Below are 45,512 nucleotides of genomic sequence, written 5' to 3'. Positions count from 1 at the left end.
GCATGTCGCTCTTTATAGCTTTTGAAATCAATTTCATCAATGATATTAATCACTTGACGCAAAAGCACACCATCTTTCATGTAATTATTGTTATCTTCAAACACAAATTTGACTATACTTTGACGAGTAGGTGTATTTTCGTTGATATCAAGTGATTTCAAAGTAGGAAATAATTCATTGTTTACAAAGTCGAGTAAATCATCTCCCGTTAAAGCATCGCCATCTTTATTATCTACAGCCCAATTTCGCCAACGTAAGTGTTCAGGAATGATAGATTGATAATTTTCATCATAAAGTTCCCACTGTGCTTCTTTGGCGTCATAAACTTTGAGGAAAAGTAGCCACACCATTTGCTCGATACGTTGGGCATCACCATTCACACCAGCGTCGTTACGCATTTTATCTTGCAGTGATTTTACAAAGTTATTTAGGCTCATACATTATCTTATATATTGGTTAGAATAAATATTTTGTCGTAATTCATAAAGTGCGGTTGTAAAGCCACTCATACCACCAAAGGCAGAGATAATTTCGCTATCTCCCATTTTATTAAATGGTGAAATTTGTAACACTTTTGGATTTTCAATTACTTCAACACCTCTGTCCGCATAAAAATCAATCAATTTGGACAACACATCTCTCGCTAAACCTTCATAATGGTTTAGATAATCTGTTTTCTTAATATTCTCTGCCCTTTCCTTGCGGGTTAATGGTTTTTTGTCAAATGCGATATGGCACAACAAATCAAAGTCATCAAGATTTGGATTTTTTACATGTTCCTTGAGTATATCAAGCCCAACGCCTGATTCATTTAGAATGTCAATGATTGCCTGCCTCTTCGCTGCATTTGTCCAATTTTGCAAAAAATCATCCAGCGAAGCGTAATTACTTAGTAATGTTTTTTTTGTATAATCTTTAATACTTTCTGTAATTAATCGTCCTGTAGGATCCAAAATTTGAACCCGTTCATGAATAATATCTACTTGAACCTTGCCCACCCCAACTACGGGTGCACCTTTATTATTATCATAATCCTCTTCATCTGTCGTCGGATTATAATCTGGAACTGGTTCAAACACTGAAGAATCATCAAATGATGTATTTGGCTCTCCTGATGGCTTCTCATCAATCACATCAAGTGGATCACCATCAAATCGAGGATCAGCAAACAAACGACAATTTCCCCTGAAATCCATAATAGTGAAAAACCATTTTCCATGCTCTGTTTTTAATCGTGTTCCACGCCCAATAATCTGTTTAAACTCTGTTATTGATCCAATGTTTTATCTAAAACAATGAGTTTAACTGTCTTGCAATCAACACCTGTACTTAACAATTGAGATGTGGTTGCAACAACAGGATATGGCTCATGCTCATTAATAAAATACTCTAATTGCTTTTTACCCTCTGCATCATCACCTGTTATGCGCATAATATAACGGCTGTCTTTCTGCTTCATATCCGCATTTAGATTTCCTAAAAGGGTGCGCATCCGCTCTGCATGGTTTTGTCCAACACAAAAAACAATTGCTTTAGACATTCTCCCATTATCTTTCAACCATTGAGTGATTCGCTTGGCCACACGCAAAGTGCGGTCTTGAAGGACAATATTTTTATCATAATCTCTCTCATTATATTCTCTATCTTCTATTTCGTTGCCTTCATCATCTAGTAAACCTCGTGATGGTCGCCAATGGTCATCAACATTAATGAGCGATCGAATGACCTTATACGGAGCAAGAAAGCCATCTTCAATTCCTTGCTTAAGAGAATAGGTATAAATTGGTTCACCAAAATAATCAAATGTGTTAGCCGTTTCATCTGCTTTCGGTGTTGCTGTAAGACCAATTTGGGTTGCTGAAGAGAAATATTCTAACACCTTGCGCCAACGAGAATCTTCCCGAGCACTCCCTCTATGGCATTCATCAACAATAATAAGATCAAAAAATTGTGGTTGTAGTTGTCTAAATGGTTCTTCCTCATCCTCTCCAGCCAACTGTTGATAGAGGGCAAGATAGACCTCATAGGCTGGATCTAAATTCTTGTTTTTACCTTTGTCATTATTCGTTCAAAAGGCTTAAAATCTTGTATCATTGTTTGATCTAGCAAGATATTCCTATCCGCTAAAAACAACACCTTTTTCTTTAAGCCTGATGATTTCAAGCGATGAATAATTTGAAATGCAGTATAGGTTTTACCCGTACCTGTTGCCATCACAAGTAATAGTCTATTTTGTCCTTTAGCAATTGCTTCAAGCGTTCTATTTATCGCGATGGACTGGTAATATCGCGGTGTAAAATCACCTTGTTTAAACGCATAGGGCGTTGAAATGATTCGCTCAACTTCAGGTGTAATCTGCTTTGCGTGAGTGAAACGACGCCATAGTGTTTCAGGGGATGGGAAGTCATTAAGAGAAATTATACTTTCAATGCCCGTGGTCATATCGTATTCAACAAAAGCATCACCATTGGATGAATAAGCGAATGGAATATCTAAAATTTTAGCATAAGCTATAGCTTGTTGTAGGCCGTCTGACACACCATGGTTATTATCTTTTGCCTCAACGATAGCAATTGGCTGATTAGTGCTTAACGTTTTGTAATAAAGCAGATAATCTGCCCGTTTTTGAGCTTTTCTAGTCGGCTTTTTCCCATTGAGAAGAATAGTACCATCAGTAAAAGCATATTCCATTCGGATATGCTCTCTCTTCCAACCACTATTATCAAGTGCCGGCGTGATATAACGTAACTTGATATCTTCTTCGCTCAATTTTTGTTTTAAGTCGTCACCCATATTCCCATAACCCTATATTATCGGAAGTTGCTGTTTATTATACTTCGCTTTTGCGTTTGATTAAATATCCCGTGTGACGCTTTGGACGTGGGCGAGGACGTGTTGCAGGAGCTGGGATTTTTCGGGGTCGTTGGCGTGTTGGGTGATTAAATACTCCAAACGTTGGGCGTAGTCATCGATGCCGTGGGCGAGTTTTTGTTGGCGGTATTTTTGCCATTTGAGTTGTTCGCCGCGGTTGAGGCTGGCGTGAAAGTGCCGGGCGCGGTAGTGAAACAGCAGCTCTGGGATGCGCGGGTCGGTAAAAGTCAGGTTGTGGTTGGCCAGCTGCTCAGGGGCAAGCTCGCGCAAGATGGCAAGGTTGTTTTTGTCGTTGTCATTATAAAAGCCAGCATAAAGTGCGGTTTCCACATTGAAATCGGGCTCAAAGCTGCGCTCATCATTAAAGATATCGGCGACTTTGTCGCGAATGTCACTGCTTTGGCGCAATTTTTGCCAATTCGCCAGGCAGGCGTCGCGGTCAAGAGCCAAACGCTCGGCCGTTTCAGGTCGCACTGTGTTCAGTGGCGCTAAAATCGGGCATTTATTGATGTGGACCCCTTTCAGTGGCACGGCAGTGATGCCTTGGGCCTCGAGCTCCGCTTTTGGGGTGTAAAGCCGCTCGCGCAGCGTGTCGGCATCAAGGCATAAGAGATCGTCAATATCGGCAGTTAAATCACAGCAGATAACTCTATTTTGATTTTGCAGATCGAATGCCAGTGGCGCGATGATGCTGATATTATTGCGCGCCGCGCCAAACATGCCAGAAACGTGCACCAGTGGCGTCATGGATTTCAAATCAATCAACTTGTTGACCGCACTTTTGCTGCGCAAATTGAGGAAGAAGTCAAACAAGCGCGGCTGGCGCGTTTTAATCAGCTTGGCGATGGCAATGGTGGCGTACACATCAGCCATCGCATCGTGGGCGTTTTCATGGGCAATGCCGTTGGCTTTGGTCAGCAGTTCAAGGCGAAAGCTCGGCAGGCCGTTGTCGTCATAAACCCAGTTGATGCCCTCGGGGCGCAGCGCATGGCAGGCGCGCACAAGATCGAGCAAATCCCAGCGGGAGTTGCCGTTTTGCCAGCTGTATTCATACGGGTCGATAAAATTGCGGAAAAAGGTGTAGCGCGTCATTTCATCGTCGAAACGAATGTTGTTGTAGCCCACCACGCAGGTGTTGGGCTGGCTGAATTCGTCGAGAATTACTTTGGCAAAGTGCGGTTCGTCGAGGCCAGCTTGGTTGCATTGTTGCGGCGTGATGCCTGTAACCAGCACGGCTTCAGGCTGCGGCAGGTAATCATTGGTTTGCTTGCAGTAGATCATCACCGGCTCGCCGATGATGTTGAGATCCCAATCGGTGCGGATGCCAGCAAACTGCGCAGGGCGATCGCGCGCGGGGTCAACGCCAAAGCTTTCATAATCATAGAAAAAGAACGTTTGTTGCGCCATCACGCCACCCATGAGTCAAGATAAAATAAGCACAAAATCGCCACAATCCCAATGCCGATGCCAGCAAAATTGATGCGCGACATTTTTTCTTTAAACAGCCACAAGCCAATCAAGCTGCCCAGGCAAATCACACCTACGTTCATGCCAGCAAACACCAGCGTTGGGTTTTGGCTAAACGTGCGGTGAGCAAGCAGGTAGAAATAGATGTTCATAAAATTCAAGCCGCCAAGCAGCAGGCCTGAAAGCATACTTTTGCCCTGCCAGCGCATGCCCGTGAGCAGCTGGCGGCCTTGCAGATAGGCAAACATCACGCACGCGGCGATGGCGAAAATCGCAAATAATGTCAGCGGCAAGGCGCTGCCAAGTTTGGAAACTTGTTTAAGCAGAATATCAATCACGCCAAAGCCCAGCCACACAATAAGCAAGATGACCGCACTTTGACTTTTGGACGATGGCCCAGGGCGCTTGAGCAGGCAAAGCAGCGCAATAAACGCCAGCGCGACGCTGAACACGCGCGTGGCCGCCAGTGGCTCACCAAAAAGCGTGAAGGCGGCGATGATCGGCAAAAATAACGACAATCGTTGCGCGGCATCGGTGCGTACAATGCCGGCGCGCTCAACGGCGCGAAACAGCACCAAAAACACGCTTGGCAGCAAAATGCCCAAAGCCAGCAGCAACACGCCCGCGCCTTGGTTCATGGCTGCTTGCACATGCTCGGCGCTGAGATCAGGCTTGAGCAGCCAAAAGGTGAGCAAAAGTGCGGTCAAGTAATTAAACGCAATCGCCTGGCGGATATCAATGTTGTTGCGCCGAGCGAGTTTTAAAAAGACCGACACCGCCACGCTGCAAGCAATGGCAATCAATAAAAATGCCATAATCTACTCTTCCCGCGCGCCAAAGCCTTTCAAGCCCACCACGTGGACATATTCGTGGTTGTTGGCCACTTTCCGCGTGAGTTTGTAGGTGGTGCCTTTTTCTGGGCTGATGTTTTCAGGTGCGGCAATCAGCAATTGCATATCCAGCCGCTCGCACAGTTCAAACAGGGTTGAAATCGAGCGCGCATCAAGCCGCGCGGCTTCGTCGAGGAACAACAAGCGGCATGGCAAGATGTCTTTGGCGCGAATGCGGCGAGATTCTTCCTCCCAGCTTTGCACCACCATCAGCAAAATCGACATCCCCGTCCCGATCGCCTCACCGGTGGAGAGCGCGCCACTTTCCGCGCGCAGCCAGCCGTCGGCACCACGGAACACTTCCACTTCCAGCTCAAGGTAGTTGCGGTAATCCAGCAACTCTTCACCCACGGTTTGCGCGCTGCGTTGGCCCATATCAATATGCGGATTAACGCGTTGATAGAGCTTGGCTAGCGCTTCGGAGAAGGTGATTTGCTGGTTGTTGAACAAATCTTGGTATTCCTCTTGCTCGCCTGACAGTGCGTTGAGCAAAATGGCGTGGGTGTCGCGAATGTTCACCACCAAGCGCACGCTCTTCACCTGGCCGAAGGCAATGTTTTGCAGCCCTTGGTTGAGCATACGGATGCGGTTTTGCTCGCGCTGAATGGTTTTGCGCATGATATTGGCAACACTTTCGCTGGAAATCGCCAGCTTGCGCTCGCGGTTAGTGAGCTCTTCAGTCAAGCGAGAAAGCTCCACTTCCATCTGCTCAATCGCGTCGATTGGATCGTCGGTTTTGATGATATCTTGGCGGATGCGCTCACGCAGATGTTGGTAAACATCAATGAAAAACCGCACTTTGTTCTCTGGCTTGCGTGGGTCTTCCGATTGACGCAGGCTGTCGCGCAGGTATTCGTTATCCGCCACCGCGGTGCGCAAGGCACCAAGGGCTTTATCCGACATTGAGCGCAAGTCATCGGCGCTCATGTAGGCCAGCTCGCGCTTGTTAAGGCGTTTTTCCACATCACTGTTGCGTGATAAGCGCAGCACCGCGCACCAGCTCATTTTTGCACCCACCACCAGTGAGCGCTGGGTGCGGTAATCCCGCTCGACTTTGCGAATGGTGCGGGTGAGGTTTTCCCCTTCTGCTTCGAGCAGGGCCAATTGTTTTTCCAAATAGCTGTGGCGCTGGCGATTTTGCGCCAGTTGTTGGTGCAGCTCGTCGCGGCGTTTGAGCGCGCGCTGCTCGGTTTGCGCATCCGCACGGCCGCCGATTTTGTCCATTTCAGAGAGCAACTCTTGCAGCATGCTTTGGCGCGCATCAAGCGAGCTTTTCAGCGCAATGCTGACTTGGTTGTATTCGCCAAAGGCCTTTTGTTTTTGCTGTAAGCTATCACGCAGGGTTTGGCGCTGAGCTTGCAATTGCTCCAAGCGCTCACGCAGTTGTTGGTTGAGCGTTGAGCCCTCACTTTGCAGCTGGTCGGCATAAGCAAAGTGCGGTTTGCGCTGTTGCACGTCAGAGAGTGCATAAAGGCACTGCTGCGCGCGTTTTTGCTGGGCAAGGGTGGTGTCGTAATCTTGCTGCAAGCGCTCAAATTGCTGCGGGTCGCTTTGCAGGCTGCTGGCAATTGGCTGGAGCTGCTCAAGCTGCGCGCCGTATTGGCGGACAAATTGCACGTCGTCTTCGGCTTCAAGCAGCTGCGCGCGGTACTCTTCCACTTGCTCTGTCAGCTCATCGTCGGCGAGCAGGTCAAAGTGCGGTGCGAGTTTGTTTAGCAACCGCACTTGCTCTTTCACTTCGCTTAATTGGTTGCGAGTTTGCTGTTCACTGGCGGTGAGTTGGTTGATCTCGCGCTCAATGTCGTTGCGTTGCGCGGCCAGCGATTTCATTTGCGCTTCAGGGTCTGGCATAAAGGCCAGCGCCAAGTGCAACCCGACAAATTGACTCAAGTGCTGATGCAGACGTTGGCATTTTTGCACGTCAAAAGCCAATTGCGCGTGGCGCTCGTTGACTTCAACAAGCTCGGCTTGTAGCTCTTCAAGGCGTTTTTCCCGCGCGGCGCGGCCAAAAAGTGGCACGGTTGGGAATTTGGAATAACGCACCTCGCGCTCACTCACCTGCACCACCACACCGGCGTCAAGCTCTTGTGCGCTGAACACGTTATCGTCAAACGCGGCCGGGTCGCCTTCAATCAAATAGAGATCATCTGGGCAGTCTTCAAGCTCGGCGAGTTGCTTTTTCACCGCCTCCAAATCTCGCACCACAATGGCGTGGCGCGCTGGGCCATAAAGCGCGGAGAAATACGGCGCATCGTCAAGCGCCACGTCGTCATAAAGCTCCGAGAGCAGCACGCCGTCAAAGCGCTGGGCGAGCACATTCAGGCGCGCATCTTCCGAGCCATCTGGTTGGCTAAGGCGGCTGATTTGCTGCTCGAGTTGCGTTTTTTGCCCATGCAGTTGGTCGCGCTCAAAGGTCAGTTCGCGCTCTTTTTCCAGCTGCAATTGCATAAAGTTCATCACATCTTGGCTGTCGTCAAACGCCTGGCCGCTTTGCTCACGCACGCGCTCAAGGGCGGATTGCGCAGTCAGCCAGGCTGGCGCTTTGCGCTCTTGCTCGGCATAAAGTGCGGTCAGCTGCTCGCGTTTTTCACGCAGGCTTGAGCGCGCCTCGCCTGATTCCGCCAAATTGGCTGAAAGTTCGTCAAGCACATCTTGCTGCTCAGTTAAATAGTCGTCCAGCGCTTGGCCGTCTTGCAAATCCAGCCCGCTGCGTTGGTTAAACTGCGCGAGCATTTGGCGGGCACTTTGTTGCGCCATTAATTTGTTTTCCAGCTCGTTGAGCCGCGCGCGGATGGAAACCGCACTTTGCGCCATCGCTTTTTGTTGTGGGTAGGCATCTAGCAGCGCTTTGGCCTGGGCGTAGGCATTGGCGCGCGCCACCTCACCTGCAATCTCGCTTAAAAGCCCAAAGGCTTTTTCAAACTGGTTATGGCCAGCGCTCGCCACCGACAAACTCTGCTCAAGCTCCAGCACGCTTTCGGTGAGCTGCTCCACTTGCGCTTCAAATTCATCGCTGTATTGATCGAGGTTTTTCAGCGACAACTCCGGCAGCCCGCACACGGTTTGGGCGCGCTCCATCGCTTTTTGCGCTTGTTGGAATTGCACCGCTTTGGTTTGCTGCGCGTTGAGTGCTTCTTGATAATCCGCCAGCTGGTTGCGCACCGCTTCAACGTCGTTGTCGCTTTGCTCAAGCTGCATTTGCGCCTCTTCCACCGCTTCGCGTGCGGTTTCCACCACCAGTTGCTGCTCTTCAAGTTTTTCGCGCAGGGTTTGCACTTCTTCTTGGTAGCGGTTGATTTTATCTTGATGACGCACGGCATTTTGCACCAAATTGAGCTGGTCGACCGCACTTTGGTGGTCAATCTCAAGCCGCTCTTGCGCTTCGCTCAACTCTTGCGCCTCACGGGCATAATCCACCACCCGTTGCTGCGCGTTGAGCAAATCTGCTTTGGCTTTGAACAAGTTGTGGCGGAAATTGAGCGCGATGTCGACATTGGTGCGCCGCTCGTTAGCGTTGCGCATATAATCTGATGCCACATAGGCGGTGGATTCATTAATCAAATGTTTGAACAAATCGCGATCCGATTGCGTGACTTTGATAGCCTCAAGCGTCATGCGGTTTTCACGCAGTGCCGCTTCCATGTCTTGAAACGCTTTGCGCACGCCTAAATTTTCTGGCAGCAAATAATCACGCAACGAGCGCGTGATGGCGCTGGAAATCCCGCCATACAGCGAGGCTTCAATCAATTTATAAAATTTGCTGCGGTCTGAGGCTGATCGCAGGCGTTTTGGCAACAACCCCAGCTCAAACATCATGGAGTGATAATCCGTCACTGAGTTATATTGCTTGAACTGCACATCTTGCCCGTCGCAGCGCTCTTTGAGCTCTTGCAAAGTGAGCACGCGCGCTTGTTTGTCGTTCACCGCTTGGGTGAAAAGTGCGGTCAAATCCACGTCCAAACTCAAGCCTTGGACGGAAAACGGCTTGATATCCACCTTTTTATCTCGTCCAGCAATTTGTTGCAGCCGTACACCCACCAGCACGCGCTGCTGGCGTGAGTTGAGCGCATCGATGGCGGCATAACACACGCCTGGGCGCAGCTTACCGTGCAGGCCTTTGTCGCGCGAGCCACCGCTGGCGCCGGCCTCGGTGGTATTGCGAAAATGCAGCAAAGTTAAATCGGGGATTAATGCGGTGACAAAGCCTGCCATGGTGGTGGATTTCCCGGCGCCGTTACCGCCTGACAGCGTGGTGACCAAGGCATCCAAATCAAAGGTGCGGGCAAAAAAGCCGTTCCAGTTAATCAGTGTTAATGCGCGGAATTTGCCACGCGGGAGGTCACGCTCAAGGGCAAATGGATTGGCATTGGTTGTTACGTTGTCACTATTTTGCTCAAACTGTTCCATTATTCATCATCCTCAAGCTTGTCGTCATTGGCTAAATTGGCGCTGTTGTCATCTTCATCCACGTTGTTATCGTCACCTTCGCTTTGCGCTAAAGACTGTGGCGTGGCAATTTCACCGTCGCGCAGCAATCGTGCTTGCGCCTCAAGTGGGTCGTCGCCGGCGCGCACTTCCGCCCCAAAGCGGAACACGGCTTCAGAAATCACAAATTTGCCGCTGTATTGGTCACCTACGGTGGTGATCATGCCAAGGCGTTTTAAACGATTAAGCGCGGCGCGGGTGCGCTCGGCGAGTTTTTGTTTGTCTAAATCCGAGCCCGATGAGCGCTGGTTGACTGCTTTGAGCAATTTGGCTTCATCGGCAAGGTTTAATAATTCGTCATAGACCTCTTCATTGCTGAAAATGCCCTGCTGCGCCAAGCGTTCTGGGCTGAGGTAGAGATAACACAGCACTTTGCCCACCAGCATTTCCAGCTCAGAGAGCACACTGCGCGAAATCAAGGTGGTGGCTTTTGGCCGCAGGTAGAAAAAGCCCTCTGGCGCGCGGATCAGCTCCACGTTGTAGCGGCGATAAAACTGCTCAAGCTCAAATTGGAAATCCATCAAAAAGGCGTGGTTGTCCAAATCATCCACGCTGATGTGGCGCCCAGCGCGCAATTGGCTGTCAACGGCCGGGAAAAGCGGGTTAGCAATTGCCTGAGATAATTTCACGGGCATCACGTCGTTTTGGGTGTTTTCACTGTTCATCTCAAAAACCTTGCTTATTTATATTTATCGATCACGTGCGCTTGCACTTGTGCGCCGTAGTCATTCACGTTTTGCCACGCTGGCGTGTGCAGCGCGGATAAATCTTCACTGGCCATGCCAAGCTTGATGGCTTGGTCAACAATAATGCGCGCCACATCAAAATGACGCGACAGCGGCTGCGCGGCCAATTGCTCGCGCAAAATCTGGCCTAAATCGATCGGCTTTTCACCCTCGCGGTAGCCAATCAACAGTGTTTGCATTTGTTCAACAATGTGCTCGTGCACATCGGCTAATGACTCAAATTCGAGCTCCGTTGGCAGCTCACCGAGGGCGTCTTCTTCACTGAGCACGGCCTCTTCGTCACGCAAATCCACCAGCCGTTGGGCGTTGGCCACCCACAAATGCCACGGGGCATCAAAATAGTTGTGAATGGATTGACGCAGCCGGCGGGAGAACACGCGGTTTTTGTCCATATCAATGGCGGTGCGGATGAATTTGTGCACATGGCGGTCGTAGCCAATCCACAAGTCAATCGCCTGTTGCCCCCAGCTGATAATGCGGTCAAGCTTGGCTTGCAAATTCACCACCAATTGCGCCACAAAATCGAGATCATCGCGGCCAATAATGCAATCTTGAATGCGCAGCAGTTGCGCTTGCAGCTTGTCGCCGGCGGCATTCAAGGTGTCTTGCAGCTCGCGCAGATTGCCTGAGGTTTCATCAAGCAATTGTTCGCAGCTTGAAAGTGCGGTTTGCCAATCTTGGGTTAATAATTGTGCGATTTGGTCCTTAATCCCCTGCTGGTTTTCATCCATAATCCGCTGGGAGAGATCGATACTGTCAAAAATCTCCGCCACCGAGTATTTCAGTGGCGCATAAACATTACGCCGCCAGTGGAGTTCGTCGCCGTCTTCTTCGGCGGCGCTGGAGGCACGCTGAATTTCATCGGCCACGATGGAAAGCTGAACCGACAGGCGCAAGGTGGAAAACTCACGCTGGCGAATGTAGTAATCCGACACGCCCACGCCCAGTGGCGTGAGGCGATAAATCGACAGCCCCTCGGTGAACTCGCTGCTAAAGCGGTTTAAAAAGCGCTGTTTGACCAGCTCATTGATGGCATTGTTAGCGCGCTGAGTGACGGTGTCGTCCGATTGGCCAAAGTTTTGTGACACAAGGCGGAAAAGATCGAAGAGATCGTGCTCAATCATCTCGCCGTCGATGCGCTCGTTGTTGTAAATCGCGATGGAGAGCAAAAACGCCAACCGCTCGGTGGAAAGTTGCAAGGAGAACTCACGCTGTTTGGCCCAATTCACCAGTTCGGGGATGGTTTGCGCTGTGTCTGTCATAAAATCAACTCGCGTAGTGGGATCAAGGTCTATTAAAGTGTTTAATTATAACTTAAATTTCACCCAACAACAGCCCAAAAAGCCCAATTAATCCCGCAATTTTTCAAGAATATAACTGTCGCTGTCGTTTTTCATTAAATACAAACGTTTAAGCTGATAAGGATCGTCGCCAAATCGCACTTTGCCTATTTTGGTGGTGAACGCCATGCGAATGCCAAGATCACGCGCCGCTTGGCGGGCGGTTTCGGTGTGTGCCCCAAATGGATAGGCTAAATAATCGGCCCGCGGGTTGAAGGCGTGCAAAATTTGGCGCGCACGTTTAAAATCCATGAAAATATTGTGATAATTGCGCTGAAAAATCACCGGCCGCAGCTTGGAATAGCGGTGCAAAAAGTGGGTGTGGCTTTGCACGTCAAACACGTCTTGCATTTTGCGCAAATCCTTGCGGTTGATGAACTGCAAATGCTCTGGATCCCACTTTTGCGGGGTGTATTTAATCCGCGAGGTGATCATAAAAATCACCGCGCGCATATCCAGCGCTTTCAAAATGGGGTAAGCATAACGGTGGACGGATTCCAGCCCGTCGTCGAACGTCAGCACCACCACTTTGTCGGGCAAGTTTTCGCTGGCTTGCAGATAACCCTCAAGGTCATAGAGCGAAATGGTGCGATAACCGAGTGATTTAATCAGCTGCATTTGGTGCTTGAACGCGCGCACCGAAGTGGTGGTGGAGGTGCGCTGAAAGCGGGTGTTTTCCTGCTCTTTGAGCAGGTGGTGATAGGTCAACACTGGCACGCCTTTATCCAGCTCGACCGCACTTTTCTCAATAAACGCCTCACGCCCACCGAGCTGAACGGGATAAAACTCCCCTTGCGCTTTGCCCATAATCGGGTAACGCAGCCCCGCGTCAAGGCGCGCCAGCTTGCTTGATTGGCGATCGGCTTTTTGATAGATCACCGCCGCGGTGCGGGTGATGACATAATCAGTCACCTTGCGGGTGTGATCACGCTCTGGCAACTGGCCAACGCAGGATTGCGGCACAAAGCCCAGCGTGTTGCCAAAGGCGATCGCCACCTTGCCGTCGTTGCTTGGTGCGCGCACGCGCAGCGCTTGGCCGTTTAAAATTTCACCGACTTGCACCGTTTTGCCCAGCAAGCTTGTGCTGATCGGGCATTGGGCGGCTTGCGCGATGGTGCCTACTGCAAAGGCAGCGGCAAAAGCCAAAGTGCGGTTGAGCGCGGTGAATGACACGGTGATCCTCTCATGATTGAACATAAGCGTGGAATTATAAGCGCTTTTGGCGTTAAAAACTAGGCAAAATCCCGCCAAAGACTAGCAAAACGCGCCATTAGCCAGTATCCTATGCGCAATTTTGATTTTTCAGGCCAATTTTATGCATGATACAACCTCAATGAGCCAACAACGCAAAGCCAACTACAACGCCAACAAACTCCACAAACGCCTTCGCCGCAACGTGGGCAACGCGATTGCTGATTTCAATATGATTGAAGACGGCGACAAAGTGATGGTGTGCCTCTCTGGCGGCAAAGACAGCTACACCTTGCTCGATATTTTGCTCAATTTGCGCCTCAATGCGCCGATTCATTTCGACATTGTTGCCGTCAACCTTGACCAAAAGCAGCCAGGCTTCCCTGAAGAGGTGTTGCCACGCTATTTAGAGAGCATCGGCGTGGACTACCGCATTGTTGAAGAAAACACTTACGGCATCGTCAAAGAGAAGATCCCCGAGGGCAAAACCACCTGTTCACTGTGCTCACGCCTGCGCCGCGGGATTTTATACCGCACGGCCACTGAGCTGGGCGCGAGCAAAATCGCACTTGGCCACCACCGTGACGACATGCTCGAAACGCTGTTCTTGAATATGTTTTATGGCGGGCAGATGAAAAGCATGCCGCCAAAACTGCTCAGCGACGACGGCAAGCACATCGTCATCCGGCCACTGGCGTATTGCAAAGAAAAGGACATTGTGCGTTATGCCGAGATTAAGCAGTTCCCCATTATCCCGTGCAACTTGTGCGGCTCACAGCCGAATTTACAACGCCAAGTGGTGAAAGAAATGCTACAAGGCTGGGATAGATCCCACCCAGGCAGGCTGGAAAGTATGTTCCGCGCGATGCAAAACGTGACGTTGTCACACCTGTGCGATACGCGCCACTTCCCGTTCACGAGCCTCACCCAGGGCAGCGTATTGGAGGGCGAAGGTGATATCGCCTTTGACAAACCGCACTTTGCCCCTTTTGTTGATGACGAGCAAGCCGAATACCGCGCTGAGGGCGAAATTATGATTAAGGCGGTGGAGTGATGTTCAACCGTCTGTTTGGCTTTTTTGAACGCCGCATTGACCCCTACCCCGACAGCCCGCCCCAAACGCCCAACGCTGGCGTGTTGTCTTTTATCTGGGCAGGTTTAAAAGGACTGCGCGGCTGGCTTTTGGCGCTGATTATCCTCAACACTGGCATGGGGATTTTCTCCGCGCTGCTATTTAAAATCATGGGATTATTGGTCGATTGGTTGGGGCAATCCACCCCTGAGAACTTTTTAAGCCAGCACAGCACAAGCTTGTGGGCAATTGGCATCATGCTAGCCCTTAGCCCGATTTGGTTGGGTTTAAAAAGCTTGATCCAATTTCAAACCTTGCAAGGCACCTTCCCGATGCGGCTGCGTTGGAACTTCCACCGCTTGATGCTGGGGCAAAGTTTAGCTTTTTATCAAGACGAATTTGCCGGCCGCGTCTCCGCCAAAGTGATGCAAACCGCACTTGCTGTGCGCGACACCGTGATGGTTTTTGCCGACATGGTGGTCTATGTCGCGGTTTATTTTATCTCCAGCGGCGTGATTTTGCTGCAATTTGACGGCTGGCTGATCGTGCCCTTTGTCTGCTGGTTGCTGCTCTTTACGCTGATGATGATCTACTTCGTCCCACGCTTGGCGCAAACCGCCAGCGCACAGGCCGACGCACGCTCGATGATGACAGGGCGCGTAACCGATGCCTATGCCAACATTGCCACCGTCAAGCTCTTCTCCCACGGCCAGCGGGAATCGCACTACGCCAAAGACTCGATGCAATCGTTTATGCTCACCGTGCATGCGCAAATGCGCTTGGTCAGCCGCTTGGAGGTGTGCAACCATATTTTAAACACCTCGTTGGCCGCCGCCACGGCTGCCATTGGCGTGTGGCTGTGGTATCAAAGTGCGGTCAACGTCGGCGTGATTGCCGCCGCCACCGCCATGGCGCTGCGCGTTAACGGCCTGTCGCACTGGATGATGTGGGAGGCGGCGCGCTTGTTTGAAAACCTCGGCACCGTAAAAGACGGCATCACCACCTTAAGCAAGCCCCACACAGTCGTAGACGCCCCTGATGCCAAGCCACTGGTGGTGCGCGGGGGCGACATTCAATTCAACGATGTCAGCTTTAACTACGGCGCTAACCGCACTTTGCTTTCACATTTCAATTTGCACATCAAACCGGGCGAAAAAGTGGGCTTGGTTGGGCGCTCAGGTGCGGGCAAATCGACGCTGACCAACTTACTGCTGCGCTTTTATGACGTCAACGGAGGGGAGATTTTAATCGACGGGCAAAACATCAACGCCGTGACCCAAGAGAGCCTGCGCGCGCAAATTGGGCTGGTGACGCAAGACACCTCGCTGCTCCACCGCTCCGTGCGGGAAAATATCATCTACGGCCGCCCGGATGCCAGCGACGCGCAAATGCAGCTTGCAGCGCAAAAAGCCGCCGCCGACAGCTTTATCCCACAATTGAGCGACGCGCAAGGGCGCACTGGCTATGACGCCCACGTGGGCGAGCGCGGCGTGAAGCTCTCTGGCGGCCAACGCCAGCGGATTGCCATCGCCCGCGTGATGCTAAAAGACGCACCGATTTTGCTGCTCGACGAGGCCACCAGCGCACTCGACAGCGAGGTGGAAATTGCCATTCAAGAAAATCTCGAAAAACTGATGCAAGGCAAAACCGTGATCGCCATCGCCCACCGCCTGTCCACCATCGCCGCCATGGACAGGCTGATTGTGATGGACAAAGGGCAAATCATCGAGCAAGGCAGCCACAGCGAGCTACTGGCGCAAAATGGCGTTTACGCCAAACTGTGGGCCCACCAAAGCGGTGGCTTTTTGGCCGAAGACGAAAAGGAAAAGTGCGGTTAACCGCACTTTAATTAGCTATCAAAGGTATTGCACTGGCGGATATCGCCGCTGTCTAACCCGCGCTTGAGCCAGTACATACGCTGCTTGGCGCTGCCGTGAGTGAAGCTGTCAGGCACCACGTAGCCTTGGCTTTGTTTTTGTAAGCGGTCATCGCCCACCGCTTGGGCTGCGTTGAACGCCTCTTCCAAATCACCTGGCTCCATAATGCCTTGTTCATTGGCATAATGGCCCCACACGCCGGCAAAGCAGTCGGCTTGCAGCTCAATTTTCACCGAGATTTGATTCGCCGCCGTTTTGCTGCCACTGCGCTGCATCGCTTGGTGTGCTTTCGGCAAAATGCCGAGCAAATTTTGCACATGGTGGCCTACTTCATGGGCGATAACATAGGCAAAAGCCGCGTCGCCTGAGGCTTTAAGCTTGTGCTGCATGTCTTGATAAAACGACAAATCGAGATATACACGGTGATCTTCTGGGCAATAAAACGGCCCCATCGCCGCCTGGCCTGTGCCGCAAGCGGTTTGTGTTGCGCGGGTGTAAAGCACCATGGTCGGCGGCGTGTAGCGCTCGCCTAGCTGGTTGAAATATTTGCCCCACACATCTTCGGTATCCGCCAGCACCACTTTTGAAAAGCTAGCCAGCTCTTGCTCTTGCGCGCTTGGGGTGTAGTTTTGCGTTTGCTCCTCGCCTTCAAAGCCGCCCACAAGGCCAGATAAATCCACGCCATAATAAGCCCCCACCAGCACGATGATGAGCCCCACAATGCCGCCTTTGCCCCCGCCAATAAAGCCACCACCTTGGCCGCGGCGGTCATCAATATTGCCGCTTTCTCGTCTTCCTCTCCAACGCATAATTACCTCATCAATGTTATATCCAGTTGCGCTATCGCCTGCTGCACGGCTGGCGTTTGAAAATGCTCGCCGCACGTCGGCGCGCAGCGCACGTCAATTGTTTGCCCATTATACGCAAATTGCAAGCAATAGGCATGCAAATAAGTGCGGTCAGCGGCCTCACCGCCATAGCGTGCGTCGCCCAAAATAGGCACGCTGAGGCTTTTCATCGCCACGCGTAATTGGTGCGTTTTGCCGGTTTGCGGCATCAGGTGATAAAAGCGCAAATGCGGTGCCAGCGAAACACTTTCAAAGCGCGTCACGGCGGGGTTTTCTCGCCCCAAGCTTAGGCGATAGGCGCCATTGCGCGCTTTTTGCATATCCCCAATCACCCAGCCTTGCTTTTTCTTTGGCTTGCCTTTGGCGAGTGCGATATAATGCTTAACTATCGCCTTTTGGGCAAAAAGTTGCTGGAATTGCGCCGCACTTTGCGCCGATTTTGCTAAAATTAGCGCACCCGAGGTGGCTTTGTCCAAGCGGTGTACCAGCCACAATTTGGCCACGCCAAGCTCTTTTGCAACTTGCTCGAGCAAGCCTGTGGCGTTGTCGTCTTTGTGAACCGAAAGCCCAGGCGGTTTGTCCAACACCAAGAATTGCGGATGTTGATAGACAATACGAAAAGATGTTGTCATACTCCACCTTCGCTGTAATTAAAGATCAAATATAGTATGAATAGCTCGCTTTCGCAAATTTTAAGCATTTTAATCCCCACCACCATTTGGGTGCTCGGCATTGGCATCACCGCGCGTTTGGCGTTTAAAAAACAAGCCGTGTCGGTGACATTGGCGTGGTTTTGATTATTTTATGATCCCGATTTTTGGGATTATCGCGTATTTAATTTTAGGCGAAATCAAGCTTGGCCGCCGCCGGGCAGAAACCTTTAAAAAGCTCACACCGCTTTATCAGCAGTGGTTTCACAGCTTTGATGAGTGCTCCAACCTCACCTTGCGCCATGAGCATTTGCGCTTCAAACCGCTCTTTGCCTTGTGCCGCAAAGCCCTTGGCATCCCCTGCGTGTTGGGCAATGAGCTACATATTCTCAACACGCCCAGCGCGATTTTTGAAAGCCTGATTGCAGACATTGAACGCGCGCAACACAGCATTTCAATGACGTTTTACATCTGGGCGCAGCGTGGCTGGGTGGAAGAGATTAACCGCGCGTTAGAAAGTGCGGTTGCGCGCGGCGTGAAGGTGCAACTGCTGCTGGATTCTGTCGGCAGCAAGGCCTTTTTAGCCAGCCGCCGCTGCCGACAAATGCGCAGCCGTGGGATTCATATTGAAGAGGCGCTGCACGCTAATTTGATTCGGATGTTCTTCCGCCGCGCCGATTTGCGCCAACATCGCAAAATTGTGGTGATTGACGATTTTGTGGCCTACACTGGCAGCATGAATATGGTTGACCCGCTCTATTTCAAAGCCGATCGCAACGTGGGGCAATGGGTTGATATCATGGTGCGTATGCAAGGGCCGGTGGGGCTGATTTTGCAAGGCATTCACAACCTAGACTGGCAGATGGAAACCGGCAACGCGATCCATTTGCTGCCGCAATGCCCACTAAAACCACAACAACCGAGCGACACCCACGGCGTACAAATCCTGCCCTCTGGCCCTGGCTTTTCAGAGAGCATGATGAGCCAATCTCTGCTGCTGGCGATTAGCTCTGCGCGCGAGTCCATCACTATCACCTCGCCCTATTTTGTGCCGAGCCACACCATTGCCAGCAGCTTGGCCACCGCCGCCATCCGTGGCGTGACGGTCAACCTGATTGTGCCGAAGAAAAACGATTCTTGGCTGGTGCATTGGGCCAGCCGCACTTTTTTTGACGAATTGCTCAGCGCGGGCGTGAACATCTACCAATTCGACGGCGGGTTGCTGCACACCAAAAGCATTTTAATCGATCGCCGCCTAGCCCTGGTGGGCACCGTGAACATGGACGCACGTAGTTTTATGCTCAATTTTGAAGTCACTATGATTGTCGACGACTTGCGCTTTGGCGATGAGGTTGACCAACTGCAACAACGCTACATCACCCAATCGCACCTGCTCAACGCGCAACACTGGGCCAAGCGCCCCCTCCACCAACGCCTACTCGAACGCGTCTGCTTCTTGTTTAGCCCGTTGTTGTAGTCTTTGTGACAACGTCACACTAATCCAGCGCGTGGTAAAGTGCGGTTTCAAGCTTTTCGCACTGCTCGGGTGTGAGGGCTTCGCCGTGGGCATTTTGCAGGATAAAAAAGTCTTCCGCCTTTTCGCCGATGGTCATGATTTTGGCGTTAATCAGGCTTAAATTCTGCTCGCTAAAAATCGCGCTGATTTGTGCCAACAGGCCAGGTTTGTCGAGGGTGAAAATTTCAAGCTCGGTTTGATCGCGCTTGTCACGGTTTAAAAACCGCACTTGGGTGGTGATGGCAAAGTGATCTAGCCGCGTGTTTTGCCGCGGCGTGGCGGGCTGATATTCTCCGATCAGCGCAGCGTGCACCGCACTTTCAATCTCCCGCCGGCGGTCGAATTTGGCCAGCTCGCCGTTATGCTCGGTGAAAATAAAGCTATCGAGGCAGTAGCCATCATGGCTGGTGATGATTTGCGCATCGTGAATCGACACCTTTTTCGCCTCCAGCGCGCGGGCAATTTTGTTGAAGACGTAAGGCTTGTCTGGGCAATAGACAAACAGCTCCGAGCCACCACTGCTAAAGCGGTTGCTGGCCTTGCACACCAGCTCGGTGTTGGGCGTGATTAAACGCAGATGCCACGCCAACTGGGCGCCATTGTTGCGCAAAAAATACTCCTGCGGGCAGCGCGCCCAAAATGCCTGCACTTGCGCCATGCTCAAACGTTGTGTGCGAATCTCATCACTGAGCGCGTCAAGGGCTTGCAGGCGATGGGTGAGAATTTGCTCAGACACATCCAATGGCGCATCGTGACCAAGCTCCAGCTGCTTGGTGGTGAATTGATAGAGCGTTTGCAGCAGCGAGCGCTTCCAGCTATTCCAAAGTTGATTATTGGTCGCGCTGATATCCGCCACCGTGAGGCACAACAGATAATCCAACCGCACTTGGCTTTTCACTTTTTGCGCGAAGGTGTTGATAATCTCAGGGTCGTAAATATCCCGCCGCTGGGCGGTGATTGACATTACTAGATGGTTTTGCACCAGCCACGCCATGGTTTCCGCCTCGCTTTCACTGAAAAAATGCAGCTTAGCGAACTCATACACATCAATCGCGCCAAGCTCGGCGTGATCGCCGCCGCGGCCTTTGGCGATGTCATGAAAAAGTGCGGTGATATAAAGCAGCGCGCGACTTGGCAACTGCGGGAAAATCGCCGCACACAGCGGGTGAGCCTCACGGGCTTGCGCGCGCTGGAAGTTTTCAATATTCAGCAGCACGCGTAGCGTGTGTTCGTCCACCGTGTAGGCGTGGAACAGGTCAAATTGCATCAGCCCGTCAATATTATCCCACGCGCTGAAATAAGCGTTCAGCACGCCACATTGGCGCATCGGCACCAGCGCGCGGGCAATGGCGTAAGGCGCCTTGAGTAAGGTGACAAACGCGCGGCGCACGTCAGCGTCTTCAATCAAATCCTGCTGGCGTTGTGCAAGCGCGCGGCGCAATTGGCGCAAGGTGGCGGCGTGAATATAGCGCTCAGGTGCGGCAGTCAGGTGGATAAAAAGGCGGATAATCCGCTCAGGGTGCTCACCAAATGTGACGTTGTCACCGATTTGTATGGCGTTGCCTTGCAGCCAAAAATCCTCATCAAGTGCGCGCCGTGGCACGCCGTGGGTGGTGTGGAGAAATTGCTCGGCATAGTCTTGCAGCAGCATTTGGCTGAGCGCCATCACATTGTGCGTGTGGCGGAAATACTGGCGCATCATTGCCTCAACGGCGCGGTTGGCCTCGCTTTGCTCAAAGCCTAAAAGCGCACTTAAGCGCACTTGGTGGGCAAACAGCAAGCGATTGTCAGCACGTTTGAGGAGCAAATGCAGCGCAAACCGCACTTTGAATAAAAACTGCTGCGCACGGTGCAAAAGGTCAAATTCTTCTGGGTAGATAAAGCCCGATTGGCGCATCTGCTCAAGGCTTTGATCCCCGTTGTGGCGAAGCGTCAGCCAGCTGAGCAGATGCAGATCCCGCAAGCCGCCTGGGCTGTATTTGACATCAGGCTCAAGGTTGTAACTGGTGTTGTGAAAGCGTGCATAACGCTGCTCGCGCTCGGCCATCCGGCCGTGGTAATAAGCCGCCAGTGGCCAAAAATCCTCACGCTGCGAAAGTGCGGTTAGCGCTGTCGACAGTGTTTCATTGCCGCATAAAAGGCGCGCTTCCAAAAAGGTGGTAGCAATGCTCAAATCCGCTTGGCCATCGTGCTCGCATTGCGCCAAAGTGCGCACCGCCTGCCCGACATTCAAGCCGCAATCCCACAAAAATTGAATCAACTGCTGCCAGCGCTCGGTGAGCTTAGGTGAAAGTGCGGTTTGGCTAAGCAGCAGCACGTCAAGATCAGAGTGCGGGAACATCTCTTGGCGGCCGTAGCCGCCGACGGCGAGCAAACATAAAGTGCGGTCGTCAAGGCCATATTGGCGCCAAAGTGTGGTTAATAAGGCATCAAAATAGCGGCTGCGCGCGTGTAGCAATTCACCCACCGGCGTTGTGCTCAATTGCGCCATTTCGCGCGTTTTCAGCGCGGCGAGCTCGGCTTTGACGTCGGCAGGCGTGAGCATATCAGCTGTTATGCATTATGCGTGCGATGCGCCCTGCGGCGATTTCTTCATCGCGGATGGTCATGATTTCGCAGCCATCTTCGGTGATCACAATTTGGTGCTCGTATTGCGCCGACGGGCTGCGGTCTTTGGTTTTCACCGTCCAGCCGTCGCCCATCAAGCGAATCTCTTTGCGCCCAGCGTTGACCATCGGCTCAATGGTGAACACCATGCCCGGTTTTAAAATCACGCCACCGTCATCAGCATAATAATGCAGCACTTGCGGGTCACAGTGGAACTCGCTGCCCACGCCGTGGCCGCAGTATTCCCGCACCACCGAATAGCCTTTGCTTTCCACGTATTGCTGGATCACCTTGCCAATTTGGTTTAGCCGAATGCCAGCGCGCACGGTGTGCAGTGCTTTGTAGAGTGACTCTTGTGTCACTTCACACAGCCGCTTGCCTTTGATGGTTGGCTCGCCGACAAAATACATTTTGGAGTTATCGCCGAAAAAGCCGTCTTTAATCACGGTCACGTCAATGTTGACGATATCGCCGTTTTTCAACACACGTTCATCACTTGGAATGCCGTGGCAGACCACTTCATTGATGGAAATACACACCGATTTCGGGAAGCCGTGGTAGTTCAAACACGCCGGGATCGCCTGCTGGGTTTGGGTGATGTAATCGTGACAAATTTTGTCCAGCTCGCCGGTGGTGACGCCCGCTTTGACATAGGGCTCAATCATCACCAGCACATCTTGAGCCAGCGCGCACGCGGTGCGAATTTTCGCCAGCTCTTGCTCTGTACGAATAGGAATAGCCATGAGAAATCCTTTGTTAAATATGAGTGTTGGAATTATAACGCAAATCATTGTGATTGTAAGCGATAAATCCGCTTGAACACACGCGGGGAAAGTGTGATATAATCCGCCAATTCTCAATTTTATGGCGCAATAACTATGAACGATGCAATTCCTTTAACATTCACGGACGCGGCGGCCAATAAGGTCAAGGCACTGATTGCCGATGAAGAAAACCCGAATTTGAAACTGCGGGTGTATATCACCGGCGGCGGCTGCAGCGGCTTTCAATACGGTTTCACCTTTGATGAAAAAGTCAACGACGGTGATTTAACCATCGAGAAAAACGGCGTGGCGCTGGTGATTGACCCGATGAGTTTGCAATATTTGATCGGTGGCACCGTGGACTACACCGAAGGACTTGAAGGCTCGCGCTTTATCGTCGACAACCCGAATGCCACCACCACCTGCGGCTGCGGCTCGTCTTTTAGCATTTAAGGCGGATGGATTACCAATTTTCGTTTGATGCCACGCACACCTTGGTGGTGAAATGCTCCATGGGCCACGAGGCGATTGCCCGCTGGGCCAATGACGAGCTGCCCCACACAGCTGAGGCCATCAGCGCACTGAAAGCGCGCATTGAACGCGCCATCGCTCACCACCAAAGTGCGGTTGAAACCGTGCCTGGTCATGAGTTTGACCTCATCTTTGATGGCTGTGATGTGTGCGTGCTGGCCCACAGCCTAGGTGCGCCTTATGATGAAATGTTTGACGACGCCTTGCATGAATATGACGCCGAGCTTGTCGCCAGTTGCGGCAGTGATGATTTTGTGGCATTTTTAGAGCATCTGCAGGCGTTTTTGGCGGGGCGTTAATGATTTCAGTATTTGACCTTTTCAAAGTGGGCATTGGGCCGTCGAGCTCACACACCGTGGGGCCGATGAAAGCCGCACGCGCCTTTGTGCAAGAGCTTGCGCAACAAGGCCTGCTTGATGGCGTTGAGCGCATTGAAGTGGGCATTTACGGCTCGCTTTCGCTCACCGGCCTTGGCCACAGCACCGACACCGCACTTTTGCTTGGGCTGGCTGGCTTCAGCCCCGATGATGTGGAGATTGAGGCGATACCGCACTTTCTTGAGCGCGTTGAGCGCGACCAGCAGCTAGCACTCACTTCCAGCAAATCCATCGTCTTCATTCGCGCGCGGGATTTGGTGTTTCACCGCACTTTTTTACCGCTGCATGAAAACGGTATGCGCTTTCGCGCCTTTGCCGGCGGCGAGCTTTGCTATTCACAAACATATTACTCCATCGGCGGTGGCTTTATTGTTGATGAAGCGCATTTTAACCAAGTCGAAACTGCCCCGCAGCCGTTGCCGCTGCCCTATGCCAGTGCTGCAGATGTGCTCGCCGCTTGCGACAGCCACGGCATTGCCATTTCCACCTTTATGCTGAAAAACGAATGTGCCCTGCGCCCAATGGCGGAGGTGAAGGCCTATTTGCATCACATTTGGGCGACGATGTGGGCGTGCATTCAACGCGGCATGCACACCGAGGGCATTTTGCCTGGCAAGCTCAAGCTGCCCCGTCGCGCCACCGCGTTGCGCCGCTTGCTGGAATCCAACAATACGCTGTCAAACGACCCGATGAAGATCATCGATTGGGTCAATATGTTCGCGCTGGCCGTGAATGAAGAAAACGCCGCTGGCGGGCGGGTGGTGACTGCACCAACTAACGGCGCCTGCGGCATTGTGCCGGCGGTGTTGGCCTATTATCAACAGTTTATCTCACCGCTTAACGACGACATCATTGAGCGCTATCTCCTTAGCTGCGGCGTGATTGGCTCGCTGTATAAAATGAATGCTTCCATTTCAGGCGCCGAGGTGGGCTGCCAAGGTGAGGTGGGCGTGGCCTGCTCAATGGCAGCGGCCGGCTTGACCGAAATTCTCGGCGGCAGCCCTGAGCAGGTGTGCATTGCCGCTGAAATCGCGATGGAGCACAACCTTGGGCTGACCTGCGACCCCGTCAACGGCCAGGTGCAAGTGCCGTGCATTGAGCGCAACGCCATCGCCGCGGTGAAAGCCATCAACGCCAGCCGCATGGCGCTGCGGCGCACCACCCGCCCGTCAGTCACCCTTGATAAAGTGATTGAAACCATGTTTGAAACAGGCAAAGACATGAACGCCAAATACCGCGAAACGGCTACCGGTGGCTTGGCCATCAAAATCGTGCCTTGTGATTAATGATCACAGGGCTTGTTCTGCGCAGGCGAATAACTCATAGCACGGCTCAACCGCACTTTGCTTTTGAGGGCAAGCTTGAGTAAACTAGGCTTTTTATTTTAACCTAAAAAATATGCAGCCTTTATTCAACTTGCCCCTGCCCGCGCTTGCAGGGGATCATAAACGCTTAGGCAACCACATTGGTGATGCCGATGTGCTTGCCATTGCCCAAATTGCTGAGCAATCGGCGCGCTTGTGCGTGGTGGTGACACCTGACACCCGCGCCGCGCTCAATCTCGAGAAAAAACTGCGCTCGTTGAGCACGCTGCCGGTGTGCTTTTTCCCGGATTGGGAAACGTTGCCTTATGACAGCTTTTCGCCGCACCAAGATATTATCTCGGCTCGCTTAAGCGCGCTGTTTTTCCTGCAGCAATCACGCCACGGCGTGTTTATTTTGCCAGTCAACACCTTGATGCAGCGCCTGTGCCCACCGCACTTTTTGCAAAATAACGTTTTGCTGGTCAAATCAGGCGATACGCTCAAGATTGAGCAATTTCGCCGCCAGCTTGAAAGTGCGGGCTACCGCGCGGTAGAACAAGTGCTTGAGCACGGTGAATTTGCCATTCGTGGCGCACTGCTTGACCTCTTCCCGATGGGCAGCGATGTGCCGTTTCGGTTAGACTTTTTTGATAATGAAATCGACACCATCCGCACCTTTGATGTTGACAGCCAGCGCAGCTTAGACACCATCGCGCAAATCAATTTGCTGCCGGCGCACGAGTTCCCAACCGACGACAAAGCGATTGAGTTTTTCCGCACCCAATTTCGTGAACGCTTTGAAATCCGCCGCGACAGCGAGCATATTTATCAGCAAATTTCTAAAGGCACGCTGGCCGCGGGGATTGAATATTGGCAACCGCTCTTTTTTGAGCAGATGGCAACCTTGTTTGACTACCTGCCCGAAGGCGCGCTGTTTATCAATTATGCCAATAATGGGGATAAAGCTGAGCGCTTTTTTGCCGACACGCAAACACGTTTTGACAGCCGTAAAGTTGACCCGATGCGCCCGCTGCTGCCGCCCGATGAGCTCTGGCTGCGACCTGAGGCGGTGAATCGCGCGCTGAAAGATTACCCGCAAATCACCTTCACGCCGGAAAAATTGCGCAATTCGGTGCGCCAAACTAATCTGGCCGTTGAGCCGCTGCCAAACCTGGCGTTGGCAAACCAAAGCAAAGAGCCGCTGCAAGCGCTGCGTCAATTCCAAGAGGGCTTTGCAGGGCGAATTGTTTTTTCTGTCGAATCTGAAGGCCGGCGCGAAACCCTGCTTGATTTGCTCAAGCCGCTGAAACTCAAACCGCACTTTGCCGCCAGCTTGGGCGAATGCCAAAGTGCGGTCAACGTGCTTATCAGCCAGCTTGAGCACGGTTTTGCGAATCAAACCGTAGCGATCGTCACGGAAACAGACTTGCTCGGTGAGCGGGTGCAGCAACGCAAGCGCGATGCGCGCAAAAGCATCAACCCCGACACCCTCATTCGCCACCTCGCGGAGCTCAAACTCGGCCAACCCGTGGTGCATTTGGAGCACGGTGTGGGGCGCTACGGCGGCTTGACCACCCTGGAGGCCGGCGGCATAGCGGCAGAATATTTGGTGCTGGAATACGCCAATGAGGCCAAATTGTATGTGCCTGTTTCCTCACTGCATTTGCTCAGCCGTTATGTCGGCGGCAATGAAGACACCGCGCCACTGCACAAGCTCGGCAGTGATGCTTGGGCCAAAGCACGCAACCGCGCGGCGGAGAAAATCCGCGACGTGGCCGCCGAGCTGTTGGACGTTTACGCCAAGCGCGAAACACAAACGGGCTTTGCCTTTGAGTACAACCGTGAGGAATTTAAGCAGTTTTGCGACAGCTTCCCGTTTGAAGAAACCGCCGATCAAGCGATGGCGATCAACGCCGTGATCAGTGACATGTGCCAGCCCAAAGCGATGGACCGCTTGGTGTGTGGCGATGTTGGCTTTGGCAAAACAGAAGTGGCGATGCGCGCTGCGTTTTTGGCGGTCAACAACAACCGCCAAGTGGCCGTGCTGGTGCCCACCACACTGCTGGCGCAACAGCATTATGACAACTTTAAAGACCGCTTTGCCAATTTGCCGGTGAACGTGGAGGTGCTCTCGCGCTTCAAAACCGCGAAAGAGCAAAAGGCAATTTTAGCCGATTTGGCCGAAGGCAAGGTGGATATTTTGATCGGCACCCACAAGTTGCTGCAATCGGATGTGAAATTCAAGCGCCTTGGCCTGCTGGTGGTGGACGAAGAGCACCGCTTTGGTGTACGCCAAAAAGAGAAGATCAAACAGCTGCGCGCTAATGTGGACATTCTCACCCTCACTGCCACGCCAATCCCACGCACGCTCAACATGGCGATGAGCGGCATGCGCGATCTCTCCATCATCTCCACGCCTCCGGCGCGACGGCTGACGATCAAAACCTTTGTGCGCCAAAGTGACCCCCTCACCATTCGCGAGGCGGTGCTGCGGGAAATTTTGCGCGGCGGGCAGGTGTATTACTTGCATAATGATGTCTCCACCATTGAAAATTGCGCCGAAACGCTCGCCGAGCTAATTCCAGAGGCGCGCATCACCATTGGCCATGGGCAAATGCGCGAGCGCGAGCTTGAGCGCGTGACGAGTGATTTTTATCACCAGCGTTATAACGTGTTGGTCTGCTCCACCATTATTGAAACGGGCATTGACGTGCCGAGTGCGAACACCATCATCATTGAGCGGGCGGACAAATTTGGCCTGGCGCAACTGCATCAATTACGTGGCCGCGTGGGGCGCTCGCACCATCAAGCCTACGCCTATTTGCTCACACCGCACCCTAAACGCATGACGCCTGACGCGCGCAAACGCCTTGAAGCGCTCGAAAGCCTTGACAACCTTGGCGCCGGCTTTGTGCTCGCCACCCACGATTTAGAGATCCGCGGCGCCGGCGAGCTGCTTGGCGCGGAGCAAAGTGGGCAGATTGAGTCGATTGGCTTTTCGCTTTATATGGAGCTGCTGGAAAGTGCGGTCGACGCGCTCAAAAACGGCCGTGAGGCGAGCCTAGATGAGCTCACCGCACAGCAAGTGGACATTGACCTGCGCATCCCAGCCTTGCTGCCAGAGGATTATTTGGGGGATGTGAATATGCGCCTGTCGTTTTACAAACGCATTGCCAGCGCCAGCGACAGCCAAGGGCTCGATGAGCTGAAAGTGGAATTGATTGACCGCTTCGGCGCGCTGCCACAAGCAGCGAAAAACTTGATGCAAATTGCCCAGCTGCGCCAGCAGGCCAAGCCGCTCGGCATTCAAAAAATTGAAGCCTACGCGCAAGGCGGGCATATTGAGTTTAAACCCAACGTGGAGCTTGACCCGCAGCCGTTTTTGGCTCTAATCCGTGAAAACCCTGGCGTTTTCCGCTTTGACGGGCCGGCCAAATTCCGCTTTTCCACCGCACTTGAGGGCGCAGTTGAGCGGTTAGATTTTGTCACACAACTGTTGGCGAAATTGGCGTAATCAGGTATTGTATCCTCACGACCAATTCAAAGGAGCAGATATGTATTTTGATCAAATCAAGGCACAGTTGAGTGAGGCAGCAGGCGTGTTGGATGCGTTTTTAAGTGACGATGACAACATTGCACACATTGAGCAGGCGGCAAAGCTGCTTACGGCGAGTTTCAAGCAAGGCGGCAAGGTGCTCTCGTGTGGCAATGGTGGCTCGCATTGTGATGCAATGCACTTTGCTGAAGAGCTCACCGGCCGCTACCGCGAAAATCGCCCAGGCTACCCGGGCATTGCCATTTCAGACCCAAGCCATTTGAGCTGCGTGAGCAACGATTTTGGCTATGATTTTGTCTTCTCGCGCTATGTTGAGGCGGTGGGGCACACAGGCGATGTGCTGCTGGGCATTTCCACCTCGGGCAATTCGAAAAACATCCTCAATGCCATTGCTGCTGCGCGCGCCAAAGGCATGAACGTGATCGCCCTCACGGGCAAAGACGGTGGGCAGATGGCGGGGCTGGCCGATGTGGAGATTCGCGTACCGCACTTTGGCTATGCCGATCGCATTCAAGAAGTGCATATCAAAGTCATCCATATTTTGATTATGTTGATTGAAGCGGAAATGGAAAAAGCCTAACTTTTCACCACCACGGGGCGCTGCCCCGTTTCCCCTTAACGCCTATCTATGCACAAAAAATGCAATAAATTGAATTTTTATGCCATTTTTTGCCTTTTTTATGAAAAATTATTTGCATAAAAGCCGATTTGTGATTACCATTTAGCATCATTTATCAGCAAAGGCACTCGAGATGAGCATTCGCATTGAAAATCTCAATTTTTTCTACGGCAAAAAACAAGCCCTCTTTGATATCAATTTTGAAGCCAACAGCAGCGACATCGTGGTATTGCTCGGCTCCAGTGGTGCGGGCAAAAGTACGTTGATCCGCACCTTGAATTTGCTTGAAACGCCCCAATCTGGCCGACTGACCATCGCGGGCAATGAGTTTGATTTAAGTCTTGCGAAAACCGACCCGAAAAAAATCCGCAAATTGCGCACCGACGTGGGCATGGTGTTTCAACAATACAACCTGTGGCCGCACTACACGGTGCTGCAAAATTTGATTGAAGCGCCGATGAAAGTGCTCGGCATGAGCAAGACCGATGCCATTGAACGCGCCCAGCGCCTGCTCAAACGCCTGCGGGTGGAAGAGCACGCCGATCGCTACCCTTTGCATTTATCCGGCGGCCAGCAACAGCGGGTGGCCATTGCACGCGCTTTGATGATGAAGCCGCAAGTGCTGCTGTTTGATGAGCCGACCGCCGCGCTGGACCCTGCAATCACCGCGCAAGTGGTGGCGATTATTCAAGAGCTGCAAGGTATGGGCATCACGCAGGTGATCGTCACCCACGAGGTGGCGGTGGCACGCAAAGTGGCGACCAAAGTCATCTACATGGAGCACGGCCACATTGTCGAAATGGGCGATTCAAGCTGCTTTGAAAACCCACAAACCGAGGCCTTTGCCCAATATTTATCACACTAAACACAACATTCACTTAAGGAGATAACATGAAAAAAGTATTACTGACCGCACTTTTCGCCACCACCGCGATGAGCGCCAGCGCATTGGATATCACCTTTGCCACCGAGCCGACCTACCCTCCGTTTGAAAACACCGATTCCAACGGCAAAATCGTCGGGTTTGATATTGATATCGCCAACGCCATTTGTGCTGAAATCAAAGCCAACTGCACCTTCCAAAACCAAGCGTTTGACAGCCTTATCCCTGGCTTGAAATTCAAACGTTTTGACGCGGCGATTTCTGCCATCGACATCACCGACGATCGCGCCAAACAAGTGAGCTTCTCTGACCCGTACTACGACAGCTCTGCCAGCTTCATCGGCGTGAAAGGCAAAGCAACCCGTGAGAGCGCGAAAACCGTTGGCGTGCAAAACGGCACCACTTTCCAACAATATGTGGCTGAAAACGACAAACAATACAAAGCCAATGCATACGCCACCTTGCAAAGTGCGGTGCTGGATTTGAAAAACGGCCGTATTGACTTGATCTTCGGTGACACTGCGGTGCTGGCTGACTGGATGAAATCCGACGACAACCTTGCCTTCGCGGGTGAAAAAGTGACTGATCCGAAATTCTTCGGCACCGGCATGGGCATTGCGGTGAATAAGAGCAATACCGCACTTTTAGAGCAGCTCAACAAAGGCTTGGCCGCCATTAAAGCCAATGGCGAATACCAAAAAATCTACGACAAATGGATGAGCGGAAAATAATAAGCTGGCGTTATGTTTAATAACTTCCTTTCGCTGATGCTCAACGCCACCTTGATGACCATCGGGCTGGCGTTGTGCGCACTGCTGCTGGGGATGGTGCTGTCCATCCTCTTTGTGGTGCTGGAAACGGCGAAATTCAAATGGTTACGAGTTTCCACCTCGGTTTTGCTCACGCTATTTCGCGGCTTGCCTGAAATCTTGGTGGTGTTTCTTATTTACTATGGCTCCACCCAAGTGCTGTTTATGATAACGGGCGACTATGTCGAGTTTGGCGCCTTTGGTTGCGGGGTGATTGCGCTGGCGATTATTTTTGCCGCCTATGCTTCTCAATCCCTGCGTGGTGCCATTCAGGCCATCGCCTTGGGGCAATGGGAGTCCGCCGCTGCCTTGGGGCTGACACGCGCGCAGGCGTTCATTCATGTGATTATGCCGCAAGTGTGGCGCCATGCGCTGCCGGGCTTGAGCAATCAGTGGTTGGTGCTGCTCAAAGACACCGCACTTGTCTCTTTGATTGGGGTGAGTGACATTATGCGCCAAGCAGAATTGAATAACGCCAACACCCACCAGCCGTTTACGTGGTATGGGCTGGCGGCGATTTTGTATTTGGTGATCACCATTGTGAGCAAAATCGGCATTCGTCACCTTGAGCAACGGTTCACACGCTTTGAGCGGGAGGGCGCATGATTAGCGATTATTTTGCCACTATCGCACAAGGCATCCCAACGAGCTTGCTGCTTACACTCGTCTCGCTTGCCGTGGCCTTTGTGCTCGCCATTGTCTTCACCTTTATTTTAGCCTCCAATTTGCGCTGGCTGAAAATGCTGGTTAATGGCTACATCACCGTGTTCACCGGCACGCCACTGTTGGTGCAAATCTTTTTAATTTATGCAGGCCCTGGCCAATTTCAATGGATTATCGAAAGTCCATTTTGGCATTTGCTCTCTGATGCGTGGTTTTGCGCGATGCTGGCCTTGGCGCTCAACTCGGCGGCCTACTCTGCCCAATTGTTCTATGGCGCGGTGAAAGCCATCCCGAAAAGCCAATGGGAAGGCACCGCCGCACTGGGTTTAAGCCGCTGGCAAACCCTGCACATTTTGGTGCCGTTCGCCTTAAAACGCGCTTTGCCGTCGTACACCAATGAGATCATCTTGGTGTTTAAAGGCACGTCGCTGGCCTCGACCATCACCATTATGGACATCATGGGTTACGCCCGCCAGCTTTACGGCACGCAATACGACGCCTTGCTGATCTACGGCTTGGCTGGGGTGATTTATCTCGTCATCACCGCCATTGCCACCGTGCTGCTGCGTTATTTGGAAAATTACGTATTGCGCTTTGAGCGGCTTGAAACAAGCAAAGCCAACTAACAAAAAATAAAAGTGCGGTCAAACCGCACTTTTTATTTTACCAACTGCCGCCGGCGCCACCGCCACCGAATCCGCCACCGCCGAATCCGCCGCCGCTGCCACCACCAAAGCCGCCTCCGCCGAAACCGCCACCAAAGCCACCGCCAAACCCGCCACGGTCGTGACGAGAACGCGAGCGTCTCAGCGCACCTTCCACATTGCTTGGGCTGACATACACACTGCGGTGCCCACGCAGGATTTGGATAAAGACAAACAAGATAAACAGCTGCACCGCCAAGCCAATCAGCCAGCCTACGGTGTTATCCTCATCTGCTGGTGCTTGCGGGGCGTATTCCCCCACGCTGGCTTTGATGATCGCCTGCACGCCGTTGGCAATGCCTTGGAAATAGTTGCCTTGCTTAAATTGCGGCGTGATTTCATGGCGAATCAGCTGCGAGAGCAACGCATCGGGCAGTGCGCCTTCAAGCCCACGGCCGGTAGCGATGAACATTTTGCGATCATTTTTCGCAATCAGCATCAACACGCCGTTGTCTAAATTTTTTCGCCCCACACCCCAGTGGTCACCCAAGGCAAAGGCATATTCAGAGATGTCGTTGTCGCCGACACTGGGGAGCATCACCACCGTGATTTGCGAGCTGGTTTTGCGGCTGTAATCCTGCAAATAGCTCTCCAGCGTTTGGGTTTGCGCCGCTGTCAATGTGTGAGTGTAATCATTAACATAGCGAAACGGCGACGGCACAGGCGGGAATTCGCTCGCCGCATGGGCAACGCAGGCTACTAAGGCCAAGAGCAGCAGCAAAGTGCGGTGTAGGTATTTCATCGGATAATCACCTCATTTGGCAGCTCATCAACGTCGTCATCTTGATACGGGAAGTGTTCTGCCAAGCGCTCACCAATCAGCTCAATGGCATTGATGATGCCGTGAGTGAGGGCGTCCACACTGGCGTGTTGTGAAATCACATCACAACACTGCTGCCAAAATGCCGCCTCCACGCAGCAATCAATGCCACTGTCGCCAATCACGGCGCATTGGCGCTGATTGAGCGCCACATAAATCAACACACCATTGTGTAAGGCCGTTTGCGCCATGCCAAGCTCGGCAAACACCTGCTCAGCACGTGCCACAACGGGCGTGGTGTGGGATAACGCATCACCCAACTTGGCGTTTTTTTCGATAAACACCCGCAGCTCGGCCGACGAGCGCTTTTCTAAAGCGCTAATCGCCGCTTCCACTGCGGCGGTGTCAATGGCTGATTTTGCAAATAAAGGCATAAAACCGCACTTTTAGTTGAAGTTCACGACAGGTGCGTTTTCAGAGCCCGCTTGTGCTTTGAAATACGGTTTGTCTTTAAAGCCAAACAGCATCGCCACCAGTTTAGTTGGGAATTGGCGCACTTTTTGGTTGTACTCTTTCGCTGCGGCGTTGAAGTCGTTGCGCGCTTTGTTGATGCGGTTTTCCGTGCCTTCAAGCTGGGCTTGCAGGTTTAAAAATCCATCGTTGGCGCGCAATTCTGGGTAACGCTCAACGGTGACCAACAAACGTGACAACGCAGAGCTGACCTCGCCTTGATTTTGTTGGAATTGGTTCAACTGTTCTTGGGTCATGTTCGCTGGGTCAATTTTGGTTTGTGACGCTTTTGAGCGAGCATCTACCACGGCGGTGAGGGTTTCGCGTTCAAAATTCGCTTGGCCTTTTACAGTGTTGACCAAATTTGGAATCAATTCAGCGCGGCGTTGATATTGGGTTTCCACATTCGCCCACACCGAGTTAATTTGCTCTTCCGCGCGCACCAAGCCGTTGTAGCTCGACATCAACGTGAAGCCTGCGATCACCGCGATGACAATAATAACCAACCATTTTTCATGATATTTCCTTAAAATAAAAGCACGCAACGTGCGGTTCAATCAAAACTCTATTGTGCGCAACTTTGCACAAAATTGCAATCACAACACCACGGTGCAAAGTGCGGTTTGAGGCATAAAAAAGGAACGCGAACGTTCCTTTTATCACTTGCAAGCAAGTTACAGTGCAGATTTTGCTTTTTCAACTAAGGCTGTGAATGCCACTTTGTCGAATACAGCAATGTCTGCCAAAATTTTACGGTCGATTTCAACAGAGGCTTTTTTCAAACCATTGATGAAACGGCTGTAAGACAATCCGTTTTGACGAGCCGCTGCGTTGATACGCGCGATCCACAATTGACGGAATTGACGTTTGCGTTGACGACGGTCACGGTAGGCATATTGACCTGCTTTGATAACCGCTTGGAAAGCAACGCGATACACGCGAGAACGCGCACCATAATAACCTTTAGCAGCCTTAAGAACTTTCTTATGACGAGCTCTGGCAACAACACCACGTTTTACACGGGCCATAGGGAATCTCCTTGAATATTTTTAACTAAGATGAACTAGACGTACGGCAAACAAGCAACGACTAATACTTGATCGGATTTGGCAACCATGGATTTATGGCGCAAATGACGTTTACGTTTAGTTGACTTCTTGGTCAAAATATGACGCAAGTGAGATTGTTTACGCTTAAAACCGCCAGAAGCTGTTTTTTTGAAACGCTTCGCAGCACCGCGTACTGTTTTAATTTTTGGCATAATTTGGATAACTCCGCATTGTATTGTTAATCAAACAAAATAATCAGGCGTAAAAGTGCGGTTGCACTCTTAACTTGCAAGCCTCATTACTTTTTCTTAGGGGCAAGCACCATCACCATTTGACGGCCTTCCAGTTTGGATGGAGCGGACTCCACCACGGCGATGTCTGCGAGATCGTTTTTCACACGCTCAAGCAGATCGACCCCGATTTGTTGATGGGCCATTTCACGTCCGCGAAAGCGGATAGTGATTTTGGTTTTATCCCCATCTTCGAGGAAACGTGTCAGGCTGCGTAGTTTTACCTGATAGTCACCCTCGTCTGTACCAGGTCGGAATTTGATTTCCTTAACCTGAACAACTTTTTGCTTTTCTTTTGCTCTTTGGCAATTTTACTTTTTCGTAGAGGAATTTACCGTAGTTCATAATGCGGCACACTGGTGGCTCCGCATTCGGGCTGATTTCCACTAAATCAAGCGCGGCTGCTTCCGCTTTTTCCAACGCTTCTTGAATATCGACAATCCCAACTTGCTCGCCTTCGGCGTCAATCAAACGAACTTCTTTCACTTTGATTTCTTCATTAATACGATTCGGGCGATTTGCTTGAACTCTTTTCACAGTCTTAATAATCTCATTCCTTTACTGGTTAAAATTTCGCCGCACTTGGCAGCCCTCAAGCTTTCGAAAAAGCATAACGCACGGATTATACGCACTCTTAAAATGATTTGCAAGCGCTGACCGCACTTTGCTTTCGTGGGCTATTAGAATACAAGGCAGATGCTAACAATATTTTATTCCCAGTACTCATAAAAGAGTTCCTTATTAGAAATTATAATATTGCTGTAAATAGTCGTCTAATTTTGCATCATTATCTGTATCTCCAACGCTTTTATAACCACCAGCAAGATATGCAGGATAAAGCCCATAAACATCTTGAACTGAAGCTATAATTTTATGAATTATCGGATCATAGTACAGATAATAAGTTGCATCAAAAACACAACCCCCAAAGCTTTTTCTATCCTTTCTATTATAATGATCATATAAAATAATACGTGTTTTTTCATCAATAAAACTGGCATCATAAATTCGCCCTTCAAACTCAAGCATTTTAGGAAATTGAATATCACTGTGCTCAACTTCCCGTAAAAACTTCCATTCTAACGGTGGAGTCGAAGGGGTTGCAACGGTGGTGATTCCTCTCAACCTACGCCATTCATCGGGTTTGACATAAATTTTAATGGCATCTTTCTCTATCATTTTGGCACGGATAGGGGTGGTGATTTCGGCAATAATCCAAGGTTGAAACGGTAAATAAAAAGATAGGCAAAGAACAAACAGACGAAATGCCTTGGTTTACATTTGGATAAAAAATTCAATAATTTGCTCATAGTTTATTCTTCGCAATAAAAAAGCAAGCCCAAGGCTTGCTTTTCTTATTACTCTTCGCTGGTGAGCTTGAGTTCACGGTTGTGGACTTGTTGTTTGAGTTGTTCCACAAACTCATCCACGGCGATGGCGCCAAGGTCTTTACCTTTGCGGGTGCGCACGGCGATTTTGCCTTCTGCCATCTCTTTGTCACCGCACACGAGCATATACGGCACGCGTTGCAAGGTGTGTTCGCGGATTTTAAAGCCGATTTTTTCATTGCGTAGATCGGTTTTCACCCGCAGGCCAGCGTCGGAGAGTTTTTTCGCAACCTGTTGCACATAATCCGATTGGCTGTCGGTGATGTTCATCACCACCGCTTGAGTTGGCGCTAGCCACGCTGGGTAGAAGCCGGCGTATTCTTCGGTGATAATCCCGATAAAGCGCTCAAGGGAGCCTAAAATCGCACGGTGGATCATCACCGGCGTTCTGCGCTCGTTGTCTTCCGCCACATAAGAGGCATTCAAGCGGCCAGGCAGCGCGAAGTCGAGCTGGATGGTGCCGCATTGCCATTCGCGGTCAAGGCAGTCGTGCAATGTGAATTCAATTTTCGGGCCGTAGAACGCGCCTTCGCCTTCTTGAATTTCAAATTTTAAGCCGTTGTGCTCAAGTGCAGCGGCAAGGTCAGCCTCCGCTTTATCCCACATTTCATCACTGCCGATGCGTGATTCTGGGCGGGTGGAGAGTTTGACATCAATGTCTTTAAAGCCAAAGGTGCTGTAAATGTCATACACCATTTTGATGCACGAGGTTACTTCGCCTTCCACCTGCTCTTCGGTACAGAAAATATGCGCATCATCTTGGGTAAACCCGCGCACGCGCATCAAGCCGTGCAGGGAGCCCGACGGCTCGTTGCGGTGGCATGAGCCAAACTCGGCCATGCGCAGTGGCAAATCACGGTACGATTTCAGCCCTTGGTTGAAAATTTGCACGTGCCCTGGGCAGTTCATCGGTTTGATGGCGTATTCACGGTTTTCCGATGAAGTGGTGAACATCAAATCACCGTAGTTTTGCCAGTGGCCAGTGCGCTCCCACAATACACGATCCATCATAAATGGCCCTTTCACTTCTTGATAATCGTATTGTTTCAATTTAGTGCGCACGAATGTTTCCAGCTCGCGGAAAATCGTCCAGCCATTGTTGTGCCAAAACACCATGCCTGGCGCTTCTTCTTGCATGTGGTAGAGATCAAGCGCTTTGCCGATTTTGCGGTGGTCGCGTTTGGCGGCCTCTTCAAGGCGTTGCAAATAAGCGGCTAGTTGTTTTTATCCGCCCACGCGGTGCCGTAGATGCGTTGCAGCATTTTGTTGTCGGAATTACCGCGCCAGTAGGCGCCCGCCACTTTTTGCAGCTTGAAATGGTGGCAGAATTTCATGTTCGGCACGTGTGGGCCGCGGCACATATCAATGTATTCTTGGTGATGATAAAGCGCAGGGGTGGCGTCTTTCGGGATATTTTCATCCAAAATGGCCAGTTTGTATTCTTCACCGCGCGCTTTAAAGGTGTCGTAGGCTTTTTGCCAGTCAACCACTTCTTTCACCACGTCGTAGTCAGTTTTCGCCAGCGCCAGCATCCGTTTTTCGAGCGCGTCAATGTCTTCAGCAGTCAAAGAGCGGTCGAGATCCACATCGTAATAAAAGCCATTGTCGATCGTCGGCCCAATCGCCATTTTTACATCGGGGAAAAGTTGCTTGATCGCGTGGCCCAACAAGTGTGCGCACGAGTGGCGGATGATTTCTAACCCGTCTTCGTCTTTGGCGGTGATGATTTCCAATGTGCTGTCATCGGTTATGAGATCGCAGGCGTCTTTGCGCTCGCCATTCACACGCCCTGCAATACAGGCTTTGGCCAAGCCGCTGCCAATGCTGGCGGCAACGTCATGAACGGATACAGCGTGCTCAAATTCACGTTTTGAGCCATCGGGTAAAGTAATAACTGGCATAAAATGTCCTTTTACAGTGGTCGCCCCTACGTAAGGCAACATGTGGTTGAAAAAATAATCACAGCTCATGCGGCCTTGACCCACAATGTCGAGGCAAGCACAAGCTAATAGGGGCGATAGTATAGCACCATTTTCGCCCAACCGCACTTTTATTGAGAGCTTGATCACAAAAGTGCGGTTTGTTTGCTGAAATCGCAGTGCGCGCGCGCAAAATGCTATACAATAACAATAGGATAATAGCCAAGGGGGTGGAATATGTGGAAAGCGATTTCGCAACTGTTAGCCGATCAGCTCGGCGCATATTATTCAATCAAGTCGAAAGAGGCGGTGCAAGACGGCGAGCAACACCACGCGTGGGTGATTGACGACGGCACGCTGCCTGTGTTTGTGAAAGCCAATGACCGCACTTTTCGCTCCACCTTCCGCGCAGAGGCCGACCAGCTTGAAGCGCTTGCCGCCACCAAAACCGTGCGCGTGCCGCGCGTTTACGGCGTGGGCTGCTCGGAAAACAGCAGCTTTATCGTGATGGAATACCTCCCGCTTGAGCCGATTTCCCCCGCACACTTTGGCGAGCTGGGCCGCCAGCTGGCGCGGCTGCACAGTTTCAATACCACCGACAGCTACGGCTTTGACTACGACACCTGGCTTGGGCCGGTTTATCAACCCAACGCCTGGCGCAAAAATTGGAGCACCTTTTTTGCTGAAAACCGCATTGGTTGGCAGCTGCAATTGTGCAAAGAAAAGGGCATTAATTTTGGTAATTTTGAAAATATTATCTCGGCGGTGAGCTTTCACCTTGCAAAACACCAGCCGCAGCCTGCCCTGCTGCACGGCGCGTTTTGCCGCAAAAATCAAGGCCTCAGCCAAGGGGAAATTGTGCTATTTGACCCCGCGTGCTATTGGGGCGATCGCGAGTGCGATTTGGCACTCAATGCGCTGTTTGAACATGATCTTGAGGCGTTTTATCAAGGTTACAGCGAGATTTGCCCAATCGATCAAGGTTATGCCTATCGCCAAACCATTTATCAGCTCTATTATCTGCTCAACTTCAGCCACCGCTTTGGCGGGGATTATATCGAGCAGGCGATGGAACAGATTGATTTAATTAGCTAAAGGTAAAGTGCGGTTTTGACCGCACTTTTATTTTTCCAGCGGTGCCAGGCCTGGCAAGCTTGCAAAACTTTTCGCTTTCACGGTGTGATAAAAATCCTGCATAAAGGCGCGCTCGGCGTCGGTTTCACGCATGGCGGCATAAAGTTGGCTGAAAAGCCCTTTGCGGGTGATTTTGCGCGCCACCACATAGCCGCGTTCAAGATACGGCAACACCGCCCAATACGGCAGCGCGGCCACACCACGGCGGCTAGCCACCAATTGAATAATGGCAATCGTCAGCTCGCTGGTGCGCCTCTCAGGGCGGATGCCTTTCGGGCTGAGCACTTTGCGCACCAAATCCAGCATATCATCAGGCACGGGATAGGTGATCAAGGTCTCATCGATAAAATCCTCCGCCTGCCAAGTGTTTTTGTTCGCCAGCGGATGATCTTTGCTGCACAGGCCGACCATTTCATAGGCAAAGAGCGGTTTGTGCACAATGCCTGGGGTTTCTTCAATTTCAGAGACGATCGCCAAATCCGAGCGGTGGGTGAGCAAAAGCCCGATAGCATCGGTATGAAAGCCAGAGACAATATCCAACTCCACCAGCGGCCAATGCTGGCGGAACGCGTCCATCGCAGGCATCAGCCAGTCAAAGCAGGTGTGGCACTCCACCGCAATGCGCAATTCACCTGCGTCGCCCTCTTTCACGCGCACAATGTCAAGCTCAGCCTCGGCGATTTTTGGCAAAATGTCGTAGGCGAGTTTGATCAAGCGCTCACCGGCGGCAGTGAAATGCAGCGGCTGGGTTTTGCGCTCAAACAGCGTCAAGCCGTATTGCTCTTCAAGCTGCTTGATTTGGTGCGACAGCGCAGATTGCGTGAGGTACACTCGCTGTGCGGCAAGGGAAACACTGCCCGCCTCTTTCAGCGCAACCAAAGTTTTCAAATGGCGTAGTTCTAAAAATATCGGCTTCATTAATCAAATTCATAGTTATGTGAAAATTATGATGTTGCATAATACCCTAAAATCTTGCATTCTGCATCACAGATAGACATTTAGACGTCTATTTGAGATTAAAAAAATAAAACTGGAGAAAACTATGACGACATTTCATTTAAGCGGCTTTCCGCGTGTGGGTGCAAAACGTGAATTAAAATTCGCGCAAGAGCGTTACTGGCGCAAAGAATTGGGCGAGCAAGATCTGTTAGATTTAGCCAAAGCCCTGCGTGAAAAAAACTGGAAACACCAAGCTGAAGCGAGCGCGGACTACGTGGCCGTGGCTGATTTCACGTTCTATGATCACATTTTAGACCTGCAAGTGGCCACCGGCGCCATCCCAGCACGTTTTGGGTTTGACAGTCAAAAATTGACATTAGAACAATTTTTCGAACTGGCTCGCGGCAACAAAACACAACACGCCATTGAAATGACCAAATGGTTTGATACCAACTATCACTATCTCGTGCCAGAATTTTTGAAAGACACCGAGTTCAAAGCCAACCCTGCGCATTATGTACAACAAGTGCAAGAAGCCAAAGCGCTTGGCTTGACACCGAAAGCCACCTTAGTGGGCCCAATCTCGTTCTTGTTCTTAGGTAAAGAAAAAGGCAAAGAAGCGTTTGACCGTTTGTCACTGTTGCCAAAACTGTTGCCTGTCTATGCAGAAATCTTAAGTGCGGTTGCCAAAGCAGGTTGTGAATGGATTCAAATCGATGAGCCAATTTTGGCCGTTGACTTGCCACAAGCGTGGCTGGATGCCTTCAAAGACACCTACGCGCAATTGAGCAAAGTGGATGCCAAATTATTGCTGGCAACTTATTTCGGCTCGGTGGCAGAACACGCGGCTTTACTCAAAAGTTTGCCAGTCGACGGCTTGCACCTTGATTTGGTGCGCGCACCTGAACAAATTGACGCGTTCAAAGATTATGACAAAGTGCTTTCTGCTGGCGTGATCGACGGGCGTAACATTTGGCGTGCCAACTTAAATGCCGTGCTTGATGTGCTTGAGCCATTAAAAGCGCAATTGGGTGATCGTTTGTGGATCGCGCCAAGCTGCTCTCTGCTGCACGTGCCGTATGATTTGTCAGTTGAAACCAAATTAGACCAAGACCTCTACTCATGGCTTGCCTTCTGCTTGCAAAAAGTCGACGAGTTGCGTGTATTGAAAACCGCACTGAATGACGGCCGTAGCGCTGTACAAGCGGAACTTGACGCCAGCCAAGCCGCGGCTGATGCGCGCGCCAGCTCTAAAGCGATTCACCGCCCAGAAGTGGCTGCCCGCTTGAAAGATTTGCCAGCCAATGCGGATCAACGTAAATCCCCATTCGCGCAACGGATTAAATTGCAACAAGAATGGCTGAAGCTGCCATTGTTGCCAACCACCAATATCGGGTCATTCCCACAAACCACCGAAATCCGCCAAGCCCGTGCAGCCTTCAAAAAAGGCACACTCTCGGCTGAAGATTACGAAGCGGCGATGAAAAAAGAGATCGCCTATATCGTTGAACAACAAGAAAAATTGGATCTCGACGTGCTCGTTCACGGTGAGGCAGAACGTAACGACATGGTGGAATATTTCGGCGAATTGCTTGACGGCTATGCGTTCACCAAATTCGGTTGGGTGCAAAGCTACGGCAGCCGCTGCGTTAAGCCACCAATTATCTTCGGCGACGTGGTCCGCCCAGAGCCGATGACTGTTTCATGGTCAACTTATGCCCAAAGCCTGACTAAAAAACCTATGAAAGGCATGCTCACAGGCCCGGTTACCATGCTGCAATGGTCATTTGTACGCAACGACATTCCGCGTTCACAAGTGTGTAAACAAATCGGCTTGGCATTGAATGACGAAGTGCTTGACCTTGAAAAAGCAGGCATCAAAGTGATTCAAATCGACGAGCCAGCCATTCGTGAAGGCTTGCCGCTCAAACGCGCTGATTGGGATGAATACCTCAACTGGGCAACAGAAGCGTTCCGTTTGACATCACACGGTGCAGAAGACTCCACTCAAATCCACACTCACATGTGTTATTCTGAGTTCAACGACATTCTGCCAGCGATTGCCTCAATGGATGCTGATGTGATCACGATCGAAACCTCACGTTCAGATATGGAACTGCTCACCGCCTTTGGTGACTTCAAATATCCAAACGACATTGGCCCAGGTGTTTACGACATCCACAGCCCGCGCGTGCCACAAGCGAGCGAAATCGAGCACTTGCTGCGTAAAGCGCTGGATGTTATCCCCGCTGAGCGTTTGTGGGTCAACCCAGACTGCGGCTTGAAAACCCGCGCCTGGCCTGAAACCAACGCCGCGTTGGAAGTGATGGTGAACGTCACCAAACAATTACGTAAAGAGTTGAACTAATCAACCAAAACACAACCTCAAAGCCACTGCGTGCAGTGGCTTTTTTTGATCCAAAAGGCAAAGCGCGGTTTTTCGCCAGTTGAGTCACTTTTGTGTTGACAACGCTGGCATAAACCGTTATTTCTATAAAGGTTCACGTTTGCGAGTGAACAGAAGAGGCGCAACGGTCAGGCAGTTATCTCAACGCGTCGGGCGGAGATAATCAGGGGAGCGTTGCCGAGGTAAGTGGCATCCGACAATGTCATTTATCGGCCGCTAGGGCTGAATCCCTAGGGCTGTCATCACCGAGGTGATGGAGTGCTTCAATCCAACCGCACTTTCCTTTCTGTTTACGCAATCAAACATTTTAACCATCGTTTAACATTACAGGAAATTTTATGTCACATCTCTCAGTTGCAAAATTCGGTGGCACCAGCGTTGCCAACTACCCCGCCATGCAAGCCTGCGCGCGCATCGTGATTAATGACCCTAACACCCGCGTGGTGGTGCTCTCCGCCTCCGCTGGCGTGACCAATATTTTAGTCGAGCTGGCCAACGGCTGTGATGCCACACGACGCGAGCAATTGCTGGCGCAATTGCATCAAATTCAATACGCCATTTTAGATGAAATCAAAGACAACCGCGCCATTTGTAGCGAAATTGACCGCCTGCTGGCGAATGTGAAAAGCTTAGCGGAAGCCGCCAGCCTGGCCACCTCCCCCGCGCTAACCGATGAGCTAATTAGCCACGGTGAGATGATGTCGACAAAAATATTTATTGATATTTTGCGCGAGCTCAACACCCGCGCCACCTGGGTTGATGTGCGCCAACTGGTGGCCACCAACAGCCACTATGGCAAAGCCGCCCCAGATGATGCCAAAACACAAAAAAATTGCGACAACGTTTTAAAACCGCTGATTGACCAAGGTGAGCTGGTGATCACCCAAGGGTTTATCGGCCGTGATGAACTGGGCAAAACCACCACCCTTGGCCGCGGAGGCAGTGACTACTCCGCGGCGTTGTTAGCGGAGGTGCTTAACGCCAAAGATGTGCTGATTTGGACCGATGTGCCTGGCATTTACACCACCGACCCACGCATTGTGCCACAAGCGCAAAAAATCGACACCATGAGCTTTGCCGAAGCCGCGGAAATGGCCACCTTCGGTGCCAAAGTGCTCCACCCTGCCACCCTGCTACCAGCAGTGCGCAGCAATATCCCGGTCTATGTTGGCTCCAGCAAAGCACCGGATGCCGGCGGCACCTGGGTGACACGTGACCCGCAACCGCGCCCAACATTTCGCGCCATCGCACTGCGACGCGACCAAACCTTGTTGACGCTCACCAGCCTGAGTATGCTGCACGCGCAGGGCTTTTTGGCCAACGTGTTCGCCATTTTAGCAAAATACAAAATCTCCGTTGACACCGTCACCACCTCTGAGGTCAGCGTGGCCGTCACTCTGGATAAAACCGGCTCTGCCTCATCAGGTGCAGCGATGCTCTCCAGCGAGCTGATGGACGCCTTAAGCGAAGTGTGCCACGTCAAAGTTGACACTGGCCTTGATCTCGTCGCCCTTATCGGCAACGACTTGCACCTCACCGCCGGCGTTGGCAAACGCCTGTTCACCACCCTTGAGCCGTACAACATCCGTATGGTCGGCTACGGTGCGAGCACCAACAACGTCTGCCTGCTCGTCCCAAGTGAACACGCCAACGACATCGTCGCCAAGCTCCACAGCGAATTGTTTGAATAAAAGTGCGGTTGCCCCTCAAATACAACTTGAGGGGCGTTTGAAATCACATATGAATGACACTGAGGTCGAACTCAGTGCTGGAAATCACTGTAATACCCTGTTGTTGCAATGCACTAATCACATTTTGATAAGCATTTGCCATGTTTTCAATGTCTTCACGGCTCACAAGCCGAGGAATTGTGTGATCTTGTAATTTTTTAGTTTCATAACGATCTTTATTGCGCTGTATGCTTAAATCAACATCAATGGGCAATGTCACAATCACTATTTGATACCCAGCATCTCGAAAGGGTTTAATGATATTTTCAGCTGTTTCTAATTTTGAAAAAGTCGCTTCATAAATCACGTTGATATTGTTTGAAATGGCTTTGTCTCGCAGCGCGAGTGCAAACCGAAAGGCATAATTACCCGTTTTTTTATGGGCATTATATCTGCCAACTTTTCTGATAAACTCGGTTAATTTGGGGTGAAGTTTGCGATAATTATCAGGCTGGATTTTTAATGCATTGGTTTCGATTTGATCAATAAAGGTGGATTTACCGCTGCCACTCACGCCAGTGATAAAAATCACACTAGGTTGGCTGTGCGCTTTTAGGTGATTTTCTTCTAACTCATTATAAAAAACTTTATCAACTAGAATGTCATCAACTCTCGCATCTCTCGCCATAAGAACCTCTAAAGCTGCATGCGCAATTTATCGTATTTTTCATTTAGCTCAAAAATTCGCTCAACAATATTTACCGCCTGTTCTGGGTTCGTTTTATAAACATTGGAATAGGCTTTTTTCAATGCCAATAACTCTTGCTTATCTTGCGGCTGAATGGCATCTCGTTTACCTGACATCTCGAGCATCAGCATATCGGATTTGGTGTCGGCAACCGTTTCCACCACAACATCTGTCAACACCACATAATCTTGCTCAAGGCTATGGCGTAAAAACTGCTTTTTTTGGCTGTTAAGCATCACATCACCTTTTGAGTTACACTATCTTCATGCGATCATCATATCAACTCAAAAAATAAAATCAAACCGCACGTTAACGTGCGGTTTATTTTGAGTAGCGTTTGGTGGGGCTGGCTTGGTCGAGGGATTTGAGCCAATCGAGTTTTTGCTTGATTTTGCCCTCCACGCCGCGATCGGTTGGGAAATAGTATTGCGTGTCGGCCAGCTCAGGCGGGAAGTAGTTTTCACCCGCGGCGTAGGCATTTTCCTCGTTGTGGGCGTAGCGATACTCGGCGCCAAAACCAAGTTCTTTCATCAGCTTGGTCGGTGCGTTGCGCAGGTGCTCGGGCACGTCAAAATCGGGGCTTTCGGTTGCGTGCTGCTTAGCGGCTTTGAAGGCGGTGTGCACCGCATTGCTTTTTGGCGCCACGGCGAGATACACAATCGCTTGGGCAATGGCGCGTTCGCCTTCATAAGCGCCCACGCGAGTAAAACAATCCCACGCTGCCAAGGCGACTTGCATCGCACGCGGGTCGGCGTTGCCCACATCTTCTGAGGCGATGGCGAGCAGACGGCGGGCGACATAGAGCGGGTCGCCGCCTGCGGTGATGATGCGCGCATACCAATAGAGCGCCGCATCAGGCGCTGAGCCACGCACCGATTTGTGCAAAGCGGAGATGAGATCGTAATAGCGATCGCCTTGTTTATCAAAG

38 protein-coding genes, 3 pseudogenes and 1 riboswitch (1 of these 42 only partly in view) are annotated in these 45,512 nt (G+C 51.3%); of the genes and pseudogenes, 15 read left to right on the top strand and 26 right to left on the bottom strand.

Annotated features, from left to right (window positions below; genetic code table 11):
- The 10 genes from HPC37_RS03550 to HPC37_RS11170 all read right to left on the bottom strand — a co-directional run.
- A partial coding sequence (locus HPC37_RS03550) for a type I restriction-modification system subunit M N-terminal domain-containing protein (RefSeq protein ID WP_208121844.1) occupies nucleotides 1-437 on the bottom strand: 437 nt, incomplete at its 3' end.
- A gap of 3 nt (nucleotides 438-440) precedes the next feature.
- On the bottom strand, nucleotides 441-1,172 hold the full coding sequence (locus tag HPC37_RS10885) for a type I restriction-modification enzyme R subunit C-terminal domain-containing protein (protein ID WP_235961357.1): 732 nt from the start codon (nucleotides 1,170-1,172) through the stop codon (nucleotides 441-443).
- Nucleotides 1,173-1,267: 95 nt separating this feature from the next.
- The gene (locus HPC37_RS11060; RefSeq protein ID WP_282435390.1) at nucleotides 1,268-1,996 is read right to left on the bottom strand and encodes a DEAD/DEAH box helicase family protein; all 729 of its coding nucleotides are present in this window, start codon (nucleotides 1,994-1,996) and stop codon (nucleotides 1,268-1,270) included.
- Nucleotides 1,997-2,034: 38 nt separating this feature from the next.
- The gene (locus HPC37_RS10880; RefSeq protein WP_282435389.1) at nucleotides 2,035-2,793 is read right to left on the bottom strand and encodes a DEAD/DEAH box helicase family protein; all 759 of its coding nucleotides are present in this window, start codon (nucleotides 2,791-2,793) and stop codon (nucleotides 2,035-2,037) included.
- Between the two features lie 60 nt (nucleotides 2,794-2,853).
- Entirely contained in the window at nucleotides 2,854-4,278 is a 1,425-nt protein-coding gene (gene sbcB, locus HPC37_RS03540; RefSeq protein ID WP_208121843.1) for an exodeoxyribonuclease I, read from the bottom strand.
- A complete protein-coding gene (locus HPC37_RS03535; protein ID WP_208121842.1) occupies nucleotides 4,278-5,153 on the bottom strand; it encodes an EamA/RhaT family transporter in 876 nt (291 codons plus the stop codon). Before HPC37_RS03535 ends, sbcB begins: the two co-directional genes overlap by 1 nt.
- A gap of 3 nt (nucleotides 5,154-5,156) precedes the next feature.
- On the bottom strand, nucleotides 5,157-9,635 hold the full coding sequence (gene mukB, locus HPC37_RS03530; RefSeq protein WP_208121841.1) for a chromosome partition protein MukB: 4,479 nt from the start codon (nucleotides 9,633-9,635) through the stop codon (nucleotides 5,157-5,159).
- Nucleotides 9,635-10,378 (bottom strand): chromosome partition protein MukE, encoded by a 744-nt coding sequence (gene mukE / locus HPC37_RS03525; RefSeq protein WP_208121840.1) that lies wholly within the window; start codon nucleotides 10,376-10,378, stop codon nucleotides 9,635-9,637. Before mukE ends, mukB begins: the two co-directional genes overlap by 1 nt.
- A 14-nt stretch (nucleotides 10,379-10,392) precedes the next feature.
- Nucleotides 10,393-11,721: a chromosome partition protein MukF gene (gene mukF, locus HPC37_RS03520; RefSeq protein ID WP_208121839.1), complete on the bottom strand. Its 1,329-nt coding sequence runs from the start codon at nucleotides 11,719-11,721 to the stop codon at nucleotides 10,393-10,395.
- Nucleotides 11,722-11,808: 87 nt separating this feature from the next.
- On the bottom strand, nucleotides 11,809-12,972 hold the full coding sequence (locus HPC37_RS11170; protein WP_208121838.1) for a polysaccharide deacetylase family protein: 1,164 nt from the start codon (nucleotides 12,970-12,972) through the stop codon (nucleotides 11,809-11,811).
- 142 nt (nucleotides 12,973-13,114) lie between these two features.
- Here HPC37_RS11170 and ttcA point away from each other — a divergent pair, with 142 nt between their 5' ends.
- The gene (gene ttcA / locus HPC37_RS03510) at nucleotides 13,115-14,044 is read left to right on the top strand and encodes a tRNA 2-thiocytidine(32) synthetase TtcA (protein ID WP_208121837.1); all 930 of its coding nucleotides are present in this window, start codon (nucleotides 13,115-13,117) and stop codon (nucleotides 14,042-14,044) included.
- Nucleotides 14,044-15,900 carry an ABC transporter ATP-binding protein gene (locus HPC37_RS03505; RefSeq protein WP_208121851.1) on the top strand — a complete coding sequence of 619 codons (1,857 nt, stop codon included), beginning with the start codon at nucleotides 14,044-14,046 and terminating at the stop codon, nucleotides 15,898-15,900. Before ttcA ends, HPC37_RS03505 begins: the two co-directional genes overlap by 1 nt.
- Nucleotides 15,901-15,911: 11 nt before the next feature.
- Here the strand turns inward: HPC37_RS03505 and ypfJ are convergent, their stop codons facing one another.
- The gene (ypfJ, locus tag HPC37_RS03500; protein WP_208121836.1) at nucleotides 15,912-16,748 is read right to left on the bottom strand and encodes a KPN_02809 family neutral zinc metallopeptidase; all 837 of its coding nucleotides are present in this window, start codon (nucleotides 16,746-16,748) and stop codon (nucleotides 15,912-15,914) included.
- A gap of 2 nt (nucleotides 16,749-16,750) precedes the next feature.
- On the bottom strand, nucleotides 16,751-17,419 hold the full coding sequence (locus tag HPC37_RS03495; protein WP_208121835.1) for a TIGR01621 family pseudouridine synthase: 669 nt from the start codon (nucleotides 17,417-17,419) through the stop codon (nucleotides 16,751-16,753).
- A 36-nt stretch (nucleotides 17,420-17,455) separates the two neighbouring features.
- Here HPC37_RS03495 and cls point away from each other — a divergent pair.
- Nucleotides 17,456-18,914 (top strand): annotated as a pseudogene (cls, locus tag HPC37_RS03490) (cardiolipin synthase).
- 19 nt (nucleotides 18,915-18,933) lie between these two features.
- On the opposite strand, the gene glnD reads toward cls, so the two are convergent.
- Together glnD and map are read right to left on the bottom strand one after the other, a co-directional pair.
- Nucleotides 18,934-21,498 (bottom strand): bifunctional uridylyltransferase/uridylyl-removing protein GlnD, encoded by a 2,565-nt coding sequence (glnD, locus tag HPC37_RS03485; protein ID WP_208121834.1) that lies wholly within the window; start codon nucleotides 21,496-21,498, stop codon nucleotides 18,934-18,936.
- 1 nt (nucleotide 21,499) lies between these two features.
- Nucleotides 21,500-22,303, bottom strand: coding sequence for a type I methionyl aminopeptidase (gene map, locus HPC37_RS03480; RefSeq protein ID WP_208121833.1), 804 nt, complete (start codon nucleotides 22,301-22,303; stop codon nucleotides 21,500-21,502).
- A gap of 135 nt (nucleotides 22,304-22,438) precedes the next feature.
- Between map and erpA the strand changes: the two genes are divergently transcribed.
- The 9 genes from erpA (at nucleotide 22,439) to artM (ending at nucleotide 31,692) form a co-directional block, all read left to right on the top strand.
- On the top strand, nucleotides 22,439-22,777 hold the full coding sequence (gene erpA, locus HPC37_RS03475; protein ID WP_208121832.1) for an iron-sulfur cluster insertion protein ErpA: 339 nt from the start codon (nucleotides 22,439-22,441) through the stop codon (nucleotides 22,775-22,777).
- A gap of 5 nt (nucleotides 22,778-22,782) precedes the next feature.
- Nucleotides 22,783-23,154, top strand: a complete 372-nt coding sequence (locus HPC37_RS03470) for a YacL family protein (RefSeq protein WP_208121831.1) — start codon at nucleotides 22,783-22,785, stop codon at nucleotides 23,152-23,154.
- Complete coding sequence (locus tag HPC37_RS03465; RefSeq protein WP_208121830.1) at nucleotides 23,154-24,518, top strand: L-serine ammonia-lyase; 1,365 nt, start codon at nucleotides 23,154-23,156, stop codon at nucleotides 24,516-24,518. The genes HPC37_RS03470 and HPC37_RS03465 overlap by 1 nt, the downstream gene beginning before the upstream one ends.
- 112 nt (nucleotides 24,519-24,630) lie before the next feature.
- A complete protein-coding gene (gene mfd, locus HPC37_RS03460) occupies nucleotides 24,631-28,050 on the top strand; it encodes a transcription-repair coupling factor (RefSeq protein ID WP_208121829.1) in 3,420 nt (1,139 codons plus the stop codon).
- Between the two features lie 40 nt (nucleotides 28,051-28,090).
- Nucleotides 28,091-28,672 carry a D-sedoheptulose 7-phosphate isomerase gene (gene lpcA, locus HPC37_RS03455; protein WP_208121828.1) on the top strand — a complete coding sequence of 194 codons (582 nt, stop codon included), beginning with the start codon at nucleotides 28,091-28,093 and terminating at the stop codon, nucleotides 28,670-28,672.
- A 172-nt stretch (nucleotides 28,673-28,844) separates the two neighbouring features.
- Nucleotides 28,845-29,576, top strand: coding sequence for an arginine ABC transporter ATP-binding protein ArtP (artP, locus tag HPC37_RS03450; RefSeq protein WP_208121827.1), 732 nt, complete (start codon nucleotides 28,845-28,847; stop codon nucleotides 29,574-29,576).
- Between the two features lie 26 nt (nucleotides 29,577-29,602).
- Nucleotides 29,603-30,325, top strand: coding sequence for an arginine ABC transporter substrate-binding protein (locus HPC37_RS03445; RefSeq protein ID WP_208121826.1), 723 nt, complete (start codon nucleotides 29,603-29,605; stop codon nucleotides 30,323-30,325).
- Between the two features lie 12 nt (nucleotides 30,326-30,337).
- The gene (gene artQ, locus HPC37_RS03440; protein ID WP_208121825.1) at nucleotides 30,338-31,009 is read left to right on the top strand and encodes an arginine ABC transporter permease ArtQ; all 672 of its coding nucleotides are present in this window, start codon (nucleotides 30,338-30,340) and stop codon (nucleotides 31,007-31,009) included.
- Entirely contained in the window at nucleotides 31,006-31,692 is a 687-nt protein-coding gene (gene artM / locus HPC37_RS03435) for an arginine ABC transporter permease ArtM (protein ID WP_208121824.1), read from the top strand. The genes artQ and artM overlap by 4 nt, the downstream gene beginning before the upstream one ends.
- A gap of 37 nt (nucleotides 31,693-31,729) precedes the next feature.
- Here artM and HPC37_RS03430 read toward each other — a convergent pair whose 3' ends face one another.
- From HPC37_RS03430 to thrS, 8 genes and pseudogenes are all read right to left on the bottom strand, one after another.
- The gene (locus tag HPC37_RS03430) at nucleotides 31,730-32,512 is read right to left on the bottom strand and encodes a TPM domain-containing protein (protein ID WP_208121823.1); all 783 of its coding nucleotides are present in this window, start codon (nucleotides 32,510-32,512) and stop codon (nucleotides 31,730-31,732) included.
- A complete protein-coding gene (locus HPC37_RS03425) occupies nucleotides 32,509-32,964 on the bottom strand; it encodes a TPM domain-containing protein (protein ID WP_208121822.1) in 456 nt (151 codons plus the stop codon). The genes HPC37_RS03430 and HPC37_RS03425 overlap by 4 nt, the downstream gene beginning before the upstream one ends.
- Before the next feature lie 12 nt (nucleotides 32,965-32,976).
- Entirely contained in the window at nucleotides 32,977-33,504 is a 528-nt protein-coding gene (locus HPC37_RS03420; protein WP_208121850.1) for a LemA family protein, read from the bottom strand.
- A 210-nt stretch (nucleotides 33,505-33,714) separates the two neighbouring features.
- On the bottom strand, nucleotides 33,715-34,068 hold the full coding sequence (gene rplT / locus HPC37_RS03415) for a 50S ribosomal protein L20 (RefSeq protein WP_208121821.1): 354 nt from the start codon (nucleotides 34,066-34,068) through the stop codon (nucleotides 33,715-33,717).
- A gap of 35 nt (nucleotides 34,069-34,103) precedes the next feature.
- A complete protein-coding gene (gene rpmI, locus HPC37_RS03410; RefSeq protein WP_208118049.1) occupies nucleotides 34,104-34,301 on the bottom strand; it encodes a 50S ribosomal protein L35 in 198 nt (65 codons plus the stop codon).
- Between the two features lie 86 nt (nucleotides 34,302-34,387).
- Nucleotides 34,388-34,865 (bottom strand): annotated as a pseudogene (infC, locus tag HPC37_RS03405) (translation initiation factor IF-3).
- Nucleotides 34,866-35,120: 255 nt separating this feature from the next.
- The gene (locus tag HPC37_RS03400) at nucleotides 35,121-35,558 is read right to left on the bottom strand and encodes a hypothetical protein (RefSeq protein WP_235961355.1); all 438 of its coding nucleotides are present in this window, start codon (nucleotides 35,556-35,558) and stop codon (nucleotides 35,121-35,123) included.
- 179 nt (nucleotides 35,559-35,737) lie between these two features.
- A pseudogene (thrS, locus tag HPC37_RS03395) lies at nucleotides 35,738-37,668 on the bottom strand (threonine--tRNA ligase).
- A gap of 255 nt (nucleotides 37,669-37,923) precedes the next feature.
- Between thrS and HPC37_RS03390 the strand changes: the two are divergent.
- On the top strand, nucleotides 37,924-38,781 hold the full coding sequence (locus HPC37_RS03390) for a fructosamine kinase family protein (protein WP_208121820.1): 858 nt from the start codon (nucleotides 37,924-37,926) through the stop codon (nucleotides 38,779-38,781).
- A gap of 27 nt (nucleotides 38,782-38,808) precedes the next feature.
- Here the strand turns inward: HPC37_RS03390 and HPC37_RS03385 are convergent, their stop codons facing one another.
- On the bottom strand, nucleotides 38,809-39,738 hold the full coding sequence (locus HPC37_RS03385) for a LysR family transcriptional regulator (RefSeq protein ID WP_208121819.1): 930 nt from the start codon (nucleotides 39,736-39,738) through the stop codon (nucleotides 38,809-38,811).
- A gap of 124 nt (nucleotides 39,739-39,862) precedes the next feature.
- Here HPC37_RS03385 and metE point away from each other — a divergent pair, with 124 nt between their 5' ends.
- Both metE and lysC read left to right on the top strand, forming a co-directional pair.
- Entirely contained in the window at nucleotides 39,863-42,127 is a 2,265-nt protein-coding gene (metE, locus tag HPC37_RS03380) for a 5-methyltetrahydropteroyltriglutamate--homocysteine S-methyltransferase (RefSeq protein WP_208121818.1), read from the top strand.
- A 145-nt stretch (nucleotides 42,128-42,272) separates the two neighbouring features.
- Nucleotides 42,273-42,438: riboswitch (Lysine riboswitch) on the top strand.
- 66 nt (nucleotides 42,439-42,504) lie between these two features.
- The gene (lysC, locus tag HPC37_RS03375) at nucleotides 42,505-43,857 is read left to right on the top strand and encodes a lysine-sensitive aspartokinase 3 (RefSeq protein WP_208121817.1); all 1,353 of its coding nucleotides are present in this window, start codon (nucleotides 42,505-42,507) and stop codon (nucleotides 43,855-43,857) included.
- 43 nt (nucleotides 43,858-43,900) lie between these two features.
- On the opposite strand, the gene HPC37_RS03370 is transcribed toward lysC, so the two are convergent.
- The 3 genes from HPC37_RS03370 to HPC37_RS03360 all read right to left on the bottom strand — a co-directional run.
- Nucleotides 43,901-44,524, bottom strand: a complete 624-nt coding sequence (locus HPC37_RS03370; protein WP_208121816.1) for a zeta toxin family protein — start codon at nucleotides 44,522-44,524, stop codon at nucleotides 43,901-43,903.
- 8 nt (nucleotides 44,525-44,532) lie between these two features.
- Nucleotides 44,533-44,820 (bottom strand): hypothetical protein, encoded by a 288-nt coding sequence (locus HPC37_RS03365; RefSeq protein ID WP_208121815.1) that lies wholly within the window; start codon nucleotides 44,818-44,820, stop codon nucleotides 44,533-44,535.
- 85 nt (nucleotides 44,821-44,905) lie between these two features.
- Nucleotides 44,906-45,512: the end of a replication-associated recombination protein A gene (locus tag HPC37_RS03360; protein WP_208121814.1), read on the bottom strand. 734 nt of this gene lie beyond the right edge of the window; 607 of the gene's 1,341 nt are visible here — the last part of the coding sequence; its start codon lies off the right edge, out of view; the stop codon is at nucleotides 44,906-44,908.

This window comes from Spirabiliibacterium mucosae, from assembly GCF_014884965.1.
GTDB classification, from domain to species: domain Bacteria; phylum Pseudomonadota; class Gammaproteobacteria; order Enterobacterales; family Pasteurellaceae; genus Spirabiliibacterium; species Spirabiliibacterium mucosae.
Note: the sequence above shows the minus strand (reverse complement) of the source record. Positions and strands in the feature narration are given on the sequence as shown.

Excerpts from the sequence above, each read along its gene's own strand:
- HPC37_RS03400 (WP_235961355.1), bottom strand. The coding sequence starts at position 35,558 with ATGATAGAGAAAGATGCCATTAAAATTTATGTCAAACCCGATGAATGG.
- HPC37_RS03420 (WP_208121850.1), bottom strand. The coding sequence starts at position 33,504 with ATGTCGAGCTACAACGGCTTGGTGCGCGCGGAAGAGCAAATTAACTCG.
- artQ (WP_208121825.1), top strand. The coding sequence starts at position 30,338 with ATGTTTAATAACTTCCTTTCGCTGATGCTCAACGCCACCTTGATGACC.
- artM (WP_208121824.1), top strand. The coding sequence starts at position 31,006 with ATGATTAGCGATTATTTTGCCACTATCGCACAAGGCATCCCAACGAGC.
- mfd (WP_208121829.1), top strand. The coding sequence starts at position 24,631 with ATGCAGCCTTTATTCAACTTGCCCCTGCCCGCGCTTGCAGGGGATCAT.
- lpcA (WP_208121828.1), top strand. The coding sequence starts at position 28,091 with ATGTATTTTGATCAAATCAAGGCACAGTTGAGTGAGGCAGCAGGCGTG.
- rplT (WP_208121821.1), bottom strand. The coding sequence starts at position 34,068 with ATGGCCCGTGTAAAACGTGGTGTTGTTGCCAGAGCTCGTCATAAGAAA.
- HPC37_RS03535 (WP_208121842.1), bottom strand. The coding sequence starts at position 5,153 with ATGGCATTTTTATTGATTGCCATTGCTTGCAGCGTGGCGGTGTCGGTC.
- HPC37_RS03370 (WP_208121816.1), bottom strand. The coding sequence starts at position 44,524 with ATGGCGAGAGATGCGAGAGTTGATGACATTCTAGTTGATAAAGTTTTT.
- metE (WP_208121818.1), top strand. The coding sequence starts at position 39,863 with ATGACGACATTTCATTTAAGCGGCTTTCCGCGTGTGGGTGCAAAACGT.
- map (WP_208121833.1), bottom strand. The coding sequence starts at position 22,303 with ATGGCTATTCCTATTCGTACAGAGCAAGAGCTGGCGAAAATTCGCACC.
- sbcB (WP_208121843.1), bottom strand. The coding sequence starts at position 4,278 with ATGGCGCAACAAACGTTCTTTTTCTATGATTATGAAAGCTTTGGCGTT.
- HPC37_RS03445 (WP_208121826.1), top strand. The coding sequence starts at position 29,603 with ATGAAAAAAGTATTACTGACCGCACTTTTCGCCACCACCGCGATGAGC.
- glnD (WP_208121834.1), bottom strand. The coding sequence starts at position 21,498 with ATGCTCACGCCTGCCGACGTCAAAGCCGAGCTCGCCGCGCTGAAAACG.
- HPC37_RS03465 (WP_208121830.1), top strand. The coding sequence starts at position 23,154 with ATGATTTCAGTATTTGACCTTTTCAAAGTGGGCATTGGGCCGTCGAGC.
- mukE (WP_208121840.1), bottom strand. The coding sequence starts at position 10,378 with ATGAACAGTGAAAACACCCAAAACGACGTGATGCCCGTGAAATTATCT.
- ttcA (WP_208121837.1), top strand. The coding sequence starts at position 13,115 with ATGCATGATACAACCTCAATGAGCCAACAACGCAAAGCCAACTACAAC.
- HPC37_RS03385 (WP_208121819.1), bottom strand. The coding sequence starts at position 39,738 with ATGAAGCCGATATTTTTAGAACTACGCCATTTGAAAACTTTGGTTGCG.
- HPC37_RS10880 (WP_282435389.1), bottom strand. The coding sequence starts at position 2,793 with ATGGGTGACGACTTAAAACAAAAATTGAGCGAAGAAGATATCAAGTTA.
- HPC37_RS03505 (WP_208121851.1), top strand. The coding sequence starts at position 14,044 with ATGTTCAACCGTCTGTTTGGCTTTTTTGAACGCCGCATTGACCCCTAC.
- mukF (WP_208121839.1), bottom strand. The coding sequence starts at position 11,721 with ATGACAGACACAGCGCAAACCATCCCCGAACTGGTGAATTGGGCCAAA.
- ypfJ (WP_208121836.1), bottom strand. The coding sequence starts at position 16,748 with ATGCGTTGGAGAGGAAGACGAGAAAGCGGCAATATTGATGACCGCCGC.
- HPC37_RS03365 (WP_208121815.1), bottom strand. The coding sequence starts at position 44,820 with ATGCTTAACAGCCAAAAAAAGCAGTTTTTACGCCATAGCCTTGAGCAA.
- erpA (WP_208121832.1), top strand. The coding sequence starts at position 22,439 with ATGAACGATGCAATTCCTTTAACATTCACGGACGCGGCGGCCAATAAG.
- artP (WP_208121827.1), top strand. The coding sequence starts at position 28,845 with ATGAGCATTCGCATTGAAAATCTCAATTTTTTCTACGGCAAAAAACAA.
- HPC37_RS03495 (WP_208121835.1), bottom strand. The coding sequence starts at position 17,419 with ATGACAACATCTTTTCGTATTGTCTATCAACATCCGCAATTCTTGGTG.
- lysC (WP_208121817.1), top strand. The coding sequence starts at position 42,505 with ATGTCACATCTCTCAGTTGCAAAATTCGGTGGCACCAGCGTTGCCAAC.
- HPC37_RS03470 (WP_208121831.1), top strand. The coding sequence starts at position 22,783 with ATGGATTACCAATTTTCGTTTGATGCCACGCACACCTTGGTGGTGAAA.
- rpmI (WP_208118049.1), bottom strand. The coding sequence starts at position 34,301 with ATGCCAAAAATTAAAACAGTACGCGGTGCTGCGAAGCGTTTCAAAAAA.
- HPC37_RS03425 (WP_208121822.1), bottom strand. The coding sequence starts at position 32,964 with ATGCCTTTATTTGCAAAATCAGCCATTGACACCGCCGCAGTGGAAGCG.
- HPC37_RS03430 (WP_208121823.1), bottom strand. The coding sequence starts at position 32,512 with ATGAAATACCTACACCGCACTTTGCTGCTGCTCTTGGCCTTAGTAGCC.
- mukB (WP_208121841.1), bottom strand. The coding sequence starts at position 9,635 with ATGGAACAGTTTGAGCAAAATAGTGACAACGTAACAACCAATGCCAAT.
- HPC37_RS03390 (WP_208121820.1), top strand. The coding sequence starts at position 37,924 with ATGTGGAAAGCGATTTCGCAACTGTTAGCCGATCAGCTCGGCGCATAT.